The organism is Candidatus Binataceae bacterium (assembly GCA_035308025.1).
In the GTDB taxonomy this organism is placed as follows: Bacteria; Desulfobacterota; Binatia; order Binatales; family Binataceae; genus JAJPHI01.
On record DATGHL010000039.1, the window covers coordinates 1 to 44,136 of the forward strand.

At 62.8% G+C, this 44,136-nt stretch carries 41 protein-coding genes; 31 read left to right on the plus strand and 10 right to left on the minus strand.

The annotated features are described in order from the left end of the window. The 6 genes from VKS22_11630 to VKS22_11655 all read left to right on the plus strand — a co-directional run. On the plus strand, positions 1-397 hold a 397-nt coding region (locus VKS22_11630; GenBank protein HLW71259.1), incomplete at its 5' end, for a hypothetical protein. Then, the gene (locus VKS22_11635; GenBank protein ID HLW71260.1) at positions 394-1,575 is read left to right on the plus strand and encodes a glycosyltransferase family 2 protein; all 1,182 of its coding nucleotides are present in this window, start codon (positions 394-396) and stop codon (positions 1,573-1,575) included. The genes VKS22_11630 and VKS22_11635, both read left to right, overlap by 4 nt. A gap of 200 nt (positions 1,576-1,775) precedes the next feature. Then, entirely contained in the window at positions 1,776-1,934 is a 159-nt protein-coding gene (locus tag VKS22_11640) for a hypothetical protein (GenBank protein ID HLW71261.1), read from the plus strand. A 374-nt stretch (positions 1,935-2,308) separates the two neighbouring features. Further along, positions 2,309-2,440 carry a hypothetical protein gene (locus VKS22_11645; protein ID HLW71262.1) on the plus strand — a complete coding sequence of 44 codons (132 nt, stop codon included), beginning with the start codon at positions 2,309-2,311 and terminating at the stop codon, positions 2,438-2,440. Between the two features lie 91 nt (positions 2,441-2,531). After that, positions 2,532-3,593, plus strand: coding sequence for a glycosyltransferase family 2 protein (locus VKS22_11650; GenBank protein ID HLW71263.1), 1,062 nt, complete (start codon positions 2,532-2,534; stop codon positions 3,591-3,593). Positions 3,594-3,622: 29 nt separating this feature from the next. Continuing rightward, complete coding sequence (locus VKS22_11655; protein HLW71264.1) at positions 3,623-4,162, plus strand: hypothetical protein; 540 nt, start codon at positions 3,623-3,625, stop codon at positions 4,160-4,162. A gap of 8 nt (positions 4,163-4,170) precedes the next feature. Here the strand turns inward: VKS22_11655 and VKS22_11660 are convergent, their stop codons facing one another. The 3 genes from VKS22_11660 to xrtE are packed head-to-tail and all read right to left on the minus strand — an operon-like array spanning position 4,171 to position 6,724. Further along, positions 4,171-4,635, minus strand: coding sequence for a glycosyltransferase (locus tag VKS22_11660; protein ID HLW71265.1), 465 nt, complete (start codon positions 4,633-4,635; stop codon positions 4,171-4,173). Further along, entirely contained in the window at positions 4,632-5,102 is a 471-nt protein-coding gene (gene pssD, locus VKS22_11665) for a PssD/Cps14F family polysaccharide biosynthesis glycosyltransferase (protein ID HLW71266.1), read from the minus strand. Before pssD ends, VKS22_11660 begins: the two co-directional genes overlap by 4 nt. Before the next feature lie 8 nt (positions 5,103-5,110). Then, positions 5,111-6,724: an exosortase E/protease, VPEID-CTERM system gene (xrtE, locus tag VKS22_11670; GenBank protein HLW71267.1), complete on the minus strand. Its 1,614-nt coding sequence runs from the start codon at positions 6,722-6,724 to the stop codon at positions 5,111-5,113. Positions 6,725-7,120: 396 nt separating this feature from the next. On the opposite strand from xrtE, the gene VKS22_11675 reads away from it, so the two are divergent. The 13 genes from VKS22_11675 to VKS22_11735 all read left to right on the plus strand — a co-directional run bounded on the left by VKS22_11675 (position 7,121) and on the right by VKS22_11735 (position 22,575). Beyond that, positions 7,121-9,667 (plus strand): condensation domain-containing protein, encoded by a 2,547-nt coding sequence (locus VKS22_11675; protein HLW71268.1) that lies wholly within the window; start codon positions 7,121-7,123, stop codon positions 9,665-9,667. Continuing rightward, positions 9,664-10,728 (plus strand): polysaccharide biosynthesis/export family protein, encoded by a 1,065-nt coding sequence (locus VKS22_11680; GenBank protein HLW71269.1) that lies wholly within the window; start codon positions 9,664-9,666, stop codon positions 10,726-10,728. Before VKS22_11675 ends, VKS22_11680 begins: the two co-directional genes overlap by 4 nt. A gap of 61 nt (positions 10,729-10,789) precedes the next feature. Next, the gene (locus VKS22_11685; protein HLW71270.1) at positions 10,790-12,958 is read left to right on the plus strand and encodes a hypothetical protein; all 2,169 of its coding nucleotides are present in this window, start codon (positions 10,790-10,792) and stop codon (positions 12,956-12,958) included. Continuing rightward, a complete protein-coding gene (locus VKS22_11690; GenBank protein ID HLW71271.1) occupies positions 12,943-14,007 on the plus strand; it encodes a glycosyltransferase family 2 protein in 1,065 nt (354 codons plus the stop codon). Before VKS22_11685 ends, VKS22_11690 begins: the two co-directional genes overlap by 16 nt. Next, positions 14,007-15,371 (plus strand): O-antigen ligase family protein, encoded by a 1,365-nt coding sequence (locus tag VKS22_11695; protein ID HLW71272.1) that lies wholly within the window; start codon positions 14,007-14,009, stop codon positions 15,369-15,371. Before VKS22_11690 ends, VKS22_11695 begins: the two co-directional genes overlap by 1 nt. Before the next feature lie 44 nt (positions 15,372-15,415). After that, entirely contained in the window at positions 15,416-16,618 is a 1,203-nt protein-coding gene (locus VKS22_11700) for a glycosyltransferase family 4 protein (protein HLW71273.1), read from the plus strand. Between the two features lie 61 nt (positions 16,619-16,679). Then, entirely contained in the window at positions 16,680-18,278 is a 1,599-nt protein-coding gene (locus tag VKS22_11705; protein ID HLW71274.1) for an oligosaccharide flippase family protein, read from the plus strand. Positions 18,279-18,293: 15 nt separating this feature from the next. Then, a complete protein-coding gene (locus tag VKS22_11710) occupies positions 18,294-19,433 on the plus strand; it encodes a glycosyltransferase family 4 protein (GenBank protein ID HLW71275.1) in 1,140 nt (379 codons plus the stop codon). 241 nt (positions 19,434-19,674) lie between these two features. Then, a complete protein-coding gene (locus VKS22_11715; GenBank protein HLW71276.1) occupies positions 19,675-20,007 on the plus strand; it encodes a hypothetical protein in 333 nt (110 codons plus the stop codon). Positions 20,008-20,055: 48 nt separating this feature from the next. Further along, the gene (locus VKS22_11720) at positions 20,056-20,946 is read left to right on the plus strand and encodes a 3-hydroxybutyryl-CoA dehydrogenase (protein ID HLW71277.1); all 891 of its coding nucleotides are present in this window, start codon (positions 20,056-20,058) and stop codon (positions 20,944-20,946) included. A 39-nt stretch (positions 20,947-20,985) separates the two neighbouring features. Continuing rightward, positions 20,986-21,219 carry an Lrp/AsnC ligand binding domain-containing protein gene (locus tag VKS22_11725; GenBank protein HLW71278.1) on the plus strand — a complete coding sequence of 78 codons (234 nt, stop codon included), beginning with the start codon at positions 20,986-20,988 and terminating at the stop codon, positions 21,217-21,219. Positions 21,220-21,307: 88 nt separating this feature from the next. Further along, positions 21,308-21,808, plus strand: a complete 501-nt coding sequence (locus VKS22_11730) for a GreA/GreB family elongation factor (protein ID HLW71279.1) — start codon at positions 21,308-21,310, stop codon at positions 21,806-21,808. Between the two features lie 11 nt (positions 21,809-21,819). Beyond that, complete coding sequence (locus VKS22_11735) at positions 21,820-22,575, plus strand: SIMPL domain-containing protein (protein ID HLW71280.1); 756 nt, start codon at positions 21,820-21,822, stop codon at positions 22,573-22,575. Between the two features lie 48 nt (positions 22,576-22,623). Here the strand turns inward: VKS22_11735 and VKS22_11740 are convergent, their stop codons facing one another. After that, on the minus strand, positions 22,624-23,076 hold the full coding sequence (locus VKS22_11740; GenBank protein HLW71281.1) for a VanZ family protein: 453 nt from the start codon (positions 23,074-23,076) through the stop codon (positions 22,624-22,626). A gap of 176 nt (positions 23,077-23,252) precedes the next feature. Here VKS22_11740 and zwf point away from each other — a divergent pair, with 176 nt between their 5' ends. From zwf to VKS22_11755, 3 genes are all read left to right on the plus strand, one after another. After that, positions 23,253-24,794, plus strand: coding sequence for a glucose-6-phosphate dehydrogenase (zwf, locus tag VKS22_11745; protein ID HLW71282.1), 1,542 nt, complete (start codon positions 23,253-23,255; stop codon positions 24,792-24,794). A gap of 102 nt (positions 24,795-24,896) precedes the next feature. Beyond that, on the plus strand, positions 24,897-26,129 hold the full coding sequence (locus VKS22_11750) for an acetyl-CoA acetyltransferase (protein ID HLW71283.1): 1,233 nt from the start codon (positions 24,897-24,899) through the stop codon (positions 26,127-26,129). 95 nt (positions 26,130-26,224) lie between these two features. Further along, the gene (locus VKS22_11755; protein ID HLW71284.1) at positions 26,225-26,542 is read left to right on the plus strand and encodes an SMR family transporter; all 318 of its coding nucleotides are present in this window, start codon (positions 26,225-26,227) and stop codon (positions 26,540-26,542) included. 32 nt (positions 26,543-26,574) lie between these two features. Here VKS22_11755 and VKS22_11760 read toward each other — a convergent pair whose 3' ends face one another. After that, positions 26,575-27,015, minus strand: coding sequence for a GNAT family N-acetyltransferase (locus tag VKS22_11760; protein ID HLW71285.1), 441 nt, complete (start codon positions 27,013-27,015; stop codon positions 26,575-26,577). A gap of 98 nt (positions 27,016-27,113) precedes the next feature. On the opposite strand from VKS22_11760, the gene VKS22_11765 reads away from it, so the two are divergent. Then, the gene (locus tag VKS22_11765; GenBank protein HLW71286.1) at positions 27,114-27,911 is read left to right on the plus strand and encodes a Sir2 family NAD-dependent protein deacetylase; all 798 of its coding nucleotides are present in this window, start codon (positions 27,114-27,116) and stop codon (positions 27,909-27,911) included. Positions 27,912-27,945: 34 nt separating this feature from the next. Here the strand turns inward: VKS22_11765 and VKS22_11770 are convergent, their stop codons facing one another. Then, a complete protein-coding gene (locus VKS22_11770; GenBank protein HLW71287.1) occupies positions 27,946-29,811 on the minus strand; it encodes a glycosyltransferase family 39 protein in 1,866 nt (621 codons plus the stop codon). Positions 29,812-29,964: 153 nt separating this feature from the next. Here VKS22_11770 and VKS22_11775 point away from each other — a divergent pair, with 153 nt between their 5' ends. Both VKS22_11775 and VKS22_11780 read left to right on the plus strand, forming a co-directional pair. Continuing rightward, the gene (locus tag VKS22_11775; protein ID HLW71288.1) at positions 29,965-30,909 is read left to right on the plus strand and encodes a DMT family transporter; all 945 of its coding nucleotides are present in this window, start codon (positions 29,965-29,967) and stop codon (positions 30,907-30,909) included. Between the two features lie 125 nt (positions 30,910-31,034). Then, positions 31,035-31,226: a CDGSH iron-sulfur domain-containing protein gene (locus VKS22_11780; protein HLW71289.1), complete on the plus strand. Its 192-nt coding sequence runs from the start codon at positions 31,035-31,037 to the stop codon at positions 31,224-31,226. Between the two features lie 86 nt (positions 31,227-31,312). On the opposite strand, the gene VKS22_11785 is transcribed toward VKS22_11780, so the two are convergent. Continuing rightward, positions 31,313-32,098 carry an undecaprenyl-diphosphate phosphatase gene (locus VKS22_11785; protein HLW71290.1) on the minus strand — a complete coding sequence of 262 codons (786 nt, stop codon included), beginning with the start codon at positions 32,096-32,098 and terminating at the stop codon, positions 31,313-31,315. 256 nt (positions 32,099-32,354) lie between these two features. Here VKS22_11785 and VKS22_11790 point away from each other — a divergent pair, with 256 nt between their 5' ends. Then, complete coding sequence (locus tag VKS22_11790) at positions 32,355-32,666, plus strand: hypothetical protein (GenBank protein HLW71291.1); 312 nt, start codon at positions 32,355-32,357, stop codon at positions 32,664-32,666. Between the two features lie 55 nt (positions 32,667-32,721). Here VKS22_11790 and VKS22_11795 read toward each other — a convergent pair whose 3' ends face one another. Beyond that, a complete protein-coding gene (locus tag VKS22_11795) occupies positions 32,722-33,405 on the minus strand; it encodes a hypothetical protein (GenBank protein HLW71292.1) in 684 nt (227 codons plus the stop codon). Between the two features lie 138 nt (positions 33,406-33,543). Between VKS22_11795 and VKS22_11800 the strand changes: the two genes are divergently transcribed. The 4 genes from VKS22_11800 (at position 33,544) to VKS22_11815 (ending at position 39,331) form a co-directional block, all read left to right on the plus strand. Beyond that, a complete protein-coding gene (locus VKS22_11800) occupies positions 33,544-34,899 on the plus strand; it encodes a hypothetical protein (GenBank protein ID HLW71293.1) in 1,356 nt (451 codons plus the stop codon). Between the two features lie 1,119 nt (positions 34,900-36,018). Further along, positions 36,019-37,266, plus strand: coding sequence for a serine hydroxymethyltransferase (glyA, locus tag VKS22_11805; GenBank protein HLW71294.1), 1,248 nt, complete (start codon positions 36,019-36,021; stop codon positions 37,264-37,266). A 70-nt stretch (positions 37,267-37,336) separates the two neighbouring features. Further along, entirely contained in the window at positions 37,337-38,794 is a 1,458-nt protein-coding gene (gene thiO, locus VKS22_11810; GenBank protein HLW71295.1) for a glycine oxidase ThiO, read from the plus strand. 123 nt (positions 38,795-38,917) lie between these two features. Further along, a complete protein-coding gene (locus tag VKS22_11815) occupies positions 38,918-39,331 on the plus strand; it encodes a single-stranded DNA-binding protein (GenBank protein ID HLW71296.1) in 414 nt (137 codons plus the stop codon). 173 nt (positions 39,332-39,504) lie between these two features. Here VKS22_11815 and VKS22_11820 read toward each other — a convergent pair whose 3' ends face one another. Beyond that, positions 39,505-39,873 (minus strand): DUF309 domain-containing protein, encoded by a 369-nt coding sequence (locus VKS22_11820; GenBank protein HLW71297.1) that lies wholly within the window; start codon positions 39,871-39,873, stop codon positions 39,505-39,507. A 66-nt stretch (positions 39,874-39,939) separates the two neighbouring features. On the opposite strand from VKS22_11820, the gene VKS22_11825 reads away from it, so the two are divergent. Further along, on the plus strand, positions 39,940-40,713 hold the full coding sequence (locus tag VKS22_11825; GenBank protein HLW71298.1) for an N-acyl homoserine lactonase family protein: 774 nt from the start codon (positions 39,940-39,942) through the stop codon (positions 40,711-40,713). On the opposite strand, the gene VKS22_11830 is transcribed toward VKS22_11825, so the two are convergent. Continuing rightward, the coding region (locus tag VKS22_11830) for a hypothetical protein (GenBank protein ID HLW71299.1) at positions 40,664-44,136 on the minus strand (3,473 nt) is incomplete at its 5' end. The two genes, VKS22_11825 and VKS22_11830, sit on opposite strands and share 50 nt — an antisense overlap.

Genomic DNA, 44,136 nt, shown 5'->3' on the forward strand with positions numbered 1-44,136 from the left:
GTGGGGCATCGCCCGCGACCTCGCCACCAGCTCCAGCTTCCGCCCCACCGGACTCGCCCTCCAGATGCTCAACAGCGCCGTCGGCGGCGCTTTCTACCCGGTCAGCGCCAGCGGCCCAGGCGCCGGCGGCCTCAACGCCGCCGCCTTCTTGCGCAAAGGCAACTGGGCGGTGGCGATAACCTCGGGTAACGCGAGTCCGATCACATTGTCGATCACTTTGTCGGCGGCCGGCGCGCCGCCGACGCAAGCATTTGAGCTTTCGGCGGCAACTCCAACTACCACCAATGAATTGGCTAATAACGTGACGATTGCCCGCGCGGCGATCACGGCGCCGCTGCGCGTGACGATCCCCGCATATGGGTTTGTAATCCTGCTACCGGCCGCCGGCAGGATATGATTCACGGGGTTGTCGCACTCGCCGCGGCCGCGCTGGTTCTGCTGACCCTGCCGGGAACTGTCGAGTTGGCTCTGCTCACCAGTGCGGCTCTGTGGCCGGCGCACAAGGGAAGGCCTGGGGCGCCGATTGAACGACGGACGCTGGACCGGCTCGCCGTCGTGATTCCGGCCCATGATGAAGCCGCGTCGATTGGGCACTGCGTCCGCAGTGTGGCGGCGTGCGCGGCGCCGCCGACGACTTCAGCGCAAATCGTAGTGATTGCTGATAACTGTGGCGACGACACCGCAAATTTGGCGCGCGCCGCCGGCGCGCGGGTGATTGAGCGAGTCGATCCGGCGCGGCGCGGCAAAGGCTTCGCGCTCGAATACGCCTTCGCCCGGCTGCTCGACGAGGGCTGCGATGCGGTTCTGGTGATCGACGCCGACAGCGTCCTTGAAGGAGACGCGCTGACCGCCGTGGCTGACGTGCTGCGCAAGGGTGCGGACGGCGTGCAGATGCGCTATCTGGCGCTGAATCCGGAGGCGGCGATCCGGGCGCGGCTGATGAACGTCGCGCTGATGGGGTTCAATGTTCTGCGGCCGCGCGGACGCGAGCGGCTGGGCCTGTCCGTCGGTATCTTCGGCAATGGCTTTGCGCTGAGCCGAGCGACGCTGCTGACGACGCCCTACGACGCGCACTCGGTGGTCGAGGATTTGGAATATCATCTGCGGTTGGTGCGGGCGGGAGGCCGGGTGCATTTTATCGAAAACGCGACGGTGCGGGGATTAATGCCGACGGGCGGCATGGGCGCGCGCACCCAGCGCGCGCGCTGGGAAGGCGGGCGGCTGAGCCTGTTGGTTAATTATGCACCGGCGCTGGCCCGCGAGGTTGTTCACGGGAATTGGTTGTTGCTGGAGCCGCTGCTCGATTTATTGCTCTTGCCGCTGGCGTTCTATGTGACGTTTCTGCTCGCAGTTCTGGCTTTGCCCGGCTCTCCGGCGCGGCTTTACGCGTTGGGCGCGCTGGCCCTCGTGATGCTGCATGTATGCGCCGGGATTGTCGTCGGCGGCGGCGGCCGGCGGGAATTCGCCGCGCTGGCGGCGGCGCCGTTTTACGTGGCCTGGAAGCTCGCGGTTACTCCAGCGATCGTTCGGGCGGCGGGCCGCATTACCCCGTGGATACGCACCGCGCGTGAGTGACGGCAGGGCAGCTAAGAAACCTCTGACAAGTCAGGCTGGTTCATTAACGGCGTCAGCGGGAAGAATGCAGGATCTTGTATCTCCGATTTGTTGGGTGAAGATGGGACGAGACGTGGCGCGGCAGACCACTGAATTCGAGGTCCGAGAAAGGCCTGAGCGAAGCATGGGCCGCCACGCCCGCAACCCGAGGATTACCTAGGGTGGCGGAACGGGAACTCAAGGCGTGCGTGTCGCGCCGGCGCGACTTGGGCAAGATGCTCGTCGAACACAACTGGCTCGGCACGGCGCCAAAGGTGCTGGACAAGGAGATCATCGCGCAGATTGGCTGGCTCGAGGGTGACCCGCGATCGCAATCTTGACCGCATACTGCGCTGCACCCCGCTGTGGCAGGAAAAAGAAGACTTGCTGCGGGGCGAGCTGGGCTCGCGGTGCTCTGCGCCAGCTGCTCGCCGCCTTGCCGAAACTGTGCCAAGCGACCGACAGCTACGCCGAGCGCATCAGCTGCGCGGGCGCTTTTGGAGACCGAGTTGCCTAGCACGCGGCCGTTTAGGCTCGGTGCCGACAAGGGGCTGCGACACCCGCGAGTTGTTGCCGCCCGCCGCGCGTCAAGGTCACCCCGCATATCGCGGGCAACGAAAACCGGCCCGGCGGCTGCGCGCTCGCCGACCGCGCGCGTCAGGACCGATTACCCGGTAGCCGGCGGATCTGCAAGCGGGTCGAGGATTATCTTCGTTTGGGAAAGATCCTCGGCGGCCTGCGCCGGTCGCGTTATCGCGGCCTCGAGCGCATCCAACTGCATGCCTATCTGGTGGCCGCAGCCTATAATCTGCTCAGAAGCGCCGGGCTCTGTGCGGCGGCGGCATGAACCAAAGCTCCGCCTCATTGCCGCGGCCCGCTCGCCCGGCAATCCCTTTTTGCTCGGCTGACTTTGCCCGTTATCATCATGATCGTGAAAAATGACTCCTCAAACCCTTTTTCAACATCCTGCTGATGAGCAGGCGGGCGACGTCGCGTCGCGGGACGTGCCGAATGGGGCGGATAGATTGCCGGATATTTCGACCATAATTGTCTCCTTCAACACGCGGGAGCTGTTGCGCGAGTGTCTGGCGACGTTGGGACGTGAGACGGCGAACCTCGCGCACGAAACGATCGTGGTCGACAACGCCTCGCGCGACGGTTCGGCGGAGATGGTCGCCGCCGAGTTTCCCGCGGTGCGGCTGATCCGCAGCACGACCAACTTGGGTTTTGCTGCAGCCAACAATCACGGTTTCGGCGTGGCGCGCGGCCGCTACGTGATTCTGCTTAACTCCGACGCCTTTCCGCGGCCGGAGGCAATTCGCCGCGCGCTCGAACTGATGGAGGCTCATCCGGAGGTCGGGCTCGGCGGTGGACGGCTGGTCGGACGCGACGACTCGTGGCAGCCGTCAGCGCGGATGTTCCCGTCGCTGTTCAACGACCTGCTGATGGTCTCGGGTTTGGCGGCGCGTTATCCGCGCTCGCGGATACTCGGCCGCGCCGATCGTACCTGGGCGGATCCGCTGGAGCCGGCGGCGACGGATTGGCTGCCAGGGGCCTTTGTCATAATCCGGCGCGAAGTGCTTGAGCGCGTCGGCTGGTTTGACGAGCGGTTTTTTCTGTATTCTGAAGAGATTGATCTGTGCCGTCGGATCAAGGCGGCGGGCTATCAGATCTGGTACTGGCCGCAGATCGTGGTGGTGCATCTGGGTGGGGAGTCGTCGAAGACGGTGGAGCGTGCACAGATGTCCAAGGCGGGTTCGCAACTGACGCTGTGGCGGATGCGCAGTCAACTACTTTACTGTCGCAAGCATCATGGAGCTTTCGGCGCGTGGGGCGTAGCGACGCTGGAAATCTGGTGGAACCGGCTGCGGGCGTGGCGCAATGGGATTCTCTCACGCGATGCGGACAAGGTGCGCGAATCGCGCGTGACGATAAGTCTGATGAAGCAGGCCTGGCGGGAGACGCGCGGCGGCGCTATCTCGCCGGCGCGGCCTTGGTAAGAAGACGGCAAGTTTTGCAGAGAAGGCCAATGTTCGAGAATTTGCGCGAAGACTGGGTGATGCACGAGCGCGAGATTTCGCGGCTCGGGCTGTGGGTGATGGTCGTGTATCGCTTCGGTCGCTGGCGCTATGGGATCAAATATCGCGCGGTGCGGATGCCGTTCTCGTTCACCTATAAAATCCTGTACACCTTCGCCAAGATACTGACGGGCGTCGAGTTTCCGTGCGAAGTGGTGATTGGGCGGCGCTTCAAGATCAATCATTTCGGCGCGATCATAATCCACGGGGATACGGTCTTTGGCGACGACGTGATCATTCGGCAGGGCGTCACGACGGGAGTGCGAAATACCGGGGTGCAGGCCGCGCCGAAGATCGGTAATCGGGTCGATATAGGAGCCGGGGCCAAGATTCTCGGTGGGATCACGATCGGGAACGATGTGGTGATTGGCGCCAATGCGGTCGTGCTCAAGGATGTGCCAAGTAACAGCTTGGCGGTGGGGGTGCCGGCGCGGATCATCCCGCGCCGGTCGGCTGCGGAGGCCACCGCCCGCGGCTCGTCCGCCGCTTGATTGCGCTCTCAGCGCGCGATCTCGCGATGCAAGAACTCGATCAGCTCCGGTGAGGGTCCGGGCGCCGCGGCGGCTTTTTGCCGCCCGGCCTCGGCGATCCGGGCGGCGAGTTCGTCGCCCGGCATGAAGGGGATGATCTTGCCGGCGCGGGCGAAGGCCTCGGCGACTTCGAGCTGATGGTCATCGACGTGTTCGCCGAAGCGGAAGAGCCGCGGAGCAACGACCGGGCGCTGGCCCGCGGCCAGCGCGAGTACAATCGATCCTACACCGCCGTGGCTCACGACGACCTCCGCCCGTGACATCAGGCTCAGGACCTCGTCGAACTCAATAAACCGGCGGGCTGACCCATATTTGACCTGATAGGTCGAGGAACCATACTGGACGACGCGCTCGATATTCGGCGGCAGGGCGTCTACCAACTCGAGCAGGCGATTGAACTGCTGAATATGGGTACCGACGGTGACGAAGATCAAAAGACGGAACCTCGATAGAGCGCCTTGCGAAAGCGCGCGGCGACTTCGGGCGCCTGCACCAGGAAGTCGTGCACGATCGGATAGACGATGCGGCCGGTGAGCGATAGTCCGCGGTAGCGCGCAAAGGATTCGAGATAAATCGTGCGGATGCACAAGAGCCGGCTCAGGTAGAGAAAGGGAATCGCGATACCGGCGCCGGAGCTAATTACGCAGGTCGGGCGTTCGGTCAGCAGGATGCGGCAGGCATAGAAAAGGTTTCTGATCAAATTCAGGTAGTTGCGATTGGTTGGACCAAAGGCGAACCAGACCTTCTCGTGCTTGAGCAGGCTTGTGGAATCGACCTGTCGCAGCGTGACCCAGACGCGCTCGTATTTTGACCAGACGTCTCGCTGCAGCGCGAGCAGTTCGAGCAGATGTCCGCCCGCCGAACAGACCAGCAATAGCTTTGGAGTTTGCTCCCGGCGCATCACATACGCTACGCAACCAGCGTCAGGGTATAGGCCAGCAGGATTGCGCTGGCGGTCAAGTGTGCAGCGATCGCATCGGTCAGGCGCCCCGAGCGGTACATCACGATGGCGAGGGTCAGGGCGGAGATCGTTGCCGGCAGCCAATGCACGTGTGCGATTCCGGAGACAATCGAGGAGCCCAGCAGGCCAATCCAGGAAAAGTGAGCAAACGGCACGGACGCGAAATCCGCGCTCACCAGCCGGCGCGCGAGATAGCCGCGAAAGGCCAGCTCCTCGGCCACCGGCGCGACTAGCGCGCCGCCAATCAGCCCGGCGGTCACCCACGCCGAAAATGGCGCTGCGAAGAGATTGGGCGGTGCCAGGATCAGGTCAGGGAGTGCAACGGTGCGCGCGGAGACCAGCCAGATAGCGGCGACGGTCGCGCCGGCAACGAAGGATAGCCATGTGGGCCGCCAGCGCCATTGCAGAAGCATCGTGCGGTAATGCCACAGCCCCAGCAGTCCCGCGCCGGCGCCTGCGGCGAAGAGCCCTTCGAGACCGGGTGAAAAGGCCCGCGTGAGCATCGCGGCCGCGATAATCACGAGCAGCGGGAGGATATAGGGCGCGGCGGGATTGGGCTCGGCCGGGGTTTCGGCGGTTAGCGAAAAGAATCGGGAACGTGAGCTGGCCCAGACCAGGCCGCCGATCACGAGGTTAAAGAAGAGCCAGCCGGCAACGGAGTGAAAGCCCTTGATTGCGACCGTTGGGTTCCAATTGCCGACCAAAATCAGGGCGGCGATGCGCAGGCAGTTGAGCAGCCAAATCGCGCAAATCCCGAGCGGCAGGAGCGCGAGCGCGTGCGGAAAGCGCAACTCGCGGCGGCAATACCACAGGTAGGCCGCGACGAAGATAGTGACCAGGCCGATGCCTTCGATACCTGAGCAGGCGGAACCGATCGTGACCGCGAAGGTGGAGGTGCCGATAATCAGTTGGGCGGGCACTACCACGATATTCTGTCCAACCAGCCGCAGTAGGAAGACGACGATCACGAAAGTAGAGCGTTGCAGCGGCCACCAGAGGTTTTGCGTCTCCATCCCGAGGGCGAAGGCGCTGAAGCCCACTGCGCCGCCGAGGGCGAAGGCGACGCCGCTGCGTTCGATCCAGCGCTGCCAGAAGCGCGGTGGGGCGAGGGTGAAACACCAGGCCGCCATAGCAGCCATCGCGAGCAGCGCCCAGAGCGTCAGCCAGCCCTCCCATCCGGTGATGGAGGTGAGCTGCCCGGCGCGCCGATGAATGGTTCCGAGGACCATCGCGGCGAGCAGGCTCAGGTGCATACCCAGCCAGCGCCACGAGATGCGTCGTGAACCGCCCGCGCGAATTGCGCGCTGGAATTCCTCGCGCAGGGTGCGCCGACTGAAGAATGCGGCGGCAAGGACGCCGGTGATGAAGGCCGGCCGCAGGCTTTGCTGAAAGGAACCGAGCAGCCGAGTCATCAGGTCGCGCTGGGTAAAATCAGCGCCTGACTCATAGGGCAGAGTGAGGGCCACGAATTCGCCGATCAGTATTAGGCCGAGCGCGCCCCAAGCTTCGTAGCGGGCGGGCGCACGGGTCGTCAGCGGGTCATTAGATTCAGTCGGATTCAAAGGGGCATCAGGTCTCAAGCTTTTTCGAGGAAAGCGAGTGGAGGTCGGAAGAACTTCATTAGCCTCGATCTCAGCCTCAATCGTCTGCTGAAAGTGGTCAGCGCCGGGCGGGCGGCGAAGATTTGAAGAAAAACGACTATCCACAGTCAGGTCAAACCAGCAAAATAATACAGGAGAAGCGGAGGATGCAGAAAGCGCCGATCGACAGCGCGAAGTACCGCGCGGCCCGGCAGCGCGTCTTTCGTAACGCGGGCTGACGCAGGCGCCAAGCAGTCCGAATCCTGTCCTTCCGCAAATATGTATGCAAGCATTTATGGTAGAGTGATGTGGGGGACTGCGGCAACGTAAGGCCAGCGTTTGACGGGAAGCGCAAAGAGAACAGTGGCGATAGCAAAAATGCCGTCTCTTAGGGACGACTCTGCGGGTACCGTGCTGTCGCTGCAGCAACAGCGATTGTGGCTGCTGGATCAGCTAACGCCGGGCACGTCCGCCTGCAATATCGCGGTGCGCTGGAAACTGATTGGACCGCTGGACGTTGAGATCCTCGAGCATGCGATCACGGAGATCGTGCGCCGCCATGAGTCGCTTAGAACGAAATTCGTACTGGAAGACTATAGTCCGGTCCAAATGGTCGAGCCCGAGGTCGAAGCGGCTCTGACGGTGATCGACTTGACGCACACCGCGGCGACTCAACGCGAAGCCGAGGTTGAACGGTTGTGCAGCAGCGAAGCACAGTTGCCGTTTGAACTTCTGCGCGCGCCGTTATTTCGCGTCACCCTGATTCGTGTAGACGAGCAGACGCACTGGCTGCTGCTGACGGTCCATCATATCGTGGCAGACGGCTGGTCGATCGGGGTGTTCGTCGACGAGTTGGCGGCACTCTATACCGCCTATGCGGCGAACCAGCCTTCGCCGCTGGCGCCGCCGCCGCTCCAGTATCGCGAATATGCCCGTCGTCAATTGGAGGGCGGACGCAGCAATGTTTCGAGTCCGCAATTGCTTTACTGGCTGCGGCAGCTCAAGGATTTACCGCGTTGCGAAGTTCCGTCGGACCGGCCGCGGCCGACGGTGCAGAGCGCGAACGGCGCGATCGTTTCGCTCCTGCTGCCGCGCGCGCTGAGCGAGGCGGTCGAGAAACTGGCGCGCGCCAACGGGGCTACGCTGTTCATGACGTCGCTGGCGGCCCTCACCGTCTTGCTCCAGCGCTACACCGGCGCTGGGACGGTGGTGATGGGAACGCCGGTAACCGGCCGCAACGCGCTTGAGCTGGAAAATCTGATCGGCCTGTTTATCAATCTGATCGTGCTGCGGGTGGACGTGAGCGGCGACCCGAGCTTTCGCGAACTGCTCGGGCGCACGCGGCGGGTGGTGCTCGAGGGGCTGGCCAATGAAGAGGCCCCGTTTGAGCAACTGGTTGATCTGCTTAAACCCAAGCGCGATCTGAGCCGCAATCCGTTGTTTGGGGTGAATTTCATTTTTCAGCGCGCCTTCATTCGGGAACAACCGTTGGGGCAAGCGCGGATTATCGATGTGCCGTCGACGTCGGCGGGGGCGCTCTATGATCTGAACTTCTTCATGGTGGGACGCGAGGAGGGTTGGCGGGTCTCGTGCGAGTTCAACACCGATCTTTACGAAGCGGCGACCGTGCAGTTGATGCTCGAGCGCTTCCGCTGGCTGCTGGAGACGATCGTGAAGGCGCCGGAGCGGCGGATTTCGGAACTATCGTGGGCCGGCGCGGAGGCCGCGCAACGCCGTGTCGGGCCTGAGATCGAAGCCGCGGCTGCGAGCGAAGTTGCGCCGCGCCCGGCGGTGGCGGCGCAGCGGGCGACGCGCGTCGATGATATACCGGTCGGATTCACGGCGACGATTGCCTGTCTGATCCCGTTGTGGGAGGAGGTTCTGGGGATCCATCCGGTGGGTCAGGAGGACGATTTTTTCGAGCTGGGCGGCAACTCGATCCAGGCGGCGCGGCTGATGGCCAAGGTCAACTCCGCGCTCGGGCGCAAGCTGCCGCTGGCGGTGGTGATTCGGTCCTCGACGCCCGCGCGGCTGGCGCGGGAGCTGGAGGCGCCGCAGGCGCTTGAAGGCAGCCGCGTGCTCGCGCTGCAGCCGCGCGGCCGCGGGACGCCCTTTTTCATCGTCAATGCCTATTCGGGCTTTGTCGAGGTCGCGCGCAAGGTGGACGCAGACCATCCGATCCTGAATCTGATCGGCGACGACGACAAGGCGCTGTCGGGAAACTACGATCTGGACGAAGAGGTAAGCGAGCACGTCAGTACGATTTTGGCGACTCAACCGGCGGGGCCTTATATGCTCGGCGGGTATAGCGCGGGCGGCATCCTGGCCTATGAGGTCGCGCAACGGTTGACGGCGCTGGGGCATGAAGTGGCGTTGCTGGTCCTGTTCGATATCGCCAATCCCGCCTACACGCGTGATGCATCGAGGCTGGGAATGGCGCGGGCGCGACTCTTGGAGAGCCTCGATTTTCACTGCGCGCAGCTCAGGCAACGCCCGCGCCGCGGATGGCCCGGCTACCTCATCGGTTGCGGACTCGTCGGGATGCGCCGCGCCTTGAAGGGCCTGGCGCGTTTGGGGCGGCGTCAGGCGCCAGCTGTGACTCTTGCGCCTGTAGGTTTTGAGATGCGTATCCAGGCGGCGCGCCGGTACCGGCCGCAGCCCTACGATGGACCTGTGCTGTTCTTCAAGCTGCCGAGTGATCGGCTCTCGGGACGCTATCGCGATCGCATATACGGATGGGGCTCGGTAATCACCGGAGACTTCGAGGTCTGCACAGTGGAGGCGCGGGACCATTTGCGCATTTTCAGCGACGCGGCGGGCGACAAGGTGGCGCGCAAGCTTGAGCACAGGTTGCGCGAAGTCGTATCGCACGCGGCTGAATCAAGCGAAGGGCATCGCGGCGCTGAGGACGGCTTGCGGCCATGAACATGCGCGACCGGCAAGGGCCGCGGGGGTGGGTGCGCGCGGCTGCCGCGGGCGTTGTCGCACTACTGCTGCTGGGTTGCGCGCCCTCGGCCAGTCCGCCGAATCTCGCATCCGCGCCGGCGGCGCCACTGGAAACCCCGGGCGCGCAAAGTCGGGATGCGTTCGTCGCGGCAATGCCATCGCCGGCGCCGGAGGCGGCCGGCGCGACGGACGAATCGAACGAGCTGCCGCCGCCGCCCGGCCGCTACACGCTGGGCCCGGGCGATGTGATAACCGTAACAGTCTGGGGCCATCCTGAACTTTCGGGCAAACATGTAATCGGGCCCGATGGCGATATTCAGTTGCCCTTCGTCGGTTCGGTTAGAATTTCCGACTTGAGCGCCGACGATGCTGGCGCAAAGCTGACGCAGGCGCTGCGCGAGATATACGTGCTGAGCGTCGCTTCCCTGACGATCGACAGCTACAACGGTAATCAGATCTTGGTTCTCGGCAACGTGGCTCATCCGGGCGCCCAGCGCTTCAGCGAGCAGCCTACCCTGCTGGCGGCGCTGGCCAAGGCCGGCGCTGGGGCCGGCGGTGACAAGGACGGCCTCGGCGGCATGGCCACGCGCTGCGCCATTATACGCGGCCGCGATCGGCTGCTGTGGGTCGATCTACGGCCGCTGCTGCGCGGCCAGGACGCTTCGCTTAACATCGCGCTTGAACGCAATGATCTGGTCTATGTGCCCGATGCGGACGCTGAGATCATCTACGTTATGGGTGAAGTCAAGAGTCCGGGGGCCTATCCGTTAACCGCGCACATGAGTTTTCTCGAGGCGCTGACGCGCGCCGGCGGTACGACAGAATCGGCGCAGACCGGCAAGGTGGTGCTTGAGCGACCGGTCCAAAAACAGCAGGAGGTGATCGATCTGCAGCAAATGGTTGAGAAGGGCCAGGCGAACTATCAGCTCGAGGCGGGTGACATTGTCTACGTTCCCAAGAGCGGGCTGGCGAAGTTCGGTTACGTTCTGCAGCAGATCAACCCGATCACTACGCTGGCGTTTCTCGGAGCCGCGTTCTGATGGTTTCGTTTGATGTGGTCGGCAAGCAGCGCGCAGCCGCGCATCCAGGCGGGGTAGTGGTATGAACGCGCTGACGGAGAGAACCGCCGCCACGGCGCCACGGGCAGCCTCGTGGGTCGTGCCGAATCGCTCGCAGGACTTTCTGCGGAGCCTGCTCGCTCATCGCTGGCTGGCCGGCAGTATCGCCGTTGGGGTGGCGTTGGCGGGTTTGATCGTAGCGCTGCTCTATGGTCACGCGACATACGTGGCGGAGGCGATTATCCGGGTGGCGCCGAGCTCGTCGGTGCCGCTGTCCGGCGCCCAGGACAGCTACGCCTCGGAAGAGAGCTATCGCGACTTCGCCCAGCAGCAGGTGTTTGAGATCGGGGGGTATGCTTCGATATCGCAGGCGCTGGCGGGATTGGGTGCGAAGCGCGACTTGTGGCAGGAACCTCACGAGACTGACCGCCACGCCGCTGAGCGGCTGATGTCGAGTATCAAGGTCGAATTGATCCCCGACAGCTATTTCATTTCGGTCTCGCTCGAAGACACGAATCCGCAGGGCCTGGCCGAGATCGTCAACGCGGTGGTCAACACCTATCTGTCACGCGAGGCGCGCCAGGAATTGAACGGCGCGGACACCGGGGTGCAGATGCTCAACAGCCGCAAGGGCGAGCTCCAGCAGCAGATGGCGGGAGACCAGGAGCAGTTGAACCAGCTGGCGCAGAGCCTGCAGATAGCAACCTTCGAGAGCAGCCTAGCCAACCCGTACGACAAGCTGCTCGCCGACGAGAATACTGCGCTGGCGCGGGCTCATCGGGCGGCGTTGGCCAGCGAGGCGCGGGTGGCGGCGCTCGAGTCCTCACAAGAGCATATCAAGGCTCTCGAAATCGATTCGAAAGCGCAGGAACTGCTGACCAACGACACTGAGACTGCGACCGCCAAGCAACAGTTGATGCAGCAGCGCGAAGCGGCGTCGGTCGAGCTCGAGGGGCTGGGGCGCAATCATCCGGCGCGGCCAGCGCTGGCCCAGAAGATCGCCAGTATTGACGAGGAGCTGAAGAAACTCGATCAGGCGTCGCTGGCCAAAATCCGCAGCTCGGTGCAGGCGAGCGAGGGCGACAAATCCGGCGTAACGCTGTCGCAGGCCAAGGCGAACCTGGATCAAGCCCGACGCACGGAAGAGGGTATCCAGAAGGATCTCGACGGGCTGCGCGCGAACGCCGCGGCGTTTGGGGTCAAATACGCGCAAGCCGTCGCAGTGCATGACAAGATCGAGCGCGAGCGCAAAGAGCTGCAGGACGTGGCGGATCAGGCAAGCCTGTTGCGCTTACAAAGCCGCGCGCCCGGGTTTGTCAGCCTGGAATCGGCAGCGATGCAGCCCGATCTTCCGCTCAAGGGCAGGCGCCGGAAAATCTTCATACTGTTCACTTTTATCGCGCTGGCGCTGGCCGTTGGGGTGCCGACGGGTCTGGATTTAATCGATCCGCGGATTCGCGCTGCGGCGGAGCTCGAGGGCATCCTCGGGTTTCCGCCGTTGGGAGCGGTGCAGCTTGGCGGGGGCCGGATGGGCCGCGAGGGGCTGCGCCGGGTCGCTTTGGGCATTTTGCGCGAGCGGCGCACATCGGGTGTGCGCGCATACGTGATGACGCCGGTCCAGGAAGGCGCCGGCACCACGACCCTGGCTTTGGCGCTGGCCCAGGAACTGAGTGATCTCGGCGTGCGCGCAGCCACGATTGAGAGTGCACCGATCCCGGCCGATCAGCAGCTCGTAGACGGCTCTGACGAACGGCGCAAATTGCGCGATGGCGCGCGAGTGGTCCGCCCAACCGGCGATATGACCAGGCATATTGCGCGCACCGGATCACTCGAGGGCAACCGGCATGCGTTAGTTACGGCGGCGGAGGAGGCGCCTGGGCGTTTCACGATCTGCCATCATAGCGGCAGCGGAGGTCTGGCGCTCGAGTGTGTGAAAGAGAGCGTTGAGCGCGCAATGCAGACGCACGACATCGTGCTGCTCGATGCGCCGCCGCTGCTGACCTCAGCCGATGCCGTATTATTGATGCAGATGCCAGCAGGGGCCATCCTGGTGGTGCGCGGCGGCCGCGATGAAGTACGTGACGTTCTGGCGGCGGCGCGGGAAATCGAGCGGCTGGCGCCGCCGGTGGTCGGCGCGGTGCTCAACACTTTTTTTCCGAACGGTGAAACCGACCAGCTGCCGCCGAGCGCGGTCGGATGGCTGCCGGTGTGACGATGGCGGAATCCGGCGGCATTTCGGCGTCGATGGTGCCCTCACTCTCCGTAGTGATTATCGGCCGCAACGAGGGTGAGCGGCTGGAGCGATGTATCCAATCACTTACGCCCGTGCGTGAGTCGCTGCTGGCGACGGAAATCATTTACGTCGACTCCGCGTCGACCGATAACAGCCGGGAATTGGCGGCCCGGCTGGGGGCGCGGGTAATCAGCGTTACGCCGCCACGACCGCGCGCGGCGATTGGACGCAATGCCGGCTGGCAGGCATCGTCGGCGCCGATTGTGCTGTTTCTTGACGGTGATACGGTGCTCGCGCCCGACTTTGTCGAGGCGGCATTGCCGCAGTTCGCTGATCCTGAGGTAGCCGTAGTCTTCGGCAATCGGCGCGAGATGGCGGCGCATCAATCGATTTACAATCGCGTGCTCGATCTTGATTGGATCGTGCCCCCGGGGCTCGTTGAGTACTGTGGCGGCGACGCGCTTATGCGCCGCGAAGTACTGAGCGGACTGAACGGTTACGACGAGGGTTTGATCGCCGGCGAGGAGCCGGAGCTATGCTGGCGGATTCGCGCGCGCGGCTACCGCATCGTGCATCTGGATCGCCCGATGGTAGGCCACGACTTGGCGATCACGAGGTTCGGTCAGTATTGGCGGCGGGCGGTGCGCACCGGCTATGCCTATGCCGAAGTCTCGGCGCGTTTTCGCGGTACGGCTTCGCCACTGTGGGAGCGGCCCGCGCGGCGTAACCTGATTCACGCGCCGGCAATGATGGGGCTGACGATCGGCATGGTGCTGCTGGCGCTCGTGACGGGCTCCATCGCGCCGATTTTAGCGGGCGCCGTGATCATCATGTTGCTGGTGTTGCGGACTGCCGCGCACGTGCGCGGGCGCGTGCCGGAGCTCGCGACTCGCCTGCTCTACGGGATTCATTCGCATTTGGGGCAAGTGCCGATCTTCGTCGGTCAACTCAAATATCGGCTGGATCGATGGCTGGGGCGGGGCTCCGAGTTGATCGAGTACAAGACGGCGGCGGAAGGACGGCGGTAATGTCCCTACTCGCAGTCCTGCCGGCCCTGGTTGCGCTGATCGTCTGTCTCAGGCGCGGTCCGAGCTATGCGCTGATCGCCGTATACCTACCGGTCCTGCTGTTGCTGCCGGATGAGCTACGCTGGCCCTTCAGCGGCCATTTGACGTTGTCGGAAAGCGCGATCCTGCCAATCGCGGTGTTTTTCATTATAAAGCGGGGCCGGGAGTGGCGTTGGAGCCTTGCGGATTTCCTGGTTGTGGCGCTGATCGTGCTGACGACTATCTCCGAAGGCATCAATCGAGATGCCGCGCACGCGCGCAACCTCGCGCTCAATCTTTTCTGTACCACGGCGCTGCCGTATATGCTGGCTAAAGGCCTGTTCGAGCGCGAGCTCTTGGGCGCCGCGTTCGCGAAGCGCTTTGCGATCTGCGCGACGGTGGTGGCGATCGTCTCCGTTTATGAATTCAGAATGGGAGTCGATCTCTTCGAGCGGGTAATCATCCCGCTCTTTCCGGGGCGATCGATAACCGCGCAACTGTTTCGATACGCCTACGCGCGTATTCAAGGGCCGTGGACCCAACCGATCCTCGCCGGAATACTCTTTGCGGGCGCTTACCGCTTGACGCGCTGGCTCGAATGGAGTGGGAATTGGCCGGGCCGGGTGCCATGTCTGCCGATCAGCAAGACGCGCTTTTGCGAGATTCTGATTGTGCTGGGCAGTATCATGACGGTCTCACGCGGACCCTGGGTGGGCGCGGCGGCCGGCGGTATCTGTGTAGTTCTCGTGCGGGCGCGCCGCCGGCTCGTGGCGTTGGCGGTGACGCTGGCCGTGGCAATCATGATTGGGGGCCCGGTCAATTCGGCCTTCAAGTCGTATGCATCGGTAGATCGCCTGACCGCCGCGACCGACACTCAGGCCACTGCCGCATATCGTTACGAGCTGCTGCAGAAGTACGTCGCGATCGTGGAAGAGCGTCCAACCTGGGGCTGGGGCTCATCTCTTTTTCCGCGAGTGGACAACCTTGACTCGATCGACAACCAGTACCTGCTGGTAGCACTCGACCAGGGAATTTACACCCTCGCCGTTTTCGTCGGTCTGCTGGTCTGGATGATCGTGCGTCTGTTGAGATTTGCCCTATTCCAGCAAAGAGGCGGGGGCGCCATGTTGCTTGGCGTCAGTCTGCTAGGCACGATTGTCATGATCGCAGTTTCGATTTCGACCGTCTGGCTGGGCGCGCAAACCCAGCCCTTGCTGTACTTGGTGATCGGCTGGAGTGAGGGGTTATTACTCGCGAATGCCCGCGCCGTTCACTCCACTACTATCGAGCGAGAACCTGTTGCTCGTCGAGTAGCAGCATTTCGCTTCGCGCGGGTGATGGTGTGATTTTTCCGCCCGTTGACCGCGTTCTTACGAAGCTGCGGAGTAGAATGAGTACGGCTGCCGACATCCATGATTCTGCGTTACGACACATAGTATTCGTGCAATACGGCGACTATGCCGAAGCAGTTCATCGATTTGCCGCGGGCGGAAAGGAGAACTATTACGCGCAGAAGTATTCGGTCGATCATGTAGCTTTTCTGGCGGCCCGTTACGGCACGGTGACGGTCATCACATTCAGTCGCGACCATCCTTTCGAGTTGTTACCGAACGGCGTCGGGGCCCGCGGCGTCCTGCTCTATCCATCGGGCGGAAAGGCCCGCCACCATGAGCTGCTGCGAGCGCTCGAAGAAATGAAGCCGACGGACGTCATATTGGTTGCTCCGATCCGCTCGGTGCTGCACTGGGCGGTGCGCCGTCGCGTACGGACTCTGCCACTGTTCGCCGACAGCTTCCTCGCCTCAGGGTGGAAGGCGCGATTAAAAGAGTGGCTCTTGGCGCGAGTGCTCAACGACCGGCACTTTTCATGGGTTGCCAACCACCACATCGCCGCGTCACAAGAATTGGCCCGCATCGGCGTCGACCCACATAAGATACTGCCGTTTGACTGGCCGCCGATCGTTTCTCCGCGCGACTACGCGCCCAAGGATGCGCCGGCCGGAGCGCCATTCAAGCTGCTTTATGTCGGTCAGCTCTCAGAGGCGAAAGGGATTGGCGATGCGCTGCGCGCCCTGCATTTGTTGCCCGGGTGCACACTTACGGTTATTGGCGGCGGCGCGGACGAGTTGAGCTTGCAGGCGATGTCCGAGAATAACGCCATAGCCGGACAGGTCACTTTTCACGGTGTGCTGCCCCACGACCAAGTCCTCGAGATGATGCGAGCACACGACGCGGTGCTGGTCCCGAGCCGGCATGAGTATCCGGAGGGGCTGCCATTTACGATCTACGAGGCGCTGTGCACGCGGACGCCAGTGGTCGCGTCGGATCATCCGATGTTCCTGCGTCGGCTCGTGCGCGACCAGAACGCCCTGGTCTTCAAGGCCGCTGCGCCGGCGTCGCTCGCGGCCGCAGTGCAAAGGCTAATGACGCATCCGGACCTCTATCGCGCTTTATCGAAAGCAACGGGAGAAGCCGCCGAGAATTACCTCTGTCCGCTCAGGCTTCACGATCTAATCAACATCTGGTTACAGGGTGACGCTGAAGGCGATGCTTATCTCTCCTCGTTCTCGCTGGCAGGCCATGCATACGTTTGAAAATTTCCTGGATTTAGCGGAGCGTCTTAATCAAGCCGTGATTTCGTGGTGACCAGTCCGAATGGCTAATCCAGGTTTACGCGTCCGCAGCTCGGGGCCGGCAGAAATCACGCCGCGCCGGATGGCCGCGGGCACGCTGAGTTCGCTCATCAACCGCTTGATCGGCTTGAGTCTCGCTTTTTTTGTGCTGCCGCTGGTGATCCATGCGGCCGGAACCGAGGAGTATGGATTGTGGGCGGTGATGGGTGCGACGGTAACCTACTTCGGCCTGCTGGACTGCGGAATCGGCGCGGGTTTCATTAAGTATCTCGCGGAATTTCTCGAGTACCGCGAAGCTCGGAAAATTCGACAAATCATGACGTTCGGCTTGCTGTTCTATCTGGGGCTGGGCGCACTGCTGCTGCCGCTCGCAGCGCTTTCAGGACCGCATATCGTGGGCTGGTTGAAGGTCGCTCCGCGCAATGAGGCGCTCGCGACGCTGCTGCTCCTGCTGGCAGTGGCCTATTTTGTTACCCAGAATGCGTTGGGCATCCTGTACGCCTTCATTGTCGCGATGCAGCGCAGCGACGTGGCGGCGTGGATCGATACCTTTGGACAGGTGGTCTACGCGACTGCGGTAGTAATCCTGCTGCACATGCACTTGCAGATTCTGGCCGTTCCGATGGGGCTCTTCGCGGCGTTATTCTGCGTCACGCTCGTGCGGCTGGTTGTGGTCTGCAGGATGTTCGGATGGCCGTTCGGTAATCCGCTGAGCCTCGACGGTGAACTGGTCCGGCGGCTGTTCGGCTTTGGCCTGTGGACGCAGATCAGCATGCTGACCGCAGTAATCAATCTCGAGACCGACCGGATCATACTGGGGGCCTTTGTCAGCCTGACCAGCGTTACATACTACGAACTGGCTAATCGGCTGGCGCTGCTCTCGCGCAATCTGCCCTTGACGCTGCTGGGGCCAATCCTGCCGGCGGCGTCCGCGATCGACGGACGCAAGGATGATCGTCAACTGAATCGCATGTATATCCGCGCGACGCGCTACCTGGCGCTGGGCACGGGCGCGATCGCCGGGCTGCTGGTCGGCGCCGGCCCGCAGATTGTGCGGGTCTGGATGGGCCGCGACTATCCCTGGGTCACGGCGATCATGGCGGCGTTGTTGTTAACCTACGGGATCAACAATCTTACCGGAGTCGGGACAACGGTCGTGCGCGCGGTGGGCCAGCCGCATGTCGAGACTTACTACGCTGTGCTGGGGGCGGTGGTTAATGTGGCGGCCACAATCGTGCTGACGCCGATCTTTGGACTGATGGGGGTGATCGCGGGGACGTTGATCGGCTCGACGGTTGGTTCGATCTATTTTCTGTGGCTATTTCACAAATTGCGGGGGCTGAGCTGGACGGAAGTCATGAGCGAGTGGCTGTGGCGGTTGGTCGCGGCGATCGCGATCGCGGGCGCCGGCATCTGGATTATCTGCAACCACGCGCTCACGCCGTGGTGGTTTGCTGCGCGGCCGCGGGGCATGGCGGCGCTGATCGCGATTGGGGTGTTCTATGCGGGGGCTTTGTGGGTGGTGCTGTGGGCGCTCAGGTTTTGGGATCGCGACGACCTCGATCTGCTCCAGCGGCTGTTGCCGGGCCGGTTTGTGGTGGCGAAAGTGAAGCCTCAGTAGGGGGCTGAACGGGCGATGCGCATCACCTTTATATTGCCAGGTTTGGCGCTCGCTCCCGGCGGCGGCGTCCGGGTAGTTTATCGACAGGCCAACTATCTGGTGCAGCGCGGACACCAGGTGGAAATTGTTTTTCCATATGCCGTAGCCTCGCTCAACGCCGCGCAAGCTGAGTCCGCGTCGCTGCGGGAGCGGTTCGGGAAATTTCTCGAATGGAAGCGCGGGCGGCTCGCGGTGGCTATCCGGAGCGCGCGCGGAGCGTCACTGGTCTGGTGGCTCGAGCTGGACCGGCGTGTGAAGCTGAATTTCGTTGAGAGCCTCGACCAAAAAAATATCCCGGACGCCGACGCGGTCATCGCGACTTTTTGGCGCACCGCGGAATATGTCGCTGAGTATCCTGCGATCAAGGGCGAAAAATTCTATTTCATTCAGCATTATGAGATCTGGGGCGGCCCAAGCGATCGGGTTGACGCGACGTGGCGGATACCGATGCATAAAGTAATGGGGTCAAAGTGGCTGCAGTCACTCGGAGATGAAATGGGCCTGACCGACATGTGCTACGTCCCACCCGGGGTTGATCATCAGCTCTTCCGCATCATGGCGCCGCCGGCGACGCGGCAGAGGAGTGTAGTCGGATTTTATAGCTGTCAGCCGTGGAAGGGCACCATCGATGCGGTGGCGGTTTTCGAGCGGCTGCACGAGCGCTACCCGGCACTGCGACTGAGCATGTTCGGAGCTGAGCGGCCGCGGGAAGGGTTACCGCGGTGGTTGAAATATTATAGAAATCCTCGACAGGAGCAACTCGCGCGCGAAATTTACAATACTCACTCGATCTATGTATGCGCCAGTCACGCCGAGGGTTGGGGTTTGCCGCCGGCCGAAGCGATGGCGTCGGGCTGTGCGGTGGTCTCGACCGACTGCGGTGGCGTACGTGATTACGCGGTCGATGGTGAAACTGCGCTGCTCAGTCCGCCAAAGGATCGAGCGGCGCTGTTCGACAACTTATGCCGGGTGCTCGACGATGATGCTCTGCGGCTCGCCCTCGCCGAGCGCGGAACGAACTGCATTCGCGAATTTACCTGGGAGCGTTCCGGACCGCTGTTCGAAGGTTACTTGTGCGAAGTGCTGGCGGCATCGCGTGAGCGGGGTGCGGCCTGATTGCTTCGATGATCGCACCGGCTTGCCGCGACCTGCCGTCCGGAGTAGCGTGCAAAACGAAGCGAGGCCGCATCCGCGCCCGCTTCGTTGTTTTTATGGATCATCGGAGAATTGCGACGCTTTTCACGTCATCCGGCGGCCCCCGAGCAGTTTCGGCGACCGGCGCGGCCGGAGCGTTACGCTGAAGTCGACGCGCTGAAGTCTGATGCGTTGCGGATACTGTCGCGAACGGGCGGGGATCATGCGCAAGATCTGTGCGACGTGCGCACGGGTGATCGAAGTCCTCGAACGCGAGGCCGGCCGGGTGGGATGGACCGATTTGGTCGATCACTTCGCGGCGGCAGGATTGAGCCGAATTCAGGTGGATCGGGTGCTCGACGCGGAAATCGGTGAGCGTCCGGCCTTGCGCGATGAGCTTACATCGACGATGGCGAATACTTTGATGCGCGGCCTCGGCATGCCTGGGCGTCAATCTCCCGAGGATGTGCAGCGTATTCGGCGCGCGGCGGCGCGGGGCGCGGGCGAAGGTACCTGGGCGGCAGGAGCAGCTTCGTCAAAGGCGGGAACCAGATGATTGCGCCCAGCCGAATTGTGAGCCGCCGCGGGCGATAGTGGAGGTGGGATGAGTATCAGCAGCATGGGCGTGATTGGCGCAGGCCAGATGGGGGTCGGCGTCGCGCAGGTGGCGGCGCAGGCGGGCGTCAGAGTCGTTCTCAATGATGTCAATGAGGCGCTTTGTATCCGCGGTCTGCAGGGGCTGGAACGCAACCTTGATCGTCTGGTGCAACGCGGCCGGCTTAAACTTGAGGAGCGCGATCGCATAATGCGGAATATCGGCACCTCGGCCAGGCTCGAAGATTTGACTAAGGTCGATTTCGTCCTCGAGGCAGTGATCGAGCAGGAAGATGCGAAGATTGCGCTGTTCCAGAAACTCGACAAGATCTGCCCGCCGGAAGTAATTTTCGCGTCTAACACCTCCTCGATCTCAATCACCCGGATGGGCGCGCGGACCAGCCGCGCCGATCGTTTTATCGGGATGCATTTCATGAATCCGGTGCCGGCGATGCGGCTGGTCGAGATTATCCGCGGGCTGGCGACATCGCCCGAGACCTACGAGGCGACGCGGACGCTGGCCGAACGGCTGGGCAAGAGCACGATGACCGCGGAGGATTTTCCCGGCTTCATCGTCAATCGAATTCTGCTGCCGATGATCAACGAGGCGATCTATACGCTGTATGAAGGCGTTGGCGGCGTGACCGATATCGATACCGCGATGAAGCTCGGCACGAACCAGCCGATGGGGCCGCTCGAACTGGCGGACCTCATCGGGCTGGACACCTGCTTGGCGATCATGGAGGTGATGCATCGGGTGTTCGGCGACGACAAATATCGTCCGTGCCCGCTGCTGAAGAAATATGTCGACGCCGGATATCTTGGACGTAAAGCGACGCGCGGATTTTATACGTACGACGCGCAGGGTAATCCAGTACCGCCGGTGGCGCCCGCGCGCTAGCCGCTGCTACGAGTTGCTTCGGATTAGGAGGGAAACGCAATGGCAGTCAAAGCTTTCATTCTAATCGACACTTCGGCGGGGAAGGCCCGCGAAGTGGCTCATCGGTTGCGCGAGGTGGCGGGCGTGTCGGCCGCACACGCCGTGACCGGACCGCATGACATAATCGCGATTGCGGAGGCGGCCGACGTCTCGGCGCTGGGCGAGCTGATCGTGCATAAGATCCAGAGTGTGGTGGGAGTGAATCGGAGCCTGACATCGATCGTGGCGGATTAGGCGCGCCGCTCGGGCGCAACATAGTGAATTTGCACTGCTGTCGCGGTCAAACACCGCGGCGGGAGCGGATAAGGAAGACGGTAGTCGAATGGCGGAGTTGCCAGTACTTAAACGTCTGCGCAAAGAGCAGGAGACGCTCAAGCGCGAGCTGACTGTGGATTTGCCGAAAGAGCTCGAACGCGCGCGCGCGCATGGCGATCTGTCTGAAAACGCAGAATGGGCGATGGCCAAGCAGCGCCAGGAATTTTTGCGCGCGCGGCTCAACAACCTCGAGGCGCGGATCGCCGAGCTCTCGATGATCAATCTCGACTCGATCCCGCGCCAGACCGTGGGCCTGGGCAGCAAGGTCGAACTCGAAGACCTCGATGGCGGCACACGGAACGAATACGAGATCGTCGTGCCGGAGGAAGTTGACGGCGCACAGAATCGGATCTCGTTATCCTCGCCGCTGGGCAAGGCGCTGATCGGCAAGGGTCCCGACGACGATATCGAAGTCCAGACGCCCCGAGGTAAACGCTCATACCTGGTGGTCAAGCTCGTGACGATCCACGAGCTGCTCGCCGCCGAGAATGGCGCCGGCTCACGCTAGAGCGGCGCGAAATGGAGAAGCGTCCGCTAGCGCCAGCCGGCGCGTTGATACTCGGGCTGCTGATCGGGGCCGGGTTCGCCGTCGGCGGTTACTTCATCGGGCAGGATTTTTATGCGGCGCGGATGGGCGAGCGCTATGTAACAGTCAAAGGGCTGGCGGAGCGCGAGGTCAAGTCCGACCTCGGGACCTGGACGATAAGCTACACTGCGACTGCCGCGGAAGTCGCCGAGGCTAACGCCGCGATCGAGCAGGATCAGACGGTCGTGACGGCGTTCGCGACCGCACACGGTTTCGCTGCTGCGGAGATCGAAGTGCAGCCCACCACGGTCACCGATACTTTCGCGAGCCAATTCCAGGGCCGCCCTTTGAATCCGGCGCAACGCTATCTGATCAAGGGCGGAATCAAGCTGCGCTCAAGTAAGGTTGACCAGATTCTGACGGCGAGTCAGGACAGCGGCGAGCTGGTCAAGCAGGGGGTGGTGCTCGGTGAGAATTATCCTCAAGCGCCGCAGTATTTCTTCACCAAATTGAACGATATTCGGCCCGCGATGCTGGCCGACGCTACGCGCAGCGCGCGCGCCGTCGCGGAGCAGTTCGCAGCCGATTCCAACAGCCGACTCGGCCTGCTGCGGCGCGCCGGCCAGGGGGTCTTCGAGATCAGCGGCCGCGATGCCAGCGGTGACAGCGTCGCCGGCGACGAGCAGGGGTCGCTCGAGAAGAAGGTCCGAATCGTCTCGACGATCGATTATTATCTCATCGCGCGGTAGGAAGCGCGCGGACTATCAAGCGCTTTGGCAGGCGCCTTTGGAGCAATACTACAGTGGCTCGGCGATCGCAGCGTTGAGAAAGCGGCTGAAGAGCGCGCCGCTGGAATCGAGCGCGACGTCGTAGATCGACGCGGTGCGGCCGGGGACAAAAACCTGATGGCCCTCGTCGAGCAAGGCCTGGAGGACGCAGAGTCCCAGGGCGGCGTATGGCCGCCCGGCCATCGGGCCGCGAATCAACAGCCAGAACAGGATGCCGTAGTTGACAAAATGGGCGGTCTTGCGGATGAAGCCATGGAGCATCGCGATAGTCGCGGCGGAGGCGGCGGGCGCAATCCAGCGCAGGATCGGCTCGATGACGCGTACTGTATTGGCCGCGGAAAACAGGGAGGTCGAGAGCACGAACATCAGGCCGATCCAGAGGATCGGCGGCGCCCAGGCCGTCAGTCCGGAGCTAGCCGCAGGGTTGCCGCCGAGCGGCGGTTTAAGCGTCGATGTGGTCATCTATCCTGCTAAAAGTGTGAGCTGGCCAGGTTGGTTTTTTGCTGCGCTACCCGCGCGGCGGATTATATCAAGCGCGCCTGAGCTGAGTAAGCTGCGCGGAGTTTCGATTCCGTCCGCCGGTAGTTTTCGCGCCAGTCTCATGTGCTTCGAGCCGCTCGCGCAGCTATAGTTTTACGATGGAACAAACGCTCCATATAGCGACGGCGCAGCCGGCCCAGCCCTGTACCGTGGTGGTCTTCGGCGCCTCCGGGGATCTCGCCAAGCGCAAGCTGATTCCGGCGCTCTACAATTTGCGCGCAAGCGACGGCGCGAAAAGCCCGCACGATTTTGCGGTGGTCGGCTTCGCCCGCCGCGAGATCGCGCTCGACAAATTTCGCGGGGATGCGCGGGAATGGGCCAAGCGCTTTTCGCGCGTCGAAATCGAGGCGCGGTCGTGGGACGAATTCGCTGCGAACCTCGACTATGTCTCCGGTCTCGATCAGGCGGACGGCTTTCAGCGGCTCAAGGAGCGGCTGGAACAGCTTGAGGCGAAGCGCGGGCTGCCGCCGAACCGGATCTACTACCTCTCGGTACCGCCCGAGGCAGTGCGCGAGTGTATCGAGCGCCTGGGCGCGGCCGGGCTGATCGCCAAAGCGGGCGCGGAGAACTTCACGCGCGTGGTGCTCGAAAAGCCGATCGGCCACGACCTCGAGAGCGCGCTCGCGATCAACCATGAATTGCACGCTCATTTTGACGAATCGCAGATTTTTCGCATCGACCACTACCTCGGCAAGGAGACGGTGCAGAACCTGCTCGCGCTGCGCTTCGCCAATGCGATCTTCGAGGGCATGTGGGGCGCGCGCAATATCGATCATGTGCAAATCACGGTGGCGGAGAGCGAGGGCGTCGGCGCGCGCGCGATGTACTACGATCCCGCCGGCGCGCTGCGCGACATGGTGCAAAACCATATCATGCAACTGCTGGCGCTGATCGCGATGGACCCGCCGGTCGCGCTCGACGCCGGTGCGATTCGCGATGCGAAGCTCAACGTGCTGCGCGCGATCCGGCCGCTGGCGCCCGGCGGCGCGCGCGACCTCGTGGTGCGCGGGCGCTACACCGACGGCCTGGCGGAGGGCAAAGTCGTGCCCGGCTATCTTAAGGAAAGCGGGATTCCGGCTGACTCGCAGACCGAAACCTTCGTCGCGATCAAGCTCTTCATCGACAACTGGCGATGGGCCGGGGCGCCGTTCTATCTGCGCACCGGCAAGCGGATGCCTGCACGCGAAAGCCTGATCTACGTCCAATTCAAGAACACCCCGCGCATCCTGTTCAATCGCAACGCGCAGCTGCCGCCCAACGCCCTGACGATCAGGATTCAGCCCGACGAAGGCTTCTCATTTGAAGTGCTGGCGAAGCAGCCGGGACTTGACGTCGTGCTGCGGCCGGTGCGGATGAACCTGCGCTATCAGAGCGAGTTTTCCGGCCAGTCGCCGGAGGCCTATGAGAGGTTGCTGCTCGAAGTCATGGCGGGCGATCACACTTTGTTTGTCAGCGCCGATTTTGTCGAAAAATCGTGGCAGTTTGTCCAGTCGATCCTTGATCAATGGCAGGCCGACCGATCGATCCCGATTCAGGATTATCCTGCCGGCAGTTTCGGTCCTGCCGCCGCTGATGTAATGATCGGCAAGGATGGCCGCGCCTGGCGCAACACGAGCGCTGACGCGGCGCCTCGGCTCTGACGCCACGTTTCAACGGCGTTGATCGGGCAAGTGAGTCGGCGAGCTGCGTCAAAAATCTTTATCGGCAGAAGTGTCGATTGCATAACGGAGAGGAATCGTAATATGGGACAGTCACCGGTCTATATTCTAGGAGGAGCGCAGAGCGATTTCGCGCGCAACTGGAACAAGGAAGGCCAGCACTTTGTCGAAGTGATGCGTGAGACGGCGACGACCGCGTTCAGTTCCAGCGGCCTGGAGCCGCGCGACATCAAGACCGCGCACGTCGGTAATTTCGCCGCCGAACTCTATGCGAAGCAGGGACAGCTCGGGGCATTTTTCCTCGAACTCGATCCGGCCTTCGCCGGCCTGCCGACCACGCGTCATGAGGCGGCGTGCGCCTCGGGCTCGGTGGCGATTTTGGCGGCGTCGGCGGAGATCGAGGCCGGGCGCTACGACTGCGCGGCGGTGGTCGGCCTCGAGCAGATGAAAACCGTCGATACTGCCACCGGCGGCGATTTCCTCGGCACCGCGGGCTGGTACGAGCGTGAATGCAAGGGCAAGGAATATCCATTCCCGCGCCTGTTCGGACGGCTCGGCGACGAATATGACAAGCGCTTCGGTCTCAAGGACGAGTACCTGGCGCAGATCTCGGCCGTGAACTACGCCAACGCGCGACGCAATCCGTTGGCGCAGACGCGTAACTGGCCGCGCAGCGAGAACGATCCGCAACAGCGGGAAAAGTTCAACCAGGCGATCGCCGGACGGATCAAGGTGCGCGACTGCTCGCAGGTCAGCGACGGCTGCGCGATCGTTTTCCTGGCGTCGGAGGAGTTTGCCGCCGGCTATGCGAAACGGGTCGGGCGCAAGCTCGAAACCATCCCGCAGATTCGCGGCTGGGGCCATCATACGGCGCGGATGGAATTTGACGCCAAAGTCGCCGAGAGCCGCGATAACCCCTACGTACTGCCGCACACCCGTCAGGCGATACTCGACGCCTTCGCGCGCGCCGGAGTTAAATCCGTATTCGCGGTCAACGGGATCGAGACGCATGACTGCTTTACGACCTCGGAATACATGGCGATCGATCATTTCGGAATAACGCAGCCCGGTGAATCGTGGAAGGCGATCGCGGAGGGCGTAATCGAGATGGGTGGGAAGCTGCCGATCAATCCGAGCGGCGGGCTGATCGGCGCGGGTCATCCGGTCGGCGCGACCGGGGTGCGTCAGATGCTCGATTGTTATCGGCAGGTGACCGGCACGGCGGGCGACTATCAGGTGGACGGCGCGAAGACCTTCGCGATGCTTAATATCGGCGGCAGCGGCACGACCAGTTGCGCGTTTGTGATCGGCAGCTAAGACCGCACGCATTACTCAATTTTGCTCAATCGAAACGGTGGCATGGTCGATGCCACCGTTTTTTTTGGCCTACTCGGAGGCTCGCCGCGACGCCTATGAATTTTGCCTTCGCACAATTGATTACGGCGGCTATGGTCTATGCGCTCGGCGGGCTCTGCATGAAGCTTTCTGACGGACTGTCGCGGCCGCTGCCCACGGCGCTGCTGTTCATCCTGTTTGCGCTCGGGGCGGGATTGCAGGCGCTCGGGATGCGACGTGCCGATCTCGGCGTCGCTTACATTCTGGTCCTGGGACTGGAGGCCGTGGCCGCGCTCGCGCTCAGCGTCTTTGTCCTGGGCGAGAGCTGTTCGCCGTCGCGGCTCGGCGCGGTCGCGATGGTGATTATCGGGATCCTCTGGTTACGCCGGACGTAACGGGCGAATCGTCGGACGTCGCCCAGTTTCAGCTAGAGCTCGCGCGTCATCGCGCGATGAGCAATGCCGGCCTCGTCGAAAATCTCGCCCACGGGGAGAAACCCATTCTTGAGATAAAAACCCTCAGCGTGGAGCTGCGCATGAAGGAGCGCCGTGCGGAACTTGCGCCGCCGCGCCGCCTCGATCAGATATTCGAGGAGCTGGCGCCCGATGCCTTCACCGCGCCGCGCTTTCAGCACCGCCATCCGGCCAATCTTGACCTGATTGCTATGCGTGACCATGCGGCCGCATCCGACGGGCGTATCACCCTCGAACGCGAGGACATGGAACGCGTGCGCATCGTCCGCGTCCATTTCGATGTCCTCTGGGATCTGCTGTTCCTCAATAAAGACGACTCGGCGCAGCGCCCACGCCTGCTCCATCGCAGCACGATCGTTGATTTCGACAATCCGGACAGGCGAGCTCTTCGTCATAGGAGCTTGAGTAGCGCGGGGCGGGGCGAGCGTCAAACCACTGCGGCGTTGAGAGAGAGGGATACATAATCCTGTAATAGTTGTGATACGAATTCTTCATGGCGCAAACAGTAGCGAAGGCCACCGATCGTGAACTGCTTGAAGCGGCGCGAGCAATGCTGGACGCCGACTACCCGATCGCGCTGACCGGGGCCGGGATTTCAGTTGAGAGCGGGATTCCGCCGTTTCGCGGACCGGGCGGTCTGTGGACCAAGCACGGCGAGCCGCCGATGAACGGCTATCAAATCTTCCTCAACGATCCGAAAAAGGGTTGGGAGGAACGGCTCCGGCGGCAGAATGACGAGCTGTGGGGGCCGCTCAAAGTGGCCAGACCCAATCCGGGCCATATCGCGATGGCGGAATTGGAAGCGCTTGGCGCGCTGCGTTTTCTGATTACGCAAAACGTCGATGATCTCCATCGGCAGGCCGGCCAGCAAGCGCTCGCCGAGATTCACGGCAACTGGAAGCTGATCCGCTGTATCGAGTGCAACAATCGCTTTGCCGCGGAACAGATCAGCCTCGAGCACCTGCCGCCCGCCTGTCCGCGATGCGAAGGCCTGCTCAAGGCCGATACGGTGGCGTTCGGCGAGCCGATTCCGCGCGACGTGCTGGCGGATTGTATAGAGCATTCGGCGCGCGCCGATCTCGCACTCGTCGCCGGCACCTCGGCGACGGTCTATCCGGCGGCGGGCTTCGCGCTCGAGGTCAAGCAGCACGGGGGCGTACTGATTGAAGCAAATCTCTACGAATCGGAGATCACGCCGCTGTGCGACTTCAGCCTGCGCGGAGCGACCGGCGAAATCCTGCCGCGGCTGACCGCCGCGGTCTCCGAGCTGCGCAAGGCAAAGCTGTCCTGAGGAGCTTTGCCGACGAGTCAATTCAGCGCGCGGCCTAGGGATGGATGCGCGGTGAGGGCGGCGTCTCCGGGACGCCGGGCGCCGCGATGCGTTGCACCAGGAGCATCCGGCCGCTGCCGTCGAGGTCGGTCGGATTGCTGCGCAGTATCACGCGATACTTGACGCTGAGCCGCGGCGGTACGAGTCTCCAGTCATCTTCGGGGCTGACGACGAGGGCAGGCCCGCTCGCGTCGAGCGGCGTCGTGAGCTGCAAATCGCGGCCGTTGTAGAAGGCGAAGCCATAGTCGAGATTGCCGAAGTAGCCGACTGCGCTGCCGGCGGCGAATTTTCGCGTGTCGGCCGCGAATTGTTTGAGCGCGAGCGTTTGCGCGATCGCGGGTTCGATCACGAGATTGATCGCGAGTACGACGCCCACCTGCCCAACCAGGAGTGTGGTGATCAGCGACTCGATCCGTGGACGCGTGCGTAAGAGATATGCTCCTGCGGCAGCGATTGCGATCGGGAGTGCAATTGTGGCGAGCGGCCACGCATGAGCCTGGGCAGCAATCCGACCCGTCAACTCCGGCACGAGAATCCCGAACATCCGCAATACTGAGTTGGTGCGTCCGGGCCAGAGAAAGAGCGTCGCCAGGCTGAGCGCTGCGCCGAGCCCGGTGGCCACCAGGATTCCACCGTAGGCGCGCGATAGGAGTGCGGTAAGCCGCGGCATTGGGTCGCCGGCCGCGATCGCATCGCAAAGGAAGATAGCGACTAGGGCGCTAATCGCGGGATAGAGCGCGAGCAGGTAAACACCGCGCTTGCTTTGCGGCAGGTTGTAAAAAAGCAAAACAGTCAACGTCCAGACGACGAGATAGCCGAGGCGCGAATCGCTCCGACCGACTTTATCATTCGCCTCGCAGACGCTCTTCGGGCTTTGCTCTTCGACGGCAGGCGGCCTGCTCGAATTCGCTGCGCCGCGCTTGGCGCGGATGAATTGAAGCATCACGATTAGTGCGACGGGGGTCCACGGCATCAGACCCGCGAGCAGCGCCCCTTCTTCGTAGTAAAAGGGATGGGCGTGGGCGGCGTGCCCGGCGCCGTGCGGAATTAATCGATAAAGATTTTCGGCGAGGATCTGCTTGCGTATGAAGGCGCCCCCGCCGGCCAGGATCGCCGCGAGGTACCATCCGCCGCCGAGCAGCGCGACGATCGCCGCTCCGCGCGTAAGGTGAAGGCGTGGAATCAACTGCCAGCGGCGATAGATCGCGACCCAGATGATCGCGACCAGGATCGGCAGTGCCGCGCCGATCGGGCCTTTGGTCAGGATCGCAAGCGCGAGCGCGAGATAGAGGAGAGTAGTGCGGTTGCTGAGCCCCTCGGCGATCGCCAGGAACTCGAAGAAAGCGATCGCCATGAAAAAGCTCAGCGTCATATCGACGCGCGCGCCGCGCCCGGCCTGCACGAATTGAAATGTCGTAGCGAGGATCAGAGCCGCGAAGAGCGCGGCGCGCGCCTCGAACAGCCGGCGCACGTAGAGATAACAGGCGAGCATCGCGGCGATCGCGCACAACGCCGAAGGAAGCCGCACCGTCCACTCGCCGACGCCGCCCGCCAGCACCGAGATGATCGCCGCCAGCCAGTGCATCAGGAGCGGCTTCGACGGAAGCTCGACGCCGGCGCGCATCGGCAGGATCACGCCGCCGCCATTGACAATGTCGAAGACGGTCACCGCCTCCCGCGGCTCGCCCTTGGTGTAGAGGGGATAGCCGCCGAGATTGAGGAGAAAGAGCAGGGCGCCGACGATCGTGATCAGCGGAAGCGCACGGCGCGGCGATGCGAGCGCGTCGAGCAGCCCAGTGCGCTTCGCGTGCAGCGGCGCCGGGCTCTGCACGGACTGGGATGATGCTGTTTCGACTTCCATCTTTCTTTTGGCGCGCCGGTTGGTCGCCGTCCTCGCCGCGGAGGTTTTCAATACGGTTGCCGGCGACTACGATAGCGGCGCGACGGCGCCGATGCAGCATTAGCGCCACGCGCCATGATGACTGACCCCGCGGCGAACCCCTCCAGTCGGCTCATGCATGCATCTACTGCGCACCGTCGCGGCGTCGGCCTGGCGATGGCGATCGTCACTACGATCGTCGCGGCGCTGCAACCCGTCGCGCTGCGTTACGGGGCTTTGAAGACGGACCCGCTGATTTTCGCGACCATCGCGGTCGGGGCGGCGGCGGTCGTCGCGGCGAGCGTGCTCGGCTACACCGGCGAAATCAAAGTGCTGATGCGCCGTGATTATGCGCCGCGGCTTTTCGTGGTCTCGATGACCGGCACGCTCGCCACCGCGCTCCTATTGATCTACGGGCTGCGACGGATCGACGCGATCGCGGGCGTGCTCCTGCTCGAGAGCGAGCCGATCTATTCGCTCGTGTTGGCGATGCTTTTTCTGCGCGAGCGCCCGTCAGGCCGGCAAATCTTCGCCACGGCGACAATCCTCGGCGGGATCGGTTCGGTCTTCGGTGCGAGTCGCGTGTTCAGTCCGTTTTATGCCGCCGCAATGGTGATCCTGACGCCGCTCTTCTGGCAGAGCTCGCACGTCCTAGCGCTCCGGCTGATGCCGCCGCTACGACCATTGTGCATGGCGGGCGCCCGCTACATCTATTCGGCGCTGGTCCTGTTTGTGATCGTGCTCGTCGCGCATCGCGGCGCCTTCACGCAGTCGGTTGAAGTCGAGGTTCTGCTGGCCGGATCCTTCACGGGCGCCGTCGTCTATTTCATCGGATCGCTGAGCTGGTATGGCGCGATCAGCCGCCTCTCGCTGGCGTGGACGACCGCCCTGGTGATCCCAGGCGTGCCGCTTCTCTCGATGGGTTTCGCGATTATTTTTTTGGGCGAGCGCCCGGGCCCTCGCGAAGTCGCCGGCGTTCTCATCGCGATCGCCGGGGTGGCGCTGTTAGTTACCGGAATCGACGCCAGCCGAGTGTCGCCGTTTGAAGCGGCCGAGGCGACTCATCAGCCGCTCGCGTAACGCGCCTCGTGGCGGGTGTTTGACTCTCGGCCGTTGCTGGTCTTTTATTGCGACTGCGGTGCAGGGTGCGGCTGCGGCGCAGGCCAGTAGCGGCCCGCGATCAAAATCATTCGGAGGATCAAGAAATGGCGCGATTGGTTAAGCATGACGAAACCGGACCTTACCAGGTTCCCGAGGGTACGGAGCTGCCCGCCTGGATTTGCGGGTGCGGACTTTCCAAGAACAAGCCGTTCTGTGACGGCACGCATAAAAAAACCCGCGATGAGGGCGGACAGCTATTCACGTATGACGGGGATAATCGAACCCCGGTGAAGTAAGGTTGGCGGCGGCGCGCGTCACCGTCGTCACGCGACGATGGGGCGCGCGTCTCAGCAAAGTCGTCTCCCAGTCGCACACGAAGAGTTCAGCCGCGCGCGAGCGCGACGATAATCACGAACGCGGCCAGCGCGACGCGATACCAGGCGAAGGGCCCGTAAGTTCGAGTGCGCACAAAGCGGATTAGCCCGGCGATCGCGATCAAGCCGAAGACCGCGGCCGCAGCAAAACCCGCGATAACCCCTCCGCCGAGACCCATGCCGATCAGATGGCGGCCCTCGACCAGGCCGGCGCCCGCAATGATCGGCGTCGCCATCAGGAAGGAAAAATTGGCGGCGGCGGCCCGTTCGATGCCCAGGATTCGCGCCATCGTGATGGTCGCGCCCGAGCGCGAGACACCGGGAATGATCGCCACCGCCTGGCTAAGTCCGATCAGTGCAGCATCGAACAGACCAATCTCGTGAATCTTTCGCTCTTGGGGCCGGGTGCGATCGAAAAACCATAGGGCGAGACCCATCAGCGTCAGGGTGCTGGCTATAATCCATGGCGAACGGAAGGTGCTCTCCGCCGCCTTCTCGAGCAAGACACCGATGATCGCTCCGGGAATCGAGGCGACGATTAAGAGCATCAGCAGAAGTCGATTGCGGTGATCGCTGTTGAATAGCGCGGTGCCCATCTCGAGCCAGTTACGCCAATAGAAGATTAGCAGGGCGAGCAGTGTGCCGAGGTGCAGAGCGACGTCGAAGGCGAGGCCCGGATCCTCCCACTTCAGCAGCCAAGGGACGATAATCAGATGGGCCGAACTCGAAACCGGCAGGAACTCGGTCAGACCCTGAACGATGCCAAGGATGATCGCGTGGAACTGTTGTGTCATCGCATACCCAGGTGGAGGAGTCAGGCAGGAGTTCTCTCCCGCGAAGTTTATACGTATTATCTTTGTTAGCGCGAGAAGGCGGTTGCCTGCATATCGACCGATAGTTACGTTCAAATGGCATCAGTTTTTACCTATAAGCTCCTATAAATAGATTAATTCTCCTAAATAAACTGACAACCGCGACTGAAGTCCTTGGCAGAAGAACGCGCGGCAGGTAATATGCGGTTGGCAGACTGGGGAAGGAGGATGGTCGGCGATGGCGCGGAGCTCCGAATTGAAAGTCGTCAAGTTACGCGAGCATGAAGCTGTGGGCAGCGGGATGGCATTGTCTGACGCGACCAGCGGCTCGCGGCGTCTCGACGAGCCGCGACGATTTCCGACGGTCTCGACGATGCCGCGTCTGCCGGTCATGATTCCGGATGAGATCCTGGATTATTATGGATGGGTTTTCTGTCAAGGCGGTTTTCTCAACCTGCAGATGACGTTCGAGCAGTTTCTGGCCGTGGTTGCGGCATTGAGCCCGACCGGTTTGACCCCCGAGTACGATGAGATTGGCGCAGCCGGCTAAGTTTTGCGTTGTGAGATTCGAGTCTTCGTCCTGGCGTTGGTCCTTCGCGATTCATTTATTTCACTGGGCTTAGCAGGGTGTTTCTTACCCAGACACTTTGAAATGGGCTGACGTCGGTCGGCGACGTCAGTCCATTGTCTTTGGCGATTACGGCCCAGTTGTCGGCTTTGCCAGTCACGCGTTGAGCCAGCGCCTTGAGGTCCTCGTTGGGGAGAAGCGTAAAATTGACGCCGCCGCGGTTCGGCAGATGCGATGCGGGCGGATATTTGGCCGCGAGTTCGTCAATCTCTTTGAACAAGGCGAAACGGTTGCTTGCCTTATAGCTTGCGAGTTGCTCATCGGCTATACCTTCGGTCCGGACGTTGATGATGATCTTGCTGCGCCGGCTGGCTTCAGGCACTACCTGAATTTCATAACGGTAGCGCGGATGTTCGCCGATCATCAGGGGAAACCATCCGGTAGGCGTATTGATGTCGGCGTCGCGCCACAGGGTTACGATGGAGTTATCGGGCTGGACCTCGAAGAGGATGCCGTCACCGCGCAGCGCGTCCTGGGTCAGCCCCAAGGCGTCGTTGGCGGAGTAATTGACCTCGTGTTCTTCGCCCAGGGCGGAATCGGTGGCGGAATAATGCTCGACGGAGGCCGAATAGCCGAAGTAGCATCCGGCCATTGCGGCGAGAGTGCAGGTTGCGACCGCAAAGATCCACGAAGTTCGACGCGATTTCGATAATGCTGCCATACCGCGAGTCAGGAAACCATGCGAGAATCATCCGCGCAAGTCGATGGGCGGGATTGGGCCTGCCGTCGGCGTGATCGGCGGTCACACCGGACGGTTTCAGACTCTAATAAAACGCTGTAGAATAATACGAGTAAGGCTGTGAACGGAGAATCCGGGCATGTAGTGGCAGTGGTCGGCGCGGCGACGGCGGGATCGGAAATCGCCCGTATCCTTGCGGCGCGCGGAGCACTGGTCGTGGTGTTCGAGCAGAACGCGCGGCCGTACGGAAAGATCGAGGATGGGCTGCCGCGCTGGCACGTCAAGCAGCGCCGCGACGAATACGAGGAGATCAACCGTCGGCTCGATCTTCCGAATATCGAATATGTGCCGCTGACGCGACTGGGCATAGATATCAGCTTTGAGGAATTGCGCACAGCATGGGGACTGAGCGCGATCGTGCTGGCGCATGGGGCTTGGCGCGATCGGCCGTTCCCGGTGACCGCGGCGGAAGCTTATTTGGATCGCGGGCTGATCTATCAGAACCCGCTGATCTACTGGTTCAATCATCACAACGAGAGAGCTTACTCGGGCCCGCAGTATGAGTTGGCGCCGGGCGGGATTGTGATCGGGGGCGGGCTCGCCTCCTTCGACGTGGTCAAAGTCCTGCAGATTGAAATGACGCTCAAGGCGCTTGCCGCGCGCGGGATCGAGGAGCAGATGATCCGGCTCGAGCGCGAGGGGATCGACGCGGTCCTGCAGAGTCATGGTCTCGACTGGAGCGCGCTGGGGCTCGCCGCCAGCAAGCTGTTCTATCGCCGCCGCGTGCTCGATATGCCGCTGTCGGACATCGCGCCGGATGCGCCGCCTAAGCGGGCGGAATCTCTAAGACAGGCGCGGCTCAAGATCCTGGAGAAGGCGCAGCGCAAGTATCTGTTCGAGTTCGAGGACCGCCGGGTGCCTACCGGGATCGTGACGACGGGTGACCGGCTATGCGGACTCGCTATCAGCCGAACTGAAGTAATCGAAGGGAAGGCGCGGACACTCGCGGGCAGCGCCGAAGATGTGCGCGGTCCTTTTGTCGTCAGCTCTATCGGCAGCGTGCCCGAGCCGATCGCTGGAATCCCGCGGGATGGCGAAGTCTACAAATACCTCGACGCTAAATGCGGTCTGCTGCTCGCCGGATCGACCGCGGTTTATGCTGCCGGCAACGTGCTCACCGGCAAAGGGAATATCAAGGATTCTCTCGACAGCGGCACGGAGATCGGTACGCTGGTAGCCGAGCGCTATCTGGGGCTAGCGGATGATGGTAGCCGGATTCCGTTGGCCGGAGGTGAGCGGCTCGCGGCCGAACAGATCGGCAAAGAAATAGCTGAACAAATTGGGATGCGTGCTCTGCTTTCGGGCGAGAGCATCCGCCAGATTCGCGAACTGGTAGAGCGTCGGCAAAGAGCCGTCGGTTACGACAGCGCCTACCGCGCGTGGATCGCGCAAGTTACTCCGACGGATTTGGAGTAACTTGCGCCGCCCAGTCTAACTGCCGGATAGTCCTATTGCCCGCGACGATAGCGACGACGCAAAAGCACGAGTGCACCGCCGATCAGAACCAAGCCCTGTGCCGCAGTCGCCGCGTCCAGTTCCGGAGCTTCAAAAGGGCCGCCGCCAACTCGATGATGATAGCGCGGACGAGCCCAATCGTTTCCCTGGGCCAAGGCGGCCGACGGGCTGAGAGGACAAAACGCGAAGAATGTCGCGAACGCGACAGCGCCCGCACCAAGCCGATTCAAGACCAGAGATTTCACAGAGAGCCTCCTGTTGGCTAGAGTCCTATCCCCACCTCGCGTATTGTGGCTGCTGTGCGGAATCGTGTCAAGAGAGAGTTGGGGACAGCGTAACTAATTACAGATCGTACCGCGAAAGCCGGACGCCCTTTTTGGCAGAGATGCATGTCCGGGCGCACCGGCGCATGTGTCGAACGGAAATAATCCGCTCGCGCCTGACTAAGCGGGTGAAACTCCAGCAGCGAGGCTACGAGGTTAATTCTAGCTCGCGCATCGATACCTGCGGAGGAGCACAAGCGCGCCGCTGATCAAAACCAACCCCTGTGCGGCTGTGGTGTCGAGTTACGGAGCTTCAGAGGGTGGGCCACCGCCATGATCGTGGTGGCCATCGTCAGCGAAAGCGGGTCGCGAGCTAAGCGGGGAAAGCGCGAGCAGCGCCATAATCGCAGCGCTTCCAAGAATAACTTCAGGGCTGACTTAATGGTTTTGAGCCTCAATGTAGAACTTTCTCTGTTTAGTTGAGAACACGTAGCGATCTTGGCTATGAATGTTTGCGCATAATTTCTATATGTTAAGTGAGAGGATCAAGAATCGGCTTAAGTAACAAAGCACGAAGAAACACACAGTCCGGCCTATTGAGATTACTCAAGACCACGGTGCAGCGTGTTTCATTCAGCTACGCAGAAAGTGTCTTTGAGACCGCTCACAGGAAAACGAAAGTGACTCGTGAGGCGGACGGACCGAAGCTCTGAGCGTCAAGGCGCAAGAGGTGTGCGAGCAAGCCGGATACGCAGCGAGTTTTCCTGAGGTTGCAGCAAAGCATATGCTTGGATGACGTGATTAACCGGAGGCAGCAGTGGATCAGCTCGAGCGCACCGACCCGGAAATCTTTCGCCTGATTAAGCAGGAGGAGCTGTACCAGACCGAATCGGTGCGGCTGATTCCGTCGGAGAACTACGTCTCGGCGGCGGTCCTCGAAGCGACCGGGTCGGTGCTCACCAACAAGTACTCCGAGGGCTACGCCGGGCGGCGCTACTACGAGGGCCAGCGCTATATCGATCAGGTAGAGAGCCTGGTGATCGGGCGGGCCAAAAACCTGTTCGGGGCCGAGCACGCGAACGTACAGCCTTATTCAGGCTCGCCGGCGAATCTGGCGATCTACTTCGCCCTGCTCAAGCCCGGCGAGGGGTTGATGGGCCTGGCGCTGCCGCACGGCGGCCACCTGACGCATGGATGGAACGTCAGCATCACGGGCAGTTTCTGGCGTCCGATCCACTACGTGGTCGATCGCGAGTCCCAGCGGATCGATTACGATGCCGTCCGCGAGCTGGCGCGCAAGGAGCGGCCGCGGATTATCGTGACTGGGGCGACGGCCTATCCGCGGCAATTCGACTTCAAGATTTTCAGCGAGATCGCCAAAGAAGTTGACGCCTACTTGCTGGCGGACATCTCGCACATCGCCGGGCTGATCGTCGCGGGCGTTCATCCGGATCCGGTTCCTTACGCCGACGCGGTGATGACGACGACGCACAAGACGCTGCGCGGTCCGCGCGGAGCGATGATTCTGTGCCGTAATGCGATCGCCGAGAAGATCGACAAGGCGGTCTTTCCGGGACTGCAGGGCGGACCGCACAACCATACGACGGCGGGAATCGGAGTGGCGCTCAAAGAGGCGGCGACGCCGGAGTTCAAGCAGTACGGACGTCAGATCGTGAGCAACGCCAAGGCGCTGGCGGCGGGACTGCTCGAAGAGGGCTTCAATCTGGTCTCGGGCGGCACCGACAACCATCTGATTCTGGTCGATCTAACTAATAAAAAAGTTATCGGCAAGAAGGCGGCGCAGGCGCTCGATCGTGCGGGGATCAACTGCAATTACAACACCGTGCCATATGATCCGCGCAAGCCCTTTTCGCCGAGCGGCATCCGGTTAGGCACGCCAGCGGTGACCTCGCGCGGGATGAAGGAGCCGGAAATGCGGCAGATCGCCGCGTGGATGGGTCAGGTGATGACGCAAATTGACGACCCGGCGACGCTCGAGCGGATCGCGGGCGAAGTTCGCGAGTTCTGCCGGAGCTTCCCGACACCCGGGATTTTGACACACTAGCGGAGCCAGGGGGCGGAGTCTGCGACGCGCGGCCAAAGTCAGGACTGCGCGAGCTGCGTCAAGAAGCAATATGAAAGCCATCATTATCGGCGGCGGGATTATCGGCAGTAGCATCGCGTGGCGCCTGGCGCGCGAGGCTGTGACAGTTACCCTTCTGGAGCGCGGCCGCGCCGGGCAGGAAGCCTCGTGGGCGGCGGCCGGGATGATCGCGCCGCAAGCGGAGGCGCAGGGCCCGGGAGCTTTTTTCGACCTTTGCGTCAAGGCGCGCGAGGTTTTCGCCGGGACGGTAGAGGCGCTGCGGCAGGAATCGGGAATCGATCCCGAGTATGACGACGCGGGAATTCTCTACGTCGCCTTCGACGCCGCGGAGCAGGCCGAACTAAAAGAGCGGGCGCGCTGGCAGAGCCGCGCCGGCGGCGTGGCCGAGGAACTCTCCGGCGATGAGGCGCGCCGACTTGAGCCCGAGCTCTCCGCCGAGGTGGTCTACGCGGTGCACCTGCCGAACGATCGGCGCACGGATAATCGCCAATTGACGCGCGCCTATGCGGCGGCGGCGGTGGCGCGCGGGGCAACGATTCGTGAGGGCGCCCGCGTCGAAGCGATCATAACTAAAGACGCTCGCGCCAGCGGAGTCCGGCTGCACGGCGGCGAGGAGCTCGCGGCTGACGTGGTGATCAACGCGGCGGGCGCCTGGGCGGGCGAACTCCGCGGCCTCGGGCAGGATCGCGTTGCGATCGCGCCGATCCGCGGACAGATGCTCTGTTTTGAGAGTCTGCGCGCGCTCGCGGGACCGGCGATCTTCTCGATGCACGGCTACCTGGTGCCACGCCGTGACGGCCGCCTGCTTGCGGGCTCGACGATGGAGGAGGCCGGCTACGACAAGCGCGTGACGCTGGAAGGAATCGAAAAGATCTCACGCGGCGCGCGCAAAATGATGCCGTCGCTCGGCGGGATGGCGTTTCGCGAGGCTTGGGCCGGGCTGCGTCCGGCGACGCGCGACTTGATGCCGGTGCTGGGAGCGTCGCCGTCGGTCGCTGGGGTTTTTTACGCCGCCGGCCACTTCCGCAGCGGTATCCTGCTGTCGGCCTTGACCGGCGAAATCCTCGCCGATCTGATCCATCAGCGCACGCCTGCGATCGATCTCAAACCGTTCTCTCCGGTGCGTTTCTCTGCGCCCAACCAGGCGCGGGTGATGGGCCTGGTGCGCGACATGCTGTTCCGTTCGCGAATCGACGCCGCCGCAAAAGTGCTCGGGGTCAAGGTCGCGTACGCCTCGACGCTCGAGCAGGCGCGCGCGCGCTATGCCGAGATTCGGCCAGCGATAGTCTTCGCCGATCTGTCGGATGCAAACTTCCCCGCCGCGGCGACCGCCGCCGCGATCAAGCACGATGGCGGGGTTGGCGCGCGGCTCGTGGGCTTCGCCGCGCACGTCGATCTGAAATCGCTGGCCTCGGCGCGCGAGGCCGGCTTTGACCTCACACTGTCGCGCAGCGAGTTCACGGCGCGCCTCAAGGAGCTGCTGCGTTAGCCCTCTGGCGCAGTCTCACTCAATCCTGTAACGGAACTTCGCCGGCAGGTGGAAACATCTGATTTCGGTGCTTGCGTCGGCCTGCGCCGCTGATAAGCTTCAGAGAAGGGCTCTAATATGTCGGTGAACAAGGCAATTCTGGTGGGCAATCTCGGGCGCGATCCGGAGATTCGTTCCACGCCCTCCGGGCAAAACGTGGCAAATTTTTCGATCGCGACGACCGAGAACTTCAACGACCGCAGCGGGGCCAAGCAGGAGCGCACCGAGTGGCATCGGATCGTCGCGTGGGGCAAATTGGCCGACGTCTGCGGCCAGTATCTCAAGAAGGGGCGGCAAGTTTACGTCGAAGGGCGGATTACGACCCGTCAGTATGAGGCCAAAGACGGTAGCGGCAAACGCTATAGCACGGAGATTGTCGCGCAGACGGTCCAGTTCCTCGGCGGGCGCGCGGGTGCGATGGACGATGCGGGCGGCGGCGCGGGCGGGGGCTTCGATGCCGGTCCGCCGCCGATGGACGACGAAGACATTCCCTTCTAGGGTATTGAACGCGCCCGAAGGCGCAATTCAGAAACCGGAACCGGCTTCGCTGGCGCGAAGCTGTCCGAGATCCTTCGACTGCGTTCGCGCTGCTCATTTCGCTCAGGATGACACCCGGCCGGCCACGCCAATCACAGGCTGGCGACTTACAAAACAACTTCTGACTCGGGACATTAGCTTTCGTGGAGTCGTAGGCGCGGGAATTCACCGCGCGGATGGCCTTCTCGCGCCGCGCTGAAAAAGCGAGCGAGCGCCGAAGAAAACTCCTCCAATTCGAGGCCTATTAATTCTGGCGGTAGCGACTGAAACTTGATCCGCGCTTTTGCCCAAGTGGATTCGGCGCCGCGAAGATTCCCGCGTTCGAGGTGAAGCAGCGCTGCCGCCGCCTGAATCAACGCCTGAAGCAAAGTTTTTTCCGCGCCCGCCGCTTGCTTCCAGATCAGTTCCCAGACTTCATGGCACTCAAAGAAGCGGCCGGCGTTGAACAACCTCACGCCGCGCTCGAAGTCATCGGACCATTCGGTCTTTACCATCACGCGCATTGTATGCGTTGTGTGATTGACCGTTGAAGCGTGCGAGGCCGACAATGCCGGATCGCGGAGGCAGCTATGACATCGGCAAATAAACTTATCGCGCTCGAGGGCGCGACGATCAGCATGAGCGAAGCGGGACTGATGATCGGTGGCAGCGACGCCATGATCGACATCCCGATCCCGTCTTTTCTGGTCGAGCACGCGAAGGGCCTGGTGCTGTTCGATACCGGCTGCGCGCCGGAGGTCGCAGTCGATGCGGAGGGCTGGTGGGGAGTCGCGACGAAGTTCCTCAAGAATATCCGCTTCAGCAAGGATCAGGTGGTGGATCAGCAGGTGCGGCTGCACGGCTATAAACCGGCAGACGTAAAATATGTCGTCGTGTCACATCTCCATCTGGATCATTCGGGCGGGCTCAAGCTGTTTCCGGATGCACAATTTCTCGTGATGCAAGGTGAGCTGCCCTATGCCTATTGGCCCGAGGCGAAGGCGCGCAACGGCTTTATCTTCAATGATTTGGCGCCGACGCGCGGCTTTGCCTGGCGCGAACTCGCGGGCGATACGGACATCTTTGGCGACGGCAGCGTCATGATGCTCAAGACCGCGGGCCACACGCCGGGCGAATGCTCGTTGCAGGTCCGGCTCAAGCACGAGAGCATCGTGCTGACGGGCGATACGATTCATATCCGTCCGCAGCTCGAGACGCTGGCGGCGATGCATAGCGATTACGATATTGCCGAGGCGAGCGCGTCGATTCGTCGGTTGCGCGATCTGCGCGACGCGGGCGAGGCGCGGCTGTGGATCAGTCACGCGCCTGAAGACTGGGCTGAGTATCCGCGGCAGATGGAGTAGCGCGCGCCGGGCGCGGACCGGGCATCCCGTCGTAGACCAGGGCGCGGCCGTCGGAGTGAAAACCCATCGTAGCGAAGAGGTTGACGTGCGCCGATTCGAGCGCGGGAACATCCGCGATCGTGTCGATGCGCAGCTTCGGCCGAACTCCCATCAGGGCGGATAGCGCCGTCCTGAGACGATCGGCGCCGAGTGGATTCGGGACTATCAGCGCGTGACTGCTGAGGCCCAGAATGACGCTGCCGCCGGCGACGACGAGGAGATTTGTGGACTCGCGCGTGACACCGCATCCGGGCAGCAGCACGCCAAACGGATTGGCCGGATCGAGCGCGTTCATGACGGCGCAGGTATTATCGTCAACCTGGCCAGCGCGGATCGCGTGAAGCGTCGCGAGCGCTTCCGGCGTCGCATACTGCTCGCCCGAGAGCGCGCGCACGAACCATCCGCGCCGGATCAGTCCGGCATATTCCATCCGGCGCAGTGCGAAGGCGAGTTCGCGCCAGGTGAGGTCAAACTGCTCGAGCGCAAGCATCTCGCGCGCGAGGATGCCGTGGCGAGTCAGCAATACAGCGGCGAGATCGCGGACGCGATCGGCGGCAGTGGCTTCGTGCTTGAGTTCGCCGGCAGGGTGCGCCGAGGCGGCCAGCGACCAGCGTCCGCTGAGGCTCGACTTGAGGCGGGCGCGGACCGCGGCGTCGTGACGGGTCGGTACGTGAGCCGCGCCGTTGCGCGCGAGCGTGCGCGCGGCTTCAGGCTCAGCGGCGATCAGGCGCAGCGGCGCAAAGCTGTCGTTCGAGACCGCGCCTGCGGCGGCGAGCCGCCACAAGCCGGCGAGGACGTCGCGCTCGGGCAGATTGGCGTGATCGGCGATCTGATCGAGGTACTGCGCGCCGTGATCGCGCATCGTGGCGAGCAGTTGCGCGTCAGCATCGCTCAGAGGCGGGAGTTCGCGAGGCGCAAGCTGGGCTGCTCGACGCGCGACAAAAGCGACGCGCGTGGGAAACTGCTCGGCCGGGCTGGCGTCGTCTTCCATCGGCGCCGCGAGCCAGGCGAACTCGCCGCTCAGGCACAGGAGGTCGAGATGCTCGGGGCGGTAGTCGCGGATGCGCGCGGGCAGAATCGCTGACTCCCAATACTCGGGCGGATATGCGAGTCCGGCCAATTGCTCGATGACGGCGCGAACGCTGTCGGGACCAGGATCGAGCCGTGCCGCGCCGCAATGATTCCAGGTCAGGCGGAAGGCGGCGAATTCGTGATCGGCGCAGGGCTCGACCTCGGCGCGCAGCTTATTCAGGGTCTGCCGATGGATGCGTTCGAGCACGTAGCGGTCGCACCATTCCTCAGTCGCATCCTGTTCGCCAACACCGTTAGCTTCGGGACGCGGGGTGAAGTGACCGCGGAAAACCGCGCCCTTTGCTTCGAGCGCCGCCAGTGCTTGAGCGATCGCAGCAGGCGGCAGCCACAGGAGGCGGGCAAGCTCGTTCGGAGTAGCCGGAGGCGAGATCGCGAGGGCGCGGCGGACCACCTCCTCGCGGGCGCTGTCAATCTCGAAGGCTTCGGACGGCGACGGCGGCGCAGCGAGCGCGGTCGCGTTTGGGTAGGCGGCGGCGAACAGCCCGACATCCTCTCGTGTGAGCAAAACCTCGGGCGCGTCCGGCGCGAGGATCGCGCGGATGACGCGGGCCTGTTGCTCGAGACCGGCGAGGATAATCGAGCCGTCAGCCGCAACGCGATCGCTCACGCCGGCGAGCGGGAGAAAGCCATGCGCGCGAATCAATTCAGCCAGCTCGTCCGGATTGCGCGCCCGTGCATTTGGCGCGCGGCCATCGATCTCGGCGGCGACGCGCTCGATTGCGTCGGCGGCGAGCAGCTCGGCGAGGTCCTCGGTGCGGAAGACGTCTTCCGCCATCGCGCGATTCATCGTGACGGTGCGCGAGCGGCGGTTGGCGCGCTCGCCATCGTCAAGAAAGGAATAATCCCAGGCCAGCAGGATGCGATGGGCGAAGACGGAAGGCGCGGTACTGTCGACGAAGACCGTGCGAATCGAGCCGTCCTCGACGCCGCGCAGCAATTGTTCGAGGCACTCAATGTCGGCAGTCTCGGTGAGGCACTCGCGCATCGCTTCGTTGACGACGAAATGGTCGGGCAGCTCGACCTTGATCGGACGATTCTCGAAGCAGGCGTTGCGGCCGGGGAAGAGCGCCGTAATCAGTTCCTGCGTGCGCAGGCGTTGAATCCAGGCCGGAATTTTGCGGCCTTGCGATGAACGCAGGATCGAGAGGGCGCGCGTCGCGACGTGGCGGAAGCGGACTTCGAACATCGGCGCATCGAGCAAGGCCTGGGTCAGCGTCGTCCGCGCTGACCGCGAGGTGATCATGCTCAGGATCTGCTCCAGCGGAAAGCTGTGGCGCGAGTTGAGCGCGAGGAGCACGGCGTCGTCGATCGCGGAGGCCTGAATCTCGAAGTCGAAGGTCTGACAGAGGCGTTTGCGAAGCGCGAGGCCGAGCGCGCGATTGAGCCGGATGCCGAAGGGCGCGTGAATGACAATCTGCGTGCCGCCGAGGCCGTCGAAGAAGCGCTCCACCACCAGGGTGTGCTCGCCCGGGAGTGCGCCGAGCGCCGCCATTCCGCGGCGAATGTAGGCGACCGCTTGGGCGGCCGCGGCGGGTTCGAGTTTGCACTCGCGCTCGAGCCACTGGGCCGCGGCGCACTCGGCGGGTGAGGGCGCAGCGTTGCGCTCAGCGGACAGCGGTTTTGTCGCGGCGTGATCGGCGTTGGGCGTCATCAGGCGTGTCGCGATTTCGAGTCGTAAGCCGGAGACCTCAGCCGAAAGCGCGGCCGAGCGGCCGCCGGCCTCGGTTTGCCAGAAGGGCAGGCTCGGCGCCATCCCGGGCGCCGGTTCAACCATCAGGCGATTCTTCGAAATGCCGAGGATCTGCCAGGGCATCGAACCGAGCGAGAAGACATCCCCGCGCATCGATTCCTGCGCAAAGTCTTCTTCGACATCGCCGATCTTGCGTCCGGCCGAGGCGATGACCACGTCGTAGTTGCCATTTTCCGGAATAGTGCCGCCGGAGGTGATAGCAGCGAGGCGCGCGCCGCGGCGGGGTCGGACAAGACCCGCGGCACGATCGTAAAAGATCTTGGGATTGGCGCCCTGGATACGATCGGGCAACTGCGCGGCGAATTGCGTTAACAGCGCGCTCAAAGCGTCGTGATCGAGGCTGGCGAAATTCGGCACCGCGCGCAAAACGCGGAGCAGGGCGTCGTCGGAAATCTCGTCCTCTTCTGCGGCGATCGCGACGATCTGTTGTGCGGCCACATCGAGGCAGCCGACGGGAATCTGCACCTCGTCGAGACGACCGGCGCGAATCGCGCGCACCGCCGCGGCGCATTCCAGGAGATCATCGGTGGTAAGCGCGAAGA

What these genes read in the sequence shown, in the direction of transcription:
- VKS22_11635 (HLW71260.1), top strand. Translation starts at nt 394, where the DNA reads ATGATTCACGGGGTTGTCGCACTCGCCGCGGCCGCGCTGGTTCTGCTG.
- VKS22_11650 (HLW71263.1), top strand. Translation starts at nt 2,532, where the DNA reads ATGACTCCTCAAACCCTTTTTCAACATCCTGCTGATGAGCAGGCGGGC.
- VKS22_11655 (HLW71264.1), top strand. Translation starts at nt 3,623, where the DNA reads ATGTTCGAGAATTTGCGCGAAGACTGGGTGATGCACGAGCGCGAGATT.
- pssD (HLW71266.1), bottom strand. Translation starts at nt 5,102, where the DNA reads ATGCGCCGGGAGCAAACTCCAAAGCTATTGCTGGTCTGTTCGGCGGGC.
- VKS22_11675 (HLW71268.1), top strand. Translation starts at nt 7,121, where the DNA reads ATGCCGTCTCTTAGGGACGACTCTGCGGGTACCGTGCTGTCGCTGCAG.
- VKS22_11680 (HLW71269.1), top strand. Translation starts at nt 9,664, where the DNA reads ATGAACATGCGCGACCGGCAAGGGCCGCGGGGGTGGGTGCGCGCGGCT.
- VKS22_11685 (HLW71270.1), top strand. Translation starts at nt 10,790, where the DNA reads ATGAACGCGCTGACGGAGAGAACCGCCGCCACGGCGCCACGGGCAGCC.
- VKS22_11690 (HLW71271.1), top strand. Translation starts at nt 12,943, where the DNA reads ATGGCTGCCGGTGTGACGATGGCGGAATCCGGCGGCATTTCGGCGTCG.
- VKS22_11695 (HLW71272.1), top strand. Translation starts at nt 14,007, where the DNA reads ATGTCCCTACTCGCAGTCCTGCCGGCCCTGGTTGCGCTGATCGTCTGT.
- VKS22_11700 (HLW71273.1), top strand. Translation starts at nt 15,416, where the DNA reads ATGAGTACGGCTGCCGACATCCATGATTCTGCGTTACGACACATAGTA.
- VKS22_11705 (HLW71274.1), top strand. Translation starts at nt 16,680, where the DNA reads ATGGCTAATCCAGGTTTACGCGTCCGCAGCTCGGGGCCGGCAGAAATC.
- VKS22_11710 (HLW71275.1), top strand. Translation starts at nt 18,294, where the DNA reads ATGCGCATCACCTTTATATTGCCAGGTTTGGCGCTCGCTCCCGGCGGC.
- VKS22_11715 (HLW71276.1), top strand. Translation starts at nt 19,675, where the DNA reads ATGCGCAAGATCTGTGCGACGTGCGCACGGGTGATCGAAGTCCTCGAA.
- VKS22_11720 (HLW71277.1), top strand. Translation starts at nt 20,056, where the DNA reads ATGAGTATCAGCAGCATGGGCGTGATTGGCGCAGGCCAGATGGGGGTC.
- VKS22_11725 (HLW71278.1), top strand. Translation starts at nt 20,986, where the DNA reads ATGGCAGTCAAAGCTTTCATTCTAATCGACACTTCGGCGGGGAAGGCC.
- VKS22_11730 (HLW71279.1), top strand. Translation starts at nt 21,308, where the DNA reads ATGGCGGAGTTGCCAGTACTTAAACGTCTGCGCAAAGAGCAGGAGACG.
- VKS22_11735 (HLW71280.1), top strand. Translation starts at nt 21,820, where the DNA reads ATGGAGAAGCGTCCGCTAGCGCCAGCCGGCGCGTTGATACTCGGGCTG.
- VKS22_11740 (HLW71281.1), bottom strand. Translation starts at nt 23,076, where the DNA reads ATGACCACATCGACGCTTAAACCGCCGCTCGGCGGCAACCCTGCGGCT.
- zwf (HLW71282.1), top strand. Translation starts at nt 23,253, where the DNA reads ATGGAACAAACGCTCCATATAGCGACGGCGCAGCCGGCCCAGCCCTGT.
- VKS22_11750 (HLW71283.1), top strand. Translation starts at nt 24,897, where the DNA reads ATGGGACAGTCACCGGTCTATATTCTAGGAGGAGCGCAGAGCGATTTC.
- VKS22_11755 (HLW71284.1), top strand. Translation starts at nt 26,225, where the DNA reads ATGAATTTTGCCTTCGCACAATTGATTACGGCGGCTATGGTCTATGCG.
- VKS22_11760 (HLW71285.1), bottom strand. Translation starts at nt 27,015, where the DNA reads ATGACGAAGAGCTCGCCTGTCCGGATTGTCGAAATCAACGATCGTGCT.
- VKS22_11765 (HLW71286.1), top strand. Translation starts at nt 27,114, where the DNA reads ATGGCGCAAACAGTAGCGAAGGCCACCGATCGTGAACTGCTTGAAGCG.
- VKS22_11770 (HLW71287.1), bottom strand. Translation starts at nt 29,811, where the DNA reads ATGGAAGTCGAAACAGCATCATCCCAGTCCGTGCAGAGCCCGGCGCCG.
- VKS22_11775 (HLW71288.1), top strand. Translation starts at nt 29,965, where the DNA reads ATGCATGCATCTACTGCGCACCGTCGCGGCGTCGGCCTGGCGATGGCG.
- VKS22_11780 (HLW71289.1), top strand. Translation starts at nt 31,035, where the DNA reads ATGGCGCGATTGGTTAAGCATGACGAAACCGGACCTTACCAGGTTCCC.
- VKS22_11785 (HLW71290.1), bottom strand. Translation starts at nt 32,098, where the DNA reads ATGACACAACAGTTCCACGCGATCATCCTTGGCATCGTTCAGGGTCTG.
- VKS22_11790 (HLW71291.1), top strand. Translation starts at nt 32,355, where the DNA reads ATGGCGCGGAGCTCCGAATTGAAAGTCGTCAAGTTACGCGAGCATGAA.
- VKS22_11795 (HLW71292.1), bottom strand. Translation starts at nt 33,405, where the DNA reads ATGGCAGCATTATCGAAATCGCGTCGAACTTCGTGGATCTTTGCGGTC.
- thiO (HLW71295.1), top strand. Translation starts at nt 37,337, where the DNA reads ATGAAAGCCATCATTATCGGCGGCGGGATTATCGGCAGTAGCATCGCG.
- VKS22_11820 (HLW71297.1), bottom strand. Translation starts at nt 39,873, where the DNA reads ATGCGCGTGATGGTAAAGACCGAATGGTCCGATGACTTCGAGCGCGGC.
- VKS22_11825 (HLW71298.1), top strand. Translation starts at nt 39,940, where the DNA reads ATGACATCGGCAAATAAACTTATCGCGCTCGAGGGCGCGACGATCAGC.